Annotated in this window: 55 protein-coding genes (2 of these 55 cut by a window edge); 33 read left to right on the top strand and 22 right to left on the bottom strand. The window is 69.6% G+C overall.

Features of this window, described 5'->3' with window-relative positions:
- The 5 genes from QTH86_RS07765 to QTH86_RS07745 all read left to right on the top strand — a co-directional run.
- A protein-coding gene (locus QTH86_RS07765) for an N-carbamoyl-D-amino-acid hydrolase (RefSeq protein WP_286645247.1) crosses the window boundary here: on the top strand, positions 1-161 show its 3' end. 826 nt of this gene lie to the left of the window's left edge; 161 of the gene's 987 nt are visible here — the last part of the coding sequence; its start codon lies beyond the left edge, outside the window; it ends in the stop codon at positions 159-161.
- 11 nt (positions 162-172) lie between these two features.
- Positions 173-1,216, top strand: a complete 1,044-nt coding sequence (locus QTH86_RS07760) for a threonine ammonia-lyase (RefSeq protein ID WP_286645248.1) — start codon at positions 173-175, stop codon at positions 1,214-1,216.
- A 113-nt stretch (positions 1,217-1,329) separates the two neighbouring features.
- Positions 1,330-2,331 (top strand): Bug family tripartite tricarboxylate transporter substrate binding protein, encoded by a 1,002-nt coding sequence (locus tag QTH86_RS07755; protein ID WP_286645249.1) that lies wholly within the window; start codon positions 1,330-1,332, stop codon positions 2,329-2,331.
- 10 nt (positions 2,332-2,341) lie between these two features.
- Complete coding sequence (locus tag QTH86_RS07750) at positions 2,342-3,805, top strand: N-acyl-D-amino-acid deacylase family protein (RefSeq protein ID WP_286645250.1); 1,464 nt, start codon at positions 2,342-2,344, stop codon at positions 3,803-3,805.
- A 64-nt stretch (positions 3,806-3,869) separates the two neighbouring features.
- The gene (locus QTH86_RS07745) at positions 3,870-4,430 is read left to right on the top strand and encodes a histidine phosphatase family protein (RefSeq protein ID WP_286645251.1); all 561 of its coding nucleotides are present in this window, start codon (positions 3,870-3,872) and stop codon (positions 4,428-4,430) included.
- A 6-nt stretch (positions 4,431-4,436) separates the two neighbouring features.
- Here the strand turns inward: QTH86_RS07745 and QTH86_RS07740 are convergent, their stop codons facing one another.
- The 5 genes from QTH86_RS07740 to QTH86_RS07720 all read right to left on the bottom strand — a co-directional run bounded on the left by QTH86_RS07740 (position 4,437) and on the right by QTH86_RS07720 (position 10,078).
- Positions 4,437-5,060, bottom strand: coding sequence for an HD domain-containing protein (locus QTH86_RS07740; protein ID WP_286645252.1), 624 nt, complete (start codon positions 5,058-5,060; stop codon positions 4,437-4,439).
- Positions 5,057-6,124, bottom strand: coding sequence for a lytic murein transglycosylase B (gene mltB / locus QTH86_RS07735; protein ID WP_286645253.1), 1,068 nt, complete (start codon positions 6,122-6,124; stop codon positions 5,057-5,059). Before mltB ends, QTH86_RS07740 begins: the two co-directional genes overlap by 4 nt.
- Positions 6,125-6,195: 71 nt before the next feature.
- The gene (locus tag QTH86_RS07730; RefSeq protein ID WP_286645254.1) at positions 6,196-8,193 is read right to left on the bottom strand and encodes a transglutaminase TgpA family protein; all 1,998 of its coding nucleotides are present in this window, start codon (positions 8,191-8,193) and stop codon (positions 6,196-6,198) included.
- Positions 8,184-9,161, bottom strand: a complete 978-nt coding sequence (locus QTH86_RS07725) for a DUF58 domain-containing protein (RefSeq protein WP_286645255.1) — start codon at positions 9,159-9,161, stop codon at positions 8,184-8,186. Before QTH86_RS07725 ends, QTH86_RS07730 begins: the two co-directional genes overlap by 10 nt.
- Positions 9,158-10,078: an AAA family ATPase gene (locus QTH86_RS07720; RefSeq protein ID WP_286645256.1), complete on the bottom strand. Its 921-nt coding sequence runs from the start codon at positions 10,076-10,078 to the stop codon at positions 9,158-9,160. The genes QTH86_RS07725 and QTH86_RS07720 overlap by 4 nt, the downstream gene beginning before the upstream one ends.
- Before the next feature lie 86 nt (positions 10,079-10,164).
- Here QTH86_RS07720 and QTH86_RS07715 point away from each other — a divergent pair, with 86 nt between their 5' ends.
- The 13 genes from QTH86_RS07715 (at position 10,165) to QTH86_RS07655 (ending at position 26,279) form a co-directional block, all read left to right on the top strand.
- Positions 10,165-11,118, top strand: a complete 954-nt coding sequence (locus QTH86_RS07715; protein ID WP_286645257.1) for a histone deacetylase family protein — start codon at positions 10,165-10,167, stop codon at positions 11,116-11,118.
- Entirely contained in the window at positions 11,118-12,398 is a 1,281-nt protein-coding gene (locus QTH86_RS07710) for a mechanosensitive ion channel family protein (RefSeq protein WP_286645258.1), read from the top strand. The genes QTH86_RS07715 and QTH86_RS07710 overlap by 1 nt, the downstream gene beginning before the upstream one ends.
- Positions 12,399-12,544: 146 nt before the next feature.
- On the top strand, positions 12,545-13,294 hold the full coding sequence (locus QTH86_RS07705; protein WP_286645259.1) for an electron transfer flavoprotein subunit beta/FixA family protein: 750 nt from the start codon (positions 12,545-12,547) through the stop codon (positions 13,292-13,294).
- Position 13,295: 1 nt separating this feature from the next.
- A complete protein-coding gene (locus QTH86_RS07700) occupies positions 13,296-14,228 on the top strand; it encodes an electron transfer flavoprotein subunit alpha/FixB family protein (RefSeq protein WP_286645260.1) in 933 nt (310 codons plus the stop codon).
- A gap of 72 nt (positions 14,229-14,300) precedes the next feature.
- The gene (locus QTH86_RS07695) at positions 14,301-16,091 is read left to right on the top strand and encodes an acyl-CoA dehydrogenase (RefSeq protein ID WP_286645261.1); all 1,791 of its coding nucleotides are present in this window, start codon (positions 14,301-14,303) and stop codon (positions 16,089-16,091) included.
- Positions 16,092-16,192: 101 nt separating this feature from the next.
- Positions 16,193-17,155, top strand: coding sequence for an NAD(P)H-dependent flavin oxidoreductase (locus QTH86_RS07690; protein ID WP_286645262.1), 963 nt, complete (start codon positions 16,193-16,195; stop codon positions 17,153-17,155).
- Between the two features lie 17 nt (positions 17,156-17,172).
- Entirely contained in the window at positions 17,173-18,330 is a 1,158-nt protein-coding gene (locus QTH86_RS07685; RefSeq protein ID WP_286645263.1) for an acyltransferase family protein, read from the top strand.
- Between the two features lie 217 nt (positions 18,331-18,547).
- On the top strand, positions 18,548-20,260 hold the full coding sequence (gene cydD / locus QTH86_RS07680) for a thiol reductant ABC exporter subunit CydD (protein WP_444813607.1): 1,713 nt from the start codon (positions 18,548-18,550) through the stop codon (positions 20,258-20,260).
- The gene (locus QTH86_RS07675; protein WP_286645265.1) at positions 20,257-21,954 is read left to right on the top strand and encodes an amino acid ABC transporter ATP-binding/permease protein; all 1,698 of its coding nucleotides are present in this window, start codon (positions 20,257-20,259) and stop codon (positions 21,952-21,954) included. Before cydD ends, QTH86_RS07675 begins: the two co-directional genes overlap by 4 nt.
- Positions 21,955-21,987: 33 nt before the next feature.
- Positions 21,988-23,601, top strand: coding sequence for a cytochrome ubiquinol oxidase subunit I (locus tag QTH86_RS07670; RefSeq protein ID WP_286645266.1), 1,614 nt, complete (start codon positions 21,988-21,990; stop codon positions 23,599-23,601).
- A 16-nt stretch (positions 23,602-23,617) separates the two neighbouring features.
- On the top strand, positions 23,618-24,772 hold the full coding sequence (gene cydB, locus QTH86_RS07665; RefSeq protein ID WP_286645267.1) for a cytochrome d ubiquinol oxidase subunit II: 1,155 nt from the start codon (positions 23,618-23,620) through the stop codon (positions 24,770-24,772).
- A gap of 27 nt (positions 24,773-24,799) precedes the next feature.
- Positions 24,800-24,922, top strand: a complete 123-nt coding sequence (cydX, locus tag QTH86_RS07660; protein ID WP_286645268.1) for a cytochrome bd-I oxidase subunit CydX — start codon at positions 24,800-24,802, stop codon at positions 24,920-24,922.
- A 115-nt stretch (positions 24,923-25,037) separates the two neighbouring features.
- Positions 25,038-26,279, top strand: a complete 1,242-nt coding sequence (locus QTH86_RS07655; protein ID WP_286645269.1) for a D-alanyl-D-alanine carboxypeptidase family protein — start codon at positions 25,038-25,040, stop codon at positions 26,277-26,279.
- 66 nt (positions 26,280-26,345) lie between these two features.
- Here QTH86_RS07655 and QTH86_RS07650 read toward each other — a convergent pair whose 3' ends face one another.
- Positions 26,346-26,927, bottom strand: a complete 582-nt coding sequence (locus tag QTH86_RS07650) for a GbsR/MarR family transcriptional regulator (RefSeq protein ID WP_286645270.1) — start codon at positions 26,925-26,927, stop codon at positions 26,346-26,348.
- Positions 26,928-26,980: 53 nt separating this feature from the next.
- Complete coding sequence (locus tag QTH86_RS07645; protein WP_286645271.1) at positions 26,981-27,403, bottom strand: cupin domain-containing protein; 423 nt, start codon at positions 27,401-27,403, stop codon at positions 26,981-26,983.
- A 121-nt stretch (positions 27,404-27,524) separates the two neighbouring features.
- Between QTH86_RS07645 and QTH86_RS07640 the strand changes: the two genes are divergently transcribed.
- Genes QTH86_RS07640 through QTH86_RS07600 form a run of 9 tightly spaced genes read left to right on the top strand, consistent with a single transcriptional unit; the run spans position 27,525 to position 34,913 of the window.
- The gene (locus QTH86_RS07640) at positions 27,525-27,710 is read left to right on the top strand and encodes a hypothetical protein (RefSeq protein ID WP_286645272.1); all 186 of its coding nucleotides are present in this window, start codon (positions 27,525-27,527) and stop codon (positions 27,708-27,710) included.
- Between the two features lie 58 nt (positions 27,711-27,768).
- Positions 27,769-28,872, top strand: a complete 1,104-nt coding sequence (aroC, locus tag QTH86_RS07635) for a chorismate synthase (RefSeq protein ID WP_286645273.1) — start codon at positions 27,769-27,771, stop codon at positions 28,870-28,872.
- A 32-nt stretch (positions 28,873-28,904) separates the two neighbouring features.
- A complete protein-coding gene (locus QTH86_RS07630) occupies positions 28,905-30,086 on the top strand; it encodes an MFS transporter (protein ID WP_286645274.1) in 1,182 nt (393 codons plus the stop codon).
- A 49-nt stretch (positions 30,087-30,135) separates the two neighbouring features.
- A complete protein-coding gene (locus tag QTH86_RS07625; protein ID WP_286645275.1) occupies positions 30,136-30,729 on the top strand; it encodes a rhomboid family intramembrane serine protease in 594 nt (197 codons plus the stop codon).
- 24 nt (positions 30,730-30,753) lie between these two features.
- A complete protein-coding gene (gene pcaB / locus QTH86_RS07620) occupies positions 30,754-31,986 on the top strand; it encodes a 3-carboxy-cis,cis-muconate cycloisomerase (protein ID WP_286645276.1) in 1,233 nt (410 codons plus the stop codon).
- Positions 31,983-32,405, top strand: a complete 423-nt coding sequence (locus QTH86_RS07615) for a carboxymuconolactone decarboxylase family protein (RefSeq protein WP_286645277.1) — start codon at positions 31,983-31,985, stop codon at positions 32,403-32,405. Before pcaB ends, QTH86_RS07615 begins: the two co-directional genes overlap by 4 nt.
- Positions 32,402-33,619: a Bcr/CflA family efflux MFS transporter gene (locus tag QTH86_RS07610; protein ID WP_286645278.1), complete on the top strand. Its 1,218-nt coding sequence runs from the start codon at positions 32,402-32,404 to the stop codon at positions 33,617-33,619. The genes QTH86_RS07615 and QTH86_RS07610 overlap by 4 nt, the downstream gene beginning before the upstream one ends.
- Positions 33,620-34,384 (top strand): 3-oxoadipate enol-lactonase, encoded by a 765-nt coding sequence (pcaD, locus tag QTH86_RS07605; RefSeq protein WP_286645279.1) that lies wholly within the window; start codon positions 33,620-33,622, stop codon positions 34,382-34,384. It abuts the gene before it with no gap.
- 16 nt (positions 34,385-34,400) lie between these two features.
- Positions 34,401-34,913, top strand: coding sequence for a nucleoside deaminase (locus QTH86_RS07600; protein ID WP_286645280.1), 513 nt, complete (start codon positions 34,401-34,403; stop codon positions 34,911-34,913).
- Between the two features lie 18 nt (positions 34,914-34,931).
- On the opposite strand, the gene QTH86_RS07595 is transcribed toward QTH86_RS07600, so the two are convergent.
- Positions 34,932-35,234, bottom strand: coding sequence for an HNH endonuclease (locus QTH86_RS07595; RefSeq protein ID WP_286645281.1), 303 nt, complete (start codon positions 35,232-35,234; stop codon positions 34,932-34,934).
- A gap of 96 nt (positions 35,235-35,330) precedes the next feature.
- Here QTH86_RS07595 and QTH86_RS07590 point away from each other — a divergent pair, with 96 nt between their 5' ends.
- Positions 35,331-36,317 carry an NAD-dependent epimerase/dehydratase family protein gene (locus QTH86_RS07590; RefSeq protein ID WP_286645282.1) on the top strand — a complete coding sequence of 329 codons (987 nt, stop codon included), beginning with the start codon at positions 35,331-35,333 and terminating at the stop codon, positions 36,315-36,317.
- Positions 36,317-37,396: a mitochondrial fission ELM1 family protein gene (locus QTH86_RS07585; RefSeq protein WP_286645283.1), complete on the top strand. Its 1,080-nt coding sequence runs from the start codon at positions 36,317-36,319 to the stop codon at positions 37,394-37,396. Before QTH86_RS07590 ends, QTH86_RS07585 begins: the two co-directional genes overlap by 1 nt.
- Before the next feature lie 25 nt (positions 37,397-37,421).
- Here the strand turns inward: QTH86_RS07585 and QTH86_RS07580 are convergent, their stop codons facing one another.
- From QTH86_RS07580 to QTH86_RS07550, 7 genes are all read right to left on the bottom strand, one after another.
- Positions 37,422-38,306, bottom strand: a complete 885-nt coding sequence (locus QTH86_RS07580; protein WP_286645284.1) for a glycosyltransferase family protein — start codon at positions 38,304-38,306, stop codon at positions 37,422-37,424.
- A gap of 43 nt (positions 38,307-38,349) precedes the next feature.
- A complete protein-coding gene (locus QTH86_RS07575) occupies positions 38,350-39,192 on the bottom strand; it encodes a hypothetical protein (RefSeq protein ID WP_286645285.1) in 843 nt (280 codons plus the stop codon).
- Positions 39,193-39,211: 19 nt separating this feature from the next.
- Entirely contained in the window at positions 39,212-40,393 is a 1,182-nt protein-coding gene (gene spt, locus QTH86_RS07570; protein WP_286645286.1) for a serine palmitoyltransferase, read from the bottom strand.
- Entirely contained in the window at positions 40,390-40,647 is a 258-nt protein-coding gene (locus QTH86_RS07565; protein WP_286645287.1) for an acyl carrier protein, read from the bottom strand. Before QTH86_RS07565 ends, spt begins: the two co-directional genes overlap by 4 nt.
- 10 nt (positions 40,648-40,657) lie before the next feature.
- Positions 40,658-42,469 carry a fatty acyl-AMP ligase gene (locus tag QTH86_RS07560; RefSeq protein ID WP_286645288.1) on the bottom strand — a complete coding sequence of 604 codons (1,812 nt, stop codon included), beginning with the start codon at positions 42,467-42,469 and terminating at the stop codon, positions 40,658-40,660.
- 230 nt (positions 42,470-42,699) lie between these two features.
- Entirely contained in the window at positions 42,700-44,661 is a 1,962-nt protein-coding gene (locus QTH86_RS07555; protein ID WP_286645289.1) for a non-ribosomal peptide synthetase, read from the bottom strand.
- 20 nt (positions 44,662-44,681) lie between these two features.
- On the bottom strand, positions 44,682-45,995 hold the full coding sequence (locus QTH86_RS07550) for a cytochrome P450 (protein ID WP_286645290.1): 1,314 nt from the start codon (positions 45,993-45,995) through the stop codon (positions 44,682-44,684).
- A 64-nt stretch (positions 45,996-46,059) separates the two neighbouring features.
- On the opposite strand from QTH86_RS07550, the gene QTH86_RS07545 reads away from it, so the two are divergent.
- Positions 46,060-46,728, top strand: a complete 669-nt coding sequence (locus QTH86_RS07545) for a 4'-phosphopantetheinyl transferase family protein (protein ID WP_286645291.1) — start codon at positions 46,060-46,062, stop codon at positions 46,726-46,728.
- A 72-nt stretch (positions 46,729-46,800) separates the two neighbouring features.
- Positions 46,801-47,592, top strand: a complete 792-nt coding sequence (locus QTH86_RS07540) for a phosphocholine cytidylyltransferase family protein (protein WP_286645292.1) — start codon at positions 46,801-46,803, stop codon at positions 47,590-47,592.
- On the opposite strand, the gene QTH86_RS07535 is transcribed toward QTH86_RS07540, so the two are convergent.
- Genes QTH86_RS07535 through QTH86_RS07505 form a run of 7 tightly spaced genes read right to left on the bottom strand, consistent with a single transcriptional unit; the run spans position 47,578 to position 54,400 of the window.
- Positions 47,578-48,396: a nucleotidyltransferase family protein gene (locus QTH86_RS07535; protein WP_286645293.1), complete on the bottom strand. Its 819-nt coding sequence runs from the start codon at positions 48,394-48,396 to the stop codon at positions 47,578-47,580. The genes QTH86_RS07540 and QTH86_RS07535 overlap by 15 nt on opposite strands.
- Before the next feature lies 1 nt (position 48,397).
- Positions 48,398-49,537, bottom strand: coding sequence for a dATP pyrophosphohydrolase (locus tag QTH86_RS07530; protein WP_286645294.1), 1,140 nt, complete (start codon positions 49,535-49,537; stop codon positions 48,398-48,400).
- 6 nt (positions 49,538-49,543) lie between these two features.
- Positions 49,544-50,752 (bottom strand): CDP-alcohol phosphatidyltransferase family protein, encoded by a 1,209-nt coding sequence (locus tag QTH86_RS07525; protein WP_286645295.1) that lies wholly within the window; start codon positions 50,750-50,752, stop codon positions 49,544-49,546.
- On the bottom strand, positions 50,749-51,816 hold the full coding sequence (locus QTH86_RS07520; RefSeq protein WP_286645296.1) for an LptF/LptG family permease: 1,068 nt from the start codon (positions 51,814-51,816) through the stop codon (positions 50,749-50,751). Before QTH86_RS07520 ends, QTH86_RS07525 begins: the two co-directional genes overlap by 4 nt.
- Entirely contained in the window at positions 51,813-53,003 is a 1,191-nt protein-coding gene (locus QTH86_RS07515; protein ID WP_286645297.1) for an LptF/LptG family permease, read from the bottom strand. Before QTH86_RS07515 ends, QTH86_RS07520 begins: the two co-directional genes overlap by 4 nt.
- Before the next feature lie 19 nt (positions 53,004-53,022).
- Positions 53,023-53,466 carry an HIT family protein gene (locus QTH86_RS07510; protein ID WP_286645298.1) on the bottom strand — a complete coding sequence of 148 codons (444 nt, stop codon included), beginning with the start codon at positions 53,464-53,466 and terminating at the stop codon, positions 53,023-53,025.
- A 34-nt stretch (positions 53,467-53,500) separates the two neighbouring features.
- Entirely contained in the window at positions 53,501-54,400 is a 900-nt protein-coding gene (locus QTH86_RS07505; RefSeq protein ID WP_286646744.1) for a metallophosphoesterase family protein, read from the bottom strand.
- A 106-nt stretch (positions 54,401-54,506) separates the two neighbouring features.
- Between QTH86_RS07505 and QTH86_RS07500 the strand changes: the two genes are divergently transcribed.
- The gene (locus tag QTH86_RS07500; protein WP_286645299.1) at positions 54,507-55,640 is read left to right on the top strand and encodes a CDP-alcohol phosphatidyltransferase family protein; all 1,134 of its coding nucleotides are present in this window, start codon (positions 54,507-54,509) and stop codon (positions 55,638-55,640) included.
- Between the two features lie 5 nt (positions 55,641-55,645).
- Positions 55,646-55,732: the 5' portion of a hypothetical protein gene (locus tag QTH86_RS07495; RefSeq protein WP_286645300.1), read on the top strand. It continues 846 nt past the right edge of the window; the window shows 87 of its 933 coding nt (coding positions 1-87); it begins with the start codon at positions 55,646-55,648; its stop codon lies off the right edge, out of view.

Here is a 55,732-nt window from a genome sequence, read left to right as displayed (position 1 = left end):
CCTGGGACGACGAGCTGCTGGTGGCTGACTGCCACCTCGACATGTGCCAGTTGGGCCGCACCACCATCTTCAACTTCGCCCAGCATCGCCGCCTCGAGGCCTACACCCACCTCACGACCCAGACCGGCAGCACCGAGCCGCCCGTGTGGAACCCGGCGTGAAGGAGCGCGCGATGACGATCAATGCCACCTCGCTTCCCGCCCACATCGAACACGCGATGCTCGGCACGATGCGCGTGCCGCGCTTCGACGACGTGCAGCGCGCCGCGCAGGCCATCGCCCCGCACGTGCGCCGCACGCAGCTGCTGCGTTCGCCGCGGCTCGATGCGCTGGCGGGCGGCGCCGTCTGGCTCAAGCCCGAGAGCCTGCAGGTCACCGGCTCGTTCAAGGCCCGTGGTGCCTTCAATGCCTTGCTGGCGCTCACCCCGGCCGAGCGCCAGCGCGGCGTCGTCGCCTATTCGACCGGCAACCACGGCCAGGCCATCGCCTGGGCGGCGCGGCAACTGGGCGTGTCGGCCACCATCGTGATGCCGGTCGATGCGCCGAAGAACAAGGTGGCGCGCGCCATCGCGCAGGGCGCGCAGGTCGTGCACTACGACCGCGAGAAGGAAAGCCGCGAGGACATCGGCATGCGCTTGCTGGCCGAGACCGGCGGCACACTGGTCCCGCCGGGCGACCACCCTGATGTGCTCGCGGCACAAGGCACGGTGGCGCTCGAGGCGCTCGAAGACCTGCCGCCCGGCGAGCGCGAGAAGCTCGGCCTGTTCGCCGCGCCGTGCGGCGGTGGCGGCCTGATGGCGGGCTGCTGCCTGGTGCTCGATGCGCTGAGCCCGCAGGCGCGGCGCGTGGCGGTCGAGCCGGCGAGCTTCGACGACACCGTGCGCTCGCTGCAGAGCGGCCGACGCGAGACCAACGCCCCGGGCGCCCGCACCCTGTGCGACGCCCTGCAGGCCGCGACGCCCGCCGAGCTGCCCTTCGCCATCAACCAGCCGCTGCTGAGCCAGGCCGTGTCGGTGACCGACGACGAGGTCGCGCATGCGATGCGCTTCGCGCTGGAAGAACTGCACCTGGTCGTCGAGCCCGGCGGCAGCGTCGCGCTCGCCGCGCTGCTGGCCGGCCACCTGTCGCTCGACGGGCAGGGCGCCGTCATCGTGCTGTCGGGCGGCAACGTCGACCTGCCGGTGCTGCAGGCCGCGATGGTGCGGGCCGAGCGCTAGCCGCCGCATCCCACGCACCGTTTTCATAGCAATGAGGCCGACGCCGCCGTTCCGGTGCAGCGAGGCCCAGGAGACCGCAAGCCCTTCCATTCGATCTTCAGAAAGTCCTGTCCATGTCGCGCTTCAACGTTTCTTTTCCATCCTCTCGCCGCTGGCTGCTCCAGGCGCTGGCCGCACCCCTCGTCGCGCTGGCCCTGTACGGCCATGCGCAGGCCGCGTACCCCGACAAGCCGATCACGCTGATCGTGCCTTTCAACGCCGGCACCACGCCCGACATCGTCTCGCGCCTGCTGGCCGATGCGGTGGGCCGCGAGCTCGGCCAGTCGGTGGTGGTGATGAACCGCGTCGGCGCGTCCGGCATCATCGGCACGCAAGCCACCATCGCCGCCCCGGCGGATGGCTACACCATCGCCTACGCCAACGTGGCGACGCTGGCGATCAACCAGTCGCTCTACCAAAAGCTGCCCTACGACGCCGACACGCAGCTCGCGCCCGTGGCGCTCACCGGCTCGGTGCAGAACGTGCTGGCCGTGCGCAGCGACCTCGGCGTGAAGGACGTGGCCGGCCTCATCGCCATGGCCAAGAAGGCGCCGGGCAAGCTGACCGTGGCCTCGGGCGGCAACGGCACCACCGGCCACCTGAGCGCGGAGATGTTCAAGACGATGGCGGGCGTGTCGATCGTGCACATCCCGTACAAGGGGGGCCTGGAAGCTGACCTGGCGCTGATGCGCGGCGAGGTCGACCTGGTGTTCGAGAACATCACGTCCATCGCGCCGCACCTCAAGAGCGGCAAGATCACCGCGCTGGCCGTGACCGGCGCCACGCGCGACAGCCGCCTGCCCGAGCTGCCCACCATCGCCGAGACCGGCCTGAAGAACTACCAGGCCGTGGCCTGGACCGGCTACGTGGCCGCGGCCGGCGTCGACCCGAAGATCCTCGACACGCTCAACGCCGCCTTCAACAAGGCACTGAATTCGCCGGCGGTGAAGCAGCAGCTGGCCACGCAGGCCTACGAGATCCACACCGGCCCGCGCCAGGACCTGTTCGACCTCGCGAAGAAGGAACGCCCGCTGTGGGCCGACGTGATCAAGCGCTCGGGCGCCAAGATCGATTGAGCGTTCGCACATGGCCGACTTCGACCTGCTGCTGCGCCATGGCACGCTGATCGACGGCACGGGCGCCGCGCGGCGCTCCGCCGACGTCGGCATCCGCGGTGCGCGCGTGGCTGCGATCGGCGATCTGTCGGGCCAGCGCGGCGCCGCCGAGATCGATGCCGCCGGCCGCATCGTCGCACCGGGCTTCATCGACTCGCACACCCACGACGACCGTTACCTGCTGCTCGACCCGGACATGCCGGCCAAGCTGAGCCAGGGCGTGACGACGGTCGTCACCGGCAACTGCGGCATCAGCCTCGCGCCTTGGGGCGCACCGGCAGGTGCCACCGTGCCGCCGCCGCTGAACCTGCTCGGTCACGATCCGGCGCTGTTCGGCGACGCCACCTTCGCGGCCTACCTGGCGCGTCTGGAAGCCGCACCTGCGGCGGTCAACGCGGCCTGCCTCGTCGGCCACACCACGCTGCGTGCAGCCACCATGCCGCAGCTCGACTGCGCCGCCACGCCCGAGGAGATCGCGCACATGCGCGCATTGCTCGACGAGGCGATGGCCAGCGGCGCCATCGGCCTGTCGACCGGCGCCGCCTACCCCACGGCGATGCCGGCTACCACCGACGAGATGGCGCAGGTGGCCGAGGTGATCGGCGCCTACGGCGGCGTGTATGCGAGCCACATCCGCGACGAGGGCGACCACGTCTTCGCCGCGCTCGACGAGGCTTTCGCGATCGGCCGTGCCGTCGACGCGCCGGTGGTGGTCTCGCACCACAAGCTGATCGGCCCGCGCAACCACGGCCGCTCGGTCCATACGCTGGCGCACGTGCGCGCGGCCATGGCGCACCAGTCGATCGCGCTCGACTGCTACCCGTACTGCGCGGGCTCCACCATCCTGCGCAAGGACCGCATCCCCGTGTCGAGCCGCATCATCGTCACCACGTCGCAGCCGCACCCCGAGTTCGCCGGCATGGACCTCGACGTGATCGCGCAGCGCCTGGGCGTGTCGATGGAGGACGCGGTCGACCGGCTGCTGCCCGCCGGCGCCATCTATTTCCTGATGGACGAGGCCGACGTGCGGCGCGTGCTGGCCTTTCCGCAGACCATGATCGGCTCCGATGGCATGCCGCACGACACCGCGCCGCATCCGCGCCTGTGGGGCACCTTCCCGCGGGTGCTGGGCCACTACTGCCGCGACGTCGGCCTGTTCTCGCTCGAAGAGGCGGTGCACAAGATGACCGGGCTCACCGCGCGCCACTTCCGGCTACCGGGCCGTGGCGTGCTGCGCGAAGGCGCCTTCGCCGACATCACCGTCTTCGATGCCGACCGCGTTGCCGACCGCGCGACCTGGGATGCGCCCACGCTGCGGGCCGAGGGCATCGACACCGTCATCGTCAATGGACGGCCTGCCTGGCAGGATGGCCGGGCGCTCGGCGTGCGCTCCGGACGGGTGGTGCGGCTGACCGATGCGGGGTTGCCGCGTTGACGGCGTGAACCTCCGCGCCGGATGATGGTCGAACCCGCCATCCGGATTCAGCGAGGTCTTCTTCATGCAGCGTCGACAGTTCCAGGCCTTCGCCTTCCTCGCGGCCCTGTCGGGTGGCACCGCCCGTGCCGACGACCTGTTGGTGCCTCGCCTGCGCGAGGGCCGCTGCGCCGTGTTGCTGCGGCATGGCCAGACCACGCCGGGCGTCGGCGATCCACCCGGCTTTCAGCTGGGCGCCTGCAGTACGCAGCGCAACCTGAGCGAAGAAGGGCAGGCCGCGTCGCGTCGCCTCGGCGCCTGGTTTCGGCAGCGCGGCCTGGCGCCGCAGGCGGTACGTTCCAGCGCATGGTGCCGCTGCAAGGACACGGCCGACCTGGCCTTCGGCCGGCATGTCGTCTGGGAACCGCTCAACTCCACCTTCGACGACACCCGCCGCTCGGCCGCTGCGGCCGAGGGCACGGCGGCGCTGCGTGCCGCGCTGGGGGCGATTCCGGCCGGACGCTTCGACGTCTGGGTGACGCACCAGGTGAACATCACCGCGCTGACCGGCGAATTCGTCCAGATGGGCGAAGGCCTGCTGGTCGATGCTGCGGGCGCGGTGCGAGGCCGCAGCCGCTTCGACTGAGCGGCTTCAGTCGCCGATGGCGCCGCGGAGGTTGATGCGCGCCTGCGTTTCGCAGCACGCCCGCATGCCGGGGGTCTGGTAGAGCGGATCGCGCGCCAGGAAGCGAGCCAGGATCAGCCGCCGCCGCGGCTCGAAGACATCGGGCGGCACGTGCGCGTATTCGGCGCGGATCTGCGCTTCGTACTCGGCGAAGCGCTCGGGCGGCGCGCCGAGGATCGCCAGGTCGATGTCGACCAGCAGTCGCGCATCCGCATCGGTCGGCTGCGCGTCGTGCTTCGTCGCCATGATCAGGTCGTGCACGCGCTGTGAGGCGTCCGCATCAACGCCTGCGGTGCGCAGCGCATCGCGGGCCCAGTCGGCACTCTGCGCTTCGTTGTCGTGGGCCTGCAGGTCGTAGATGGCGTCGTGGAACCACAGGCCCAGCGCGACTTCGCCGGGCCGCTGCGCGTGGGCGCGTTCGCGCTCGATGGCGTCGAGGCACTCGCCCAGATGCTGCAGCGTGTGGTAGCGGCGATGCGGTTCGGCGTAGCGGACCAGGAGCGCGTCGCGCAGGGCGTTCGGCGGCGTGTCGATGCCCATCGCCGACCAGGCCGCCCGCCAGTGGGCGTCGAAGGCCGCCCGCGCGTTCATTGCGCCATCGCCGCCTTGACCTCGTTGCCCAGGTCCAGCACCGACATCGCGTAGTAGCTGCTCCAGTTGTAGCGGGTGATCACGTAGAAGTTCTGCGTGCCCGCGACATAGCTGGGCGACTCCGCGCCGTTCTGCAGTTCGATGAGCGCGAGCAGGCCGGGGAACGGTTGGGCCTCGGGCTCGAGCACCGCGCCGGCCGCCATGAAGCTGTCGGTGCTGAAGGTCGGCTTGATGTCGGGCGCCATGAGGATGGGCATTTGCAGGCGGGTCGTGTCGAAGCGCACCGGGAAGGTCGACGGCATGCCGCGCTGCCAGCCGAAGCCCTTGAAGTAGCTGGCCACCGAGCCGATCACGTCGGCCGGGTTGTTGACCAGGTCGATGCGGCCGTCGCCGTCGAAGTCGACGGCGTACTTGGCCATGCTGCTTGGCATGAACTGCGGCATGCCCATGGCGCCGGCGTAGCTGCCGAGCGGTACCATCGGATCTTCGGCCGTGCGGCTTTCGGTGCTGAGGAAGCTCTCGAGTTCGCCGCGGAAGAAGGCGACGCGCTCGGCGGCGCGCGGGTGCGCCTGCGGGAAGTCGAAGGACAGCGTGGCCAGTGCGTCGATCACGCGGAAGTTGCCCATGTTGCGGCCGTAGATGGTCTCCACGCCGATGATGCCCACGACGATCTCCGGCGGCACACCGTACTCGGCCTCCGCGCGTGCGAGCGTCGCTGCGTTGTCGCGCCAGAAGCGCGCGCCGGCGGCGATGCGCACCGGGTCGATGAAGCGGCTGCGGTAAACCCGCCAGTTCTTCGCGGTGCCGACAGGCGCCGGCAGCATCAGGCGCGGCACGTTGGGCAGCAGGCGCGCCGCGCCGATGGTCGCGCGTACCCAGTTGCGGTCGAGGTTGCGCCGGGCCGCTACGTCGTCGGCGAAACGCATCGCATCGTCGCGCGTGGCGTAGGGGATGGTGCCGCGTACGGCGGTGACGGCGCGGCGCTCGCCGCTCGCCTGTGCCGAAGCCGGAGTGGCGGAGAGCGCGCCGAAGGCGAGGAGGGCGGCCAGGAGCGCAGGGGCCATCGGGGAGGAAGGTCGCATCGGTCGATTGTGACGTGCGGCCGGTGCGCATCCGCCGACCGGCGCCGATGGTTTCAACGCGGCCAGGCGAGGGTGCGGAATTCCGCACGCAGGGCCGGCAGCCCCGCCTCGGGCGTCTTCGCGTAGCGCTGGGCTTCCAGCCGAAGCAGCCAGTCGTGCACCGGCTGGCCGGCTGCGCCGAAATGCGCGACCGCCTGCGTCGCGATCTGCCGCGGCGGTGCGGCCTCGGGCAACGCCAGGCCAGCCTTCTCCAGCCGCTGCCGCGCCCGGCCCAGCAGGCGCAGCCAAGGGTCGTGCTGGCTGCGTTCCCACAGGGTCCAGCCCGCGCCGGCGAGGCTGGCCGCGATCAGTACCCACAGCAGCACGGTTGCCAGGTCCTGCAGGCTGGGCGCCTCGAAACCGATGTTCTTCAAGAGGTCGAGCTGGCGGCTCTGTGTGTAGTTGAGCACCCACTGGTTCCAGCCGTTGTTGACCGCTTCCCAGGCCGCGCGCAGGTTCTGCGCCAGCGTCGGGCTCATGGTGCCGATGGCGCCGGCGAAGAGGCCGGGCTGCGCCGCCAGGCGCTGGAAGGCGCCGATGCGGCCGGGCGAGACGGAGGCGGTCGGGTCGACGCGGGTCCAGCCCTTGCCGGCTTCCCACACCTCGGCCCAGGCATGTGCATCGGCCTGCCGCAGCACCCAGTAGCCGTCTACGCCGTTGAGCTCGCCACCCTGGTAGCCCGTGACGATGCGCGCCGGGATGTCGAGCGCACGCATCAGCACGACGAAGGCCGAGGCGATGTGCTCGCAGAAGCCGACCTTGCGGTCGAACCAGAACTCGTCGGCGGTCTCATTGCCGTACAGGCCGGGTTCCAGCGTGTAGCTGTAGCCGCCGGTGCGCAGGCGTTCGAGCGCGGCGTTGACGAAAGCCGGCGTGGCGGCGCCGGCGAGCGTCGGGTCGGCCTTCATCTGTGCGGCCAGGGCGACCGTCCGCGGGTTGGCGCCCGGCGGCAGTGCGACGTAGCGCTGCAGGGCGCCGGTGCGCCGCAGCGGGCCGCTCTGGAACTGCGGGTAGCTTTCGGCGCGGTAGCGCAGCAGGTCGCCGATCGCGCGGTTGGCCATCCATTGCAGGTCGGGCGTGGCCATGACGCGCAGGCCGGGAATCTCGGGCGGCTTCACCGGCGCGTCGAGCGCCAGCAGCCAGGGGCGGTTGCTCGGCTCCAGCGTGACTTCGTAGCCCACCGGCTCGCCCTGCACGCGCAGGTCGGCGATGAGGAAGGCACGTTCCCAGGGCGGCGGCGCGCTCCATTCACGGCCGTCGAAGTCCGACAGCACCGGACCGCGGAAATACAGGTCGCGCTGCGGCGGCGCGCGGCCGCCGTCGAACTTGACGCGGGCGGCGATGCCGTCGTCGAGCGCGAGCTGCGCGATGCTGCCCACGCGCATCGTGGCCGACAGCCCGCTGCGCCCGGTCATCTGGTCGTTCGGCGTGCCCCACAGCGGCGCCATGCGCGGGAACAGCATGAAAAGCGCCAGCATGATCGGCGCGCCCAGCAGTGCCATCCATCCTGCTGTGCGCGCGGCCTGAGCCAGCGGCGGCCGGCCGACCGGCATGTGGGCGTTGACCAGCGCCGTCAGCAGGCCCAGCAGCGCGAGCAGCATCGCCACGGCGGTGAGCAGCGACTGCGAGCTGAAGAAGTTCGTCAGCATCGCGAAGAAGCCGAGGAAGAAGATGACGAAGGCGTCGCGCCGCGCGCGCAGCTCCAGCGTCTTGAGCGCGAGCAGCACGACGACGAGCGTGACGCCGGCCTCGCGGCCCAGCACGGTGCGGTAGGTGGCGAAGGTGGCGGCCAGCGCCACGGCCAGCAATGCCACCAGCCACCAGCGGCCGGGCAGGGGCCGCGACTGCACGGCCAGCGTGCCGCGCCAGGCCAGCATGATGGCCGTCAGCCCGGTGCACCACCACGGCAGCTCGGGCACCTGCGGCAGCAGCACGATGCCGATCACGCCGAGCAGGAACAGCGTGTCGCGGGCGTCGCGCGGCAGGGCGCCGAGCCAGGCTGTCATGCGCATGTGGCGAGCACCTCCAGGCAGCGGCGGCGGTGCGCTTCGCCCTGCGACGGCGGCACCTGCTGGCCAGCCACGCGCAGGCCGTAGTCGATGTTCAGCCGGTCGGCCATCAGCACCCAGGCGCACAGGCGCGAGATGCGGGCTTCAGGATCGGGCAAGGCGGCGTTCTGCGCATCGAGCCAGAGTTCCTGGCGCTGCGCCTGCTGGGTGTCGCGGCTGAACAGTTCGTCGGAGCCGGCCGCCTGCGCGCGCGCCGCCTTCTTCCAGACCACGAGCTTGAGCGGGTCGCCGCGGCGGTAGGCCCGCACGCCGTCGTACTCGCCAGCGCTGGCGGCACGCGCGACCGACGCGCTGGCGTCGCTGGCCAGCGGCTCGCCGGCCGGCAACGCGGGCGGGTGTGGCTCCGGCGCCGGGTACACCAGCAACGACGAGGCGGGGCGCCACACGGTCCAGACGCGGAAGGCTCCGAGCGGAAAGCGCGTCTCGGCCGTGAGCGGCGGCACGGCATGCAGGCCGCGCCGTACGGGTTGGAAGGCGATCTCGACCGTCTCGCTCCCCTGCGCTGGCACGTCGCACCAGGCCCAGTGCCCGCTGCCACGCGCCGCCAGGCCGATGCCGTAGCGCACGCTGCGGCGCGCGTTGTGCAGCACCACGCGGAAGACGGCCGCGCTGCCGGCGTACTGCGGGTCCGGCGGCATCAGGTGCATCGAGAGGCCGCGCAGCGTCGCGTGGCTCACGTGCATGCCGACCGCCACGCAGCCGGCCAGCATGAAGGTCAGCAGGTAGCCGAGGTTGAGCTGGTAGTTGATCGACGCGACCAGCAGCACGAGCAGCGTGGCGGCCAGCATCCAGCCGGCCGGCGTCGGGACGATGTAGACATTGCGCTGCGTCAGCGCCAGCGTATCGCTCGGCGGCCGGCGCGACAGGAACCAGCCGTCGATGCGTCGGCGCGTGGCGGCCAGCGGGTTCACGGCAGTGGGACGGCCGCGACCATGGCGCGCACCTGCTCGAAGGCGCCGCGGCCGGCGTCACCGACAGGCGTCACGCGGTGCGCCACGGTCTGCGGCAGCACCGCCTGCACGTCGTCAGGCGCCACGTAGTCGCGGTTGGCCAGCAGCGCCTGCGCCTTGGCGGCCCGCAGGATCGCGATGCCCGCGCGCGGCGACAGGCCCTGCAGAAACCAGCGGCCGTTGCGCGTGGCGGCGATCAGGTCCTGCACGTAGTTGAGCAAGGCATCGGACGCATGCACCTGCTGCACCCGCTGCTGCAGCGCGTTCAGTTCGCCGGCCGTGAGCAACGCCGGCAGGCCGGCCAGCATCTCGCGGCGGTCGGCGCCGGCCAGCAGCTCGCGCTCGGCGGCGCGGTCGGGGTAGCCGATCGAGATGCGCATCAGGAAGCGGTCCAGCTGCGACTCGGGGAGCGCGAAGGTGCCGAGCTGGTCGTGCGGGTTCTGCGTGGCGATCACGAAGAAGGGCGTCGGCAGCGGCCGTGTCTCGCCCTCGATCGTCACCTGCTTTTCTTCCATCGCCTCGAGCAGCGCGCTCTGGGTCTTGGGACTGGCGCGGTTGATCTCGTCGGCCAGCAGCACCTGCGAAAAGATCGGCCCGGGGTGGAACACGAAGGCCTGCTGGTTGCGGTCGTAGATCGCCACGCCCGACAGGTCGCCCGGCATCAGGTCGGCGGTGAACTGCACCCGCGAAAACTGCAGGCCGAAGGTGTGCGACAGCGCATGGGCGAGGGTGGTCTTGCCCACCCCCGGCACGTCCTCGATCAGGAGGTGGCCGCCCGCCAGCAGGCAGGCCACGCAGTCGCGCACCTGCGCCTCTTTGCCCACGATCACCGTGTTAAGCTGACCGAGCAAACTGGCGAGCTTCGCGGCGACGTCCATTTTTGTATCCATATGCAAACAATACCGCAAGGCCCCTCGGCCCCACGCGGCGTGAGGTCGCCCAACGCGGCGTCGGCAAGAGAGACATGGGTAAAACGGGCTACTTCACTCACCGTGACTGCTGGAAACACGACATGGGCGAGGGGCACCCGGAGTGTCCCCAACGGCTCGATGCCATCGAAGACCGGTTGCTGGTCACCGGCGTAGGCGACGCGCTCGAGCGCGGCGACGTGCCGCTTGCCACGCTGCCACAGATCGTCCGCGCCCACAGCGAGGCCCACCTCGAGCACCTCGAATCGCTGAGCCAGCGGCTGATCGAGGACGCCCCCGCCGGCGGCCCGGCCCAGGCCCTGCTCGACCCCGACACCGTGCTCATGCGCTACACCGTGCTGGCGGCGCGCCGGGCGGCCGGTGCCGCCATCGCCGCGACCGACGCCGTGATGGCCGGCGACATCGAGAACGCCTTCTGCGCCGTCCGCCCGCCCGGGCACCATGCCTGCCGCGAGCAGGCCATGGGTTTCTGCTTCCTGAACAACGTCGCCATCGCGGCGCGGCATGCGCTGGAGGTGCACGGGCTCGATCGGGTGGCGGTGGTGGACTTCGACGTGCACCACGGCAACGGCACCGAGGACATCCTGGCCGGCGACCCGCGCGTGCTGATGGTTGGCATCTTCCAGCACCCGTTCTACCCCTACGGCGACATCGACCACCCGGCCGCCAACATGCTCAACCTGCCGGTCCCGGCCTACACCAAGGGCATGGATGTGCGGGAGCTGATCGAGATGATGTGGATGCCGCGCCTGGAGGAATTCAAGCCGCAGATGATCTTCATCAGCGCCGGCTTCGATGCCCACCGCGACGACGAACTCGGCCAGCTGCGGCTCAACGAAAACGACTTCGCCTGGATCACCGACCGCGTGCGTGATGTGGCCAAGCGCCATGCGCACGGGCGCATCGTGTCGATGCTCGAAGGCGGCTACAACCTGGATGCCCTGGCGCGCAGCGTGGAGGCGCACGTCCGGGTCCTGGCGGACCTGTGATGAACCTCGACGACTTCATGGCCCGCCTGGGCCAGGTGCAGGCGCGCAGCCTCTGGATCGAACTGGCCGCGCTGGTCGCCTGCGTGGCGCTGGCCTGGGGCGTGACGCGCTGGTTCGGCCGCGACCAGCCCAAGGATTCGATCTGGTTCGGCGAGCGCACCTTCGACGGGCTGCTGTTCCCGTTGCTGGCGCTGGTCGCGACCGACCTCGCGCGGCGCCTGGTGCTCAACTACCAGGTGGTCGTGGTGCTGCGCATCGCGGTCTCGGTCTTCCTGGCGCTGGTGGTGATCCGGCTGATCGCGCGCGTGATGCGGGCCGTGTTCCCAGGCTCGGCGCTGGTGCGGCTGGTGGAGCGCACCGTGTCGTGGATCGCCTGGGTCGGCGCGGTGCTGTGGATCGTCGGCCTGCTGCCGCCCGTGCTGGCGGAGCTCGACCAGATCACGCTGGCCTTCGGCAAGACCCGCGTGAGCGTACGCACGATCTTCGAAGGCGCGCTGTCGGCCGGTTTCGTGCTCGTGATCGCGCTGTGGATTTCGAGCACCGTCGAAAAGCGCATCCTGCGCGAAGCCGTGACCGACCTGTCGATGCGCAAGGTGGCATCGAACGCGATCCGCGCCTTCCTGCTGCTCATCGGCCTCTTGTTCGCGCTGTCGGCCGTGGGCGTGGATCTGACGGCGCTGTCGGTGCTGGGCGGCGCGCTCGGCGTCGGCCTGGGCTTCGGCCTGCAGAAGCTGGCGGCCAACTACGTCAGCGGCTTCGTGATCCTGCTGGAGCGCTCGATCCGCATCGGCGACAACGTGAAGGTCGACAACTTCGAAGGCCGCATCACCGACATCAAGACGCGCTACACCCTCATCCGCGCGGGCAACGGGCGCGAGGCGATCGTGCCGAACGAATCGCTCATCACGAGCCGGGTGGAGAACCTGTCGATCGCCGACCGCAAGTTCAACATCACGACCGCCATCGTGGTCGGCTACGAGAGCGACGTGGCGCAGGTGCAGGCCATCCTGGTCGGGGCGGCGACGGCGCAGGCGCGCGTCATGGCCGACCCGGTGCCGATCGCCTTCCTCACCAACTTCGCGCCCGACGGGCTGGAGTTCACGCTGCACTTCTGGGTGACCGACCCCGACAAGGGCAAGGACAACGTGCGCTCGGCCATCAACATCGCGATCCTCGAGGGCCTGCGTGCCGCGAAGATCGACATTCCCTATCCGCAGCGCGTGCTGCGCGTCGAGTCGCTGCCCGACGGCTTCTCGCGCCCTGAAGCCGCGCCTTTATAATCCGAGAAAAGCACGACCGTTCTTTTCTCTGCGCCAAAGGTGGCTCGCGAGGCCTGTGTCCACAGGGACAGCCCCGCGAAAAGTGTCGTCCTAGAATGACCGGCTGCCCCGAGGCACACAGTTTTGCAATCTATGGAGTCACACCAATGAAGGTTCTGGTCCCAGTCAAACGGGTCGTCGACTACAACGTGAAGGTTCGCGTGAAGTCCGACGGCACCGGCGTCGACATCGCCAACGTCAAGATGAGCATGAACCCGTTCGACGAGATCGCCGTCGAAGAGGCGGTTCGCCTGAAGGAGAAGGGCGTGGTCACCGAGGTGATCGCCGTCTCGTGCGGCGACGCGAAGTGCCAGGAAACCCTGCGCACCGCGATGGCCATCGGTGCCGACCGCGGCATCCTGGTGGAAACCACCGAAGAGCTCCAGCCGCTGGCCGTCGCCAAGCTGTTGAAGGCGCTGGTCGACAAGGAACAGCCGCAACTGATCATCCTTGGCAAGCAGGCGATCGACGACGACGCCAACCAGACGGGCCAGATGCTCGCCGCGCTGGCCGACCTGCCGCAGGCCACCTTCGCCTCGAAGGTCGAAGTGTCGGGTGACAAGGTCAGCGTGACGCGCGAAGTCGACGGCGGCGCCGAGACGCTGTCGCTGTCGCTGCCCGCCGTCATCACGACCGACCTGCGCCTGAACGAGCCGCGCTACGTGACGCTGCCGAACATCATGAAGGCCAAGAAGAAGACGCTCGACGTCTTCAAGCCCGAAGACCTGGGTGTGGACGTCAAGCCGCGCCTGAAGACGCTCAAGGTGAGCGAGCCGCCCAAGCGCGGTGCCGGCGTCAAGGTGGCCGACGTGGCCGCCCTGGTGGACAAGCTCAAGAACGAAGCGAAGGTGATCTGACATGACAGCACTGGTAATTGCCGAACACGACCACGCGACCGTCAAGCCCGCGACCCTCAACACCGTGACCGCCGCACTCGCCTGCGGTGGCGATGTGCACGTGCTGGTGGCCGGTGCCAATGCCGCCGAAGCCGGCAAGGCTGCGGCGCAGATCGCCGGCGTGAGCAAGGTCATCGTCGCCGACAGCCCGTCGCTGGCCGAGAACCTGGCAGAGAACGTGGCGGCGCAGGTGCTGGCGATCGCGTCGAACTACAGCCACATCCTGTTCCCCTCGACCGCCAACGGCAAGAACGTCGCACCGCGCGTCGCTGCCAAGCTCGACGTCGCGCAGATCAGCGACATCACCAAGGTGGACAGCCCCGACACCTTCGAGCGCCCGATCTACGCCGGCAACGCCATCGCCACCGTGCAGAGCAGCGACGCGATCAAGGTCATCACCGTGCGCACGACCGGCTTCGATGCCGCGGCGGCCACCGGCGGCAGTGCCGCGGTCGAAACCGCCGAAGGCGTGGCCGACAGCGGCAAGTCGAGCTTCGTGGGCCGCGAGGTCACGAAGAGCGAACGCCCAGAACTCACCGCCGCCAAGATCATCGTGTCGGGCGGCCGCGCGCTGGGCAGTTCGGAGAAGTTCACCGAGGTGATGGCACCGCTGGCCGACAAGCTCAATGCCGGCCTGGGCGCTTCGCGCGCCGCGGTCGATGCGGGCTACGCGCCGAACGACTGGCAGGTGGGCCAGACCGGCAAGATCGTCGCGCCGCAGCTCTACATCGCCGCCGGCATCTCGGGCGCGATCCAGCATCTGGCCGGCATGAAGGATTCCAAGGTGATCGTCGCAATCAACAAGGACGAGGAAGCGCCGATCTTCTCGGTGGCCGACTATGGCCTGGTGGCTGACCTGTTCGTCGCCGTGCCGGAACTCACCAAGGCCCTCTGAGGCCTGGCACCTGCGTCGACAAAGGGCATCGTTCGCGATGCCCTTTTCACATCCGAATCCTGGAGACAAGACATGAGCTACATCGCCCCCGTCAAGGACATGCTGTTCGACATCGAACACCTGGCCCGCCTCGAAGAGATCACCAAGCTGCCCGGCTTCGAGGACGCGGGCCTGGACACCGCACAGGCGGTGCTCGAGGAATGCGCGCGCTTCAACCAGGACGTGGTGGCGCCGCTCAACGTGGCGGGCGACCGCAACCCGTCGAGTTTCAAGGACGGCGCGGTGACCACCACGCCCGGCTTCAAGGACGCCTTCACGCAGTACGCCGCGGGCGGCTGGCAAGGCCTGCAGCACCCGGTCGACTTCGGCGGCCAGGGGCTGCCCAAGACCATCGGCGCGGCCTGCGGCGAGATGCTGAACTCGGCCAACATGAGCTTCGCGCTGTGCCCGCTGCTGAGCGATGGCGCCATCGAGGCGCTCCTGACGGCCGGCTCCGACGAGCTCAAGGCTGTGTACCTCGAGAAGCTCGTGAGCGGCCAGTGGACCGGCACCATGAACCTGACCGAGCCGCAGGCCGGCAGCGACCTCGCGCTGGTGCGCAGCCGCGCCGAGCCGCAACCCGACGGCACCTACAAGGTCTTCGGCACCAAGATCTTCATCACCTACGGCGAGCACGACATGGCCGAGAACATCGTGCACCTCGTGCTGGCCCGCGTGACCGGCGCGCCCGAAGGCGTGAAGGGCATCAGCCTGTTCGTGGTGCCGAAGTTCATGGTCGGCAAGGACGGTTCGCTCGGCGAGCGCAACGACGTGCACTGCGTGAGCATCGAGCACAAGCTGGGCATCAAGGCCTCGCCCACCGCGGTGCTGCAGTACGGCGATCACGGCGGCGCCGTCGGCTATCTGGTCGGCCAGGAGAACCGCGGCCTCGAGTACATGTTCATCATGATGAACTCGGCGCGCTACGCGGTCGGCATGCAGGGCATCGCCATCGCCGAGCGTGCCTACCAGCACGCCGTGGCCTACGCCAAGGACCGCGTGCAGAGCCGCCCGGTCGACGGCTCGATGAATGCCAGCGCGCCCATCATCCACCACCCCGACGTCAAGCGCATGCTGATGACGATGCGTGCCTACACCGAAGGCTGCCGCGCGATGGCGAGCGTGGCGGCCGCAGCCTACGACGCGTCGCACCACCACCCCGATGCAGAGGCGCGCCAGCAGAACCAGGTTTTCTACGAATTCATGGTGCCGCTGGTGAAGGGCTACAGCACCGAGATGAGCCTGGAGGTCACCTCGCTGGGCGTGCAGGTGCACGGCGGCATGGGCTTCATCGAGGAGACCGGCGCGGCGCAGTACTACCGCGACGCGAAGATCCTCACGATCTACGAAGGCACGACCGCGATCCAGGCCAACGACCTCGTCGGCCGCAAGACGGCGCGCGACGGCGGCCGTACGGCCAAGGCCATCGCCGCGCAGATCGAGTCGACGGAAGCCGAACTTGCGAAGCGCGACAGCGCCGATGCGCACGCGGTGCTCAAGCGCCTGAAGGCCGCGCGCGAGGCCTTCGTCGAGGTGGTCGAGTTCGTTGCGGGCCAGACCAAGGCATCGCCCAACGCCGTGTTCGCGGGCAGCGTGCCCTACCTGATGCTGGCCGGCAACCTGGTGGCCGGCTGGCAACTGGCCCGTTCGCTGCTGATCGCCGAAGACCTGGCCCGGGCCGGCACCGATGTCGCCTTCATGCTGGCCAAGGTCGCGACTGCGCGCTTCTATGCGGAGCACATCCTGAACAAGGCGCCGGGCCTGCGCGACAGCATCGTCGACGGCGCCGAGAGCGTGACCGCGCTGGCGCTCGATGCCTTCTGACCTGCGCGCCGCCCGAGCACTCTGTATAGCTGTCGCCCAGACGACGCGCGCGCCCGGCGCCTTCTTATAAAAGCCATCTCGACCTAACCGACGGAGACCTCATGTCCAAGCTGCCCCCCGTGCTCGCGAACCTGCCGCTGCCCATCATCGGTTCGCCGCTGTTCATCATCAGCAACCCGAAGATGGTGATCGCCCAGTGCAAGGCGGGCGTGGTGGGGGCGATGCCGGCGCTCAATGCGCGTCCGGCGGAACAGCTGGAAGCGTGGCTGATCGAGATCACCGAAGAACTGGCGGCCTACAACAAGGCGAACCCCGACAAGCCGGCCGCGCCCTTCGCCATCAACCAGATCGTGCACAAGAGCAACGACCGGCTCGAGCACGACATGGCGATGGTCGTGAAGTACAAGGTGCCGATCGTCATCACCTCGCTGGGCGCGCGCACCGACGTGAACGACGCGGTGCACAGCTACGGCGGCGTGACGCTGCACGACATCATCAACAACAGCTTCGCCAAGAAGGCGATCGAGAAGGGCGCCGACGGCCTGATCGCCGTGGCCGCCGGTGCCGGCGGTCATGCGGGCGTGAAGAGCCCGTTCGCGCTGATCCAGGAAATCCGCCAGTGGTTCGATGGCCCCATCGCGCTGTCGGGTTCGATCGCCAGCGGCGATGCGGTGCTCGCCGCGCAGGCCATGGGCGCCGACTTCGCCTACATCGGCACGGCCTTCATCGCGACGGAAGAAGCGCGCGCGAGCGACGCCTACAAGCAGGCCATCGTGGACGGCAGCTCGGACGACATCGTCTATTCGAACCTTTTCACCGGCGTGCATGGCAACTACCTGGCGCCGTCGATCGTGGCGGCCGGCATGGACCCGGCCAACCTGCCCGAAGGCGACCTGAAGACCATGAACTTCGCCAGTGGCGATGGCAGCAAGGCCAAGGCCTGGAAGGACATCTGGGGTTCGGGCCAGGGCATTGGCGCGATCACGGAAGTGACCAGCGTGGCGGCTTTCGTCGAGAAGCTCAAGCGCGAGTACCAGGCGGCGCGCCAGCGGCTGGCGCTCTAGGCGCGCGCCACCGCCGCATGGCAGCCGTTCCGCGCGTCCCGATGCCGATCGATCCGGCGGGCGCGCGCATGCCGCTGCTCGATGCGGTCAAGGGCGTGGCCTGCGCGCTGATCGTCGGCCATCACCTGGCACGTTACGGCCCGATGGCCGAAAGCGCCTCGGTGCTGGCGCCATCGTTCTTCGGCTGGCTGGCGCAGCACGGGCGGCTGGCCGTCCAGATCTTCCTGGTTCTGGCCGGCTTTCTGGCGGCGAGCAGCCTCGCGCCGGACGGGCTCTTGCGCGTCGAGCGTCCGATGGCGCGCGTGGCCCGCCGCTATGCGCGGCTCGTCATGCCCTATCTGGCTGCGCTGTCCTGCAGCGTCGTCGCCGCTGCGCTCGTGCGCCCCTGGCTGAACGACGAGGCGGTGCCCGATGCCCCGGTGATCGCGCAACTCGTCGCCCATGCCTTGCTCCTGCAGGACCTCTTGGGCTATGACGCGCTGTCGACCGGGGTCTGGTATGTGGCCATCGACTTCCAGCTCTTCGTGCTCGCGCTGGCGGCGTTCGGGTGGGTGCGCTGGCTCGAGCGGCGGTGGAAGGTCGACGCCGCGCGCGCACGTTGGCTGGCCGTCGCGCTGGTGCTGGGGCTCGTTGCCGCATCGCTCGCGGTCTTCAACCGCGATGCGGCGCTCGACGACACCGCGCTCTACTTCTTCGGCGCCTATGGACTCGGCATGCTGGTCTTCTGGATCGGCCGCGCCACGCGCGACAGCACATGGCGGCTGGCCGCGCTCACGCTGGCGCTGTTCGGTGCGGGTGCGCTGGCGATCGATTGGCGTAGCCGCATCGCGGTCGCCTTGGTGGCGGCACTGGCCATTGCCGTGGCCCAGCGCCGGCAGTGGCTGCGGCCGACGGCCTGGCCCGCCGTGTGGCAGCCGTTGGTGCACCTCGGCGAGATCTCCTATTCGCTGTTTCTCATCCACTTTCCGGTGATCCTGCTGGCCAACGCGGTCGTCGACCACTGGTGGCCGGACCAGGCGTGGACGGCCCTGTGGGGCATGGCCGTCGCGCTCGCGTTGTCGTTGGCAGCCGGCACCTTGCTGCACCGGCAAGTGGAGATGCGGGCTGCCACGTGGAAAGCCGTGCTGGCGCTTTTCGCCGGCCTGCTCGCGTGCGGCGTGCTGAGCGCCGCTTGATGCGGCCGCATCAAGCGGCCCATCGTGCCCTGCGCCGTGACCGCGCCGGCCTCCGTCGCGGGGGATAGGCATTCAAGGCCGCAAAGGCCTCCTGTTTCTCTCGCCTTCATGCCATAACCGGGCCTGCGCCGACTTGCGCGCGCGCAAGCGGTCGCCGCCCATCTCCGTTAAACTTCATGAAGTTTCAGGAAATACTGAAAATTCGAAAGCGCAACCGATGACTTCGTCTCCCGCCCACCCTGCTGGTTCGACCATGCCGTCGACCAGCAGCCTGCGCCGACTGGCGGCGCCCGGGGTGGGCAGCCTGGTGCAGGGCGGGGCTGCGCTCTTCTGGCTGCCGCAAGCGGCGTTGCTGGCCTCGGCGGTCGAGCGGCTGGGGGCGGGCGAGGGCATCCACGCGGTGGGATGGTCGGCGCTCGGCATCGCGGCGCTGGGCGCCCTGCGCGCCGTCTGCGAAGCGTGGGGCGCGCGCGGCCTCTTCATCGAGGTGCGCGGGCAGCTCTCGGTGTTGCGCGCACAGGTCGCTGTCGCGCTGGCCGCGCGCTCGCCGCTCGACCTGGCGAGGCCCGCGTCCGGGCAGGCCGCCAGCGTGATCGCCGAGCAGGCCGAGGCCGTGCTGCCGTACCTGGTGCGCTACCAGCCCGCCCGCTGGCGCGCGATGCTGGTGCCTATCTTCATCCTCGTCGCAGTGGCCTGTTTCTCGTGGATCGCCGCGCTGATCCTGCTGGTGGCCGCGCCGCTCATTCCCATGTTCATGGCCATCGTCGGCTGGCGCGCCCAGGCGGCGAGCCAGCAGCAGATGGTCGAGATGGGCGCGATGAACGCCTTCCTGCTCGACCGCCTGCGCGGCCTCGCGACGCTGCGCGCGCTGGGTGCGGTGGATCTGACGGCGCATCGCCTCGGCGATGTCGCCCAGTCGCTGCGCCGTCGCACCATGGCGGTGTTGCGCATCGCCTTTCTCTCGTCGGCGGTGCTCGAGCTGTTCGCCGCGCTGGGTGTGGCGATGGTCGCGGTGTACATCGGCTTCCACCTGCTCGGCACGCTGGAGTTTGGCAGCTGGGGGCGCCGGCTGACCTTGGGCGAAGGGCTGTTCGTGCTGCTGCTGGCACCGGCGTTCTTCGAGCCGCTGCGTGAACTCTCGGCGGTGTGGCACGACCGCGCCGCCGGCGAGGCGGCCCTCGATGCGCTGGATGCGTTGGCCGAGGCCGGCGTGCCGATGCCGGGGCGCCCGAACGCGCAGACACCGGCCGTGGTGCGACGCGGTGCGCCCTCGGTGCGCATCCACAAGCTGCACTTCGCACACCGGGGCGAGACCACACTGTTCGACGGCTTCGACCTGCATGTGGCGCCGGGCGAGCACATCGCGCTCACCGGCCCGAGCGGCGCGGGCAAGACGGCCTTGCTGAGCCTGATCGCCGGCTTGATGTCGGCCGACTCGGGCGACATCGCCATCGGTGGCGTGTCGCTCAACGACGAGACTGCATCGGTGCTGCGCCGGCGGATCGGTTGGATGGGCCAGCGCCCGCACGTCTTCGCGGCGCCGGTGCATGACAACGTGGCCATGGGGCGCATCGGCGTCGGGCGTGACGACGTGGCGCAGGCCATGCGCGACGCCGGGCTTGGCGACGTGGCGCAGGCACGGCCGGCCACCACGTTGGGCGAGGGCGGTGGCGGCCTGTCGGGCGGTGAACTCGTGCGGCTGGCATTGGCCCGGCTGGCGGTGCAGCCCGAGGCGGACCTGTGGCTGGTCGACGAGCCGACGGCGCACCTCGACACCGACACCGCCGAGCGCGTGGTCGACGCGCTGCTGCGGCTGGCGCAGGGCAAGACGCTGATCGCGGTGACGCACGACCCGATCCTCGCCGCGCGCATGCAGCGCGTGGTGCGGCTCGGCGACGCGCCGGCCGTGATGGCGCAGGCGGCCGCATGACGCGCGCTCGCCATCGCCGCCTGCGCGACCTGCGCACCGTGCTGCAGCCCTTCATCGCCAACGCCCCGCGCCGCCTCGCCCTGGGCGCGGCGCTCGGTGCGCTCACCGTGCTCATGGGCATGGCGCTGCTGGGACTGTCGGGCTGGTTCATCACGGCGACGGCCCTGGCCGGGCTGAGCGCCACCACGGCCGTCGTCTTCGATGTCTTCATGCCGTCCGCCGGCATCCGGCTGCTGGCCTTGGGTCGCACCGGCGCACGCTATGGCGAGCGCCTGGTGACGCACGACGCCACCTTCGCCGCGCTGGCCGACCTGCGCGAACGCCTCTTCCGCGGATGGGCACGGCCCGAGGCGGCGCGCGCGCTGATGGCCCGGCCGGCCCGGCTGCTGTTCCGGCTGACGGCCGACATCGACGCGCTCGAATCGCTGTACCTGCGCCTGGCCGTGCCGGCCATCGCCGCGCTCGGCGCCGCGCTGCTGGCCGGCGTGGTCACGGGCTTCATGAACCTGTGGCTGGGCCTTGCGCTGACGGCCTGGCTGCTCATGTCAGGTTGGGGCATTGCGCTGTGGCTCACGCGGCAAGCGCGCCCGCATGCCATGCGGCGTGCCCAGGCTACCGAGCTGTTGCGCGCGCGCGCCGTGGACCTGGTGTCGGGCCAGACCGAGCTCGCGATGGCGGGCCGGCTCGATGCGCAGCGCGAGGCGCTCGCCGCGGCCGACCAGCGCCTGGCACGTGCCGAACTGGCGCTCAACCGGCTCGATGTGCGCGCTGGTGCCGTCTACAGCATGGCTGGCACGCTGACGCTTGTTGCCGTGTTGCTGGCGGTCGGCGCGCTGGTGGGCGAGGGCGCCATCGGCGCACCGGCCGCCGCGCTGGCGCTGCTCGTGGCCCTGACCGCCACCGAACCCTTCGCGGCCCTGCGCCGCGGCGCGCTCGAAGCCGGGCGCACCTGGCTCGCCGTGCATCGGCTGGCGCCGCGCATGGCCGACGCCGTGTCCCCGGTGGCGCTCGCCGCGACAGGGCCGGACGTGGCATTGCACGAGGTGTACGCCACCCATGCCGGCAGTGCCACGCCGGCGCTGCAAGGCCTCTCGCTGCGCATCGCGGCGGGCGAGCGCGTCGCGCTGGTCGGGCCGAGCGGCGCCGGCAAGTCCACCCTGCTGGCCGTGCTGGCCGGCGAGATCGCACCGACGCAGGGCGACGTGCACGTGCCGTCGCACTGCCTGCTCACGCAGCGCTCCGAGGTCTTCCAGGACAGCCTGCGCGACAACCTGCGCCTGGCCGATGCGTCGGCCGACGATGCACGCCTGTGGTCGGTGCTCGAGGCCGCCGGCCTCGCGGGCGAGGTGCGCGCCACGTCGGGCGGCCTCGACACGCTGCTCGGCGAGGGCGGCCTGGGCCTCTCCGGCGGCCAGTTGCGCCGTCTGGCGTTGGCGCGGCTGCTGCTGCGCGACGCTCCCTTCTGGCTGCTCGACGAGGCGACCGAAGCGGTGGACACTGTCACCGCCCATGACGTGTTGCGCCGCGTGGCGGCCCGGGCCGAGGGCCGCACGCTGCTCATCGCCACGCACCTGCGCCGCGAGGCCGCGCTGGCCGATCGGCTGATCCGCATCGAGCATGGCCGCCTGGTGGCCGACCTGCATCGCAGCACCCCGGCCTTCGACGCCGCCCTGCGCGCGCTGCGCCCCGACTGAGCCAGACCGAAGAACAAAGGAAAAGGAACCCCCATGGACCTCGACATCGTTGCCCTCTCGCGATTGCAATTCGCGCTGACGGCGCTCTACCACTTCCTCTTCGTGCCGCTCACGATCGGGCTGGCCGTGATCCTCGCGATCATGGAGACGGTCTACGTGATGACCGGCCGCACCGTCTGGCGCGACATGACGAAGTTCTGGGGCGTGCTCTTCGGCATCAACTTCGCGATGGGCGTGGCCACCGGCATCGTGATGGAGTTCCAGTTCGGCATGAACTGGAGCTACTACAGCCACTACGTCGGCGACATCTTCGGCGCGCCGCTGGCCATCGAGGGGCTGATGGCCTTCTTCCTCGAAGCCACCTTCGTCGGCCTGTTCTTCTTCGGCTGGGACAAGCTCAGCAAGGTCGGCCACCTGATGACGACCTGGGCGGTGGCCATCGGCTCCAACCTGTCGGCGCTGTGGATCCTGATCGCCAACGGCTGGATGCAGAACCCGGTCGGCTCGGCCTTCAATCCGCAGACCATGCGCATGGAGGTGACCGACTTCTTCGCGGTGCTGACCAACCCGGTGGCGCAGGCCAAGTTCGTGCACACGGTGTCGGCGGGCTACACGGTCGCGGCGATCTTCGTGCTGGGCGTGTCGTCGTGGTACGTGCTCAGGGGCCGGCACCTGGCGCTCGCCAAGCGCTCGATGACGGTGGCCGCGTCCTTCGGCCTGGCTGCGTCGCTGTCGGTCGTCGTACTCGGCGACGAGAGCGGCTACCTGTCGACCGAGCACCAGAAGATGAAGCTCGCTTCCATCGAAGCCATGTGGAAGACCGAGCCCGCGCCCGCGGCCTTCACCGCCTTCGGCTTCCCCGACCAGGAAGCGCGCGAGACGCACTATGCGATCCACATCCCTGCGGTGATGGGCCTGATCGGCACGCGTTCGCTCGACACCGTCATCCCCGGCATCGAAGACCTGGTCAAGCTCGCCGAGCGACGCATCCACGAAGGCATCAAGGCCTACGACGCGCTGCAGACGATCCGCGCCGCCGGCAGCACCGCGGCCGTGCCCGCCGATGCGAAGGACACCTTCGAAGTCAACGGCCACGCGCTGGGCTACGCGCTGCTGCTCAAGCGCTATGTCGACGACCCACGCCAGGCCACGCCGGCGCAGATCGCCAAGGCCGCATGGGACACCGTGCCCGCGGTCGCGCCGCTGTACTGGTCCTTCCGCATCATGGTCGGCCTGGGCATGTTCTTCATCCTGTTGACCGCCACCTTCTTCGTGCTCTCGACACGGCGTCGGCTCGACGCGCACCCGTGGCTGCTGAAGGTTGCCGTGTTCGCGATCCCGCTGCCGTGGATCGCCGCCGAGTGCGGCTGGATCGTGGCCGAAGTGGGCCGCCAGCCCTGGGTGATCGAAGGTGTGCTGCCCACGGCGGTGGCCGTGTCGAACCTCGGCGCGACCACGCTGCTGATCACCATCGCCGGCTTCGTCGCGATCTACACCACGCTGATCGTCATCGAGGCCAAGCTGATGCTCAAGGCGATCCGCAAGGGGCCGGACGAGCACCCCGCGCCGCCGCCTGCGGCCTACCGCGCCGGAGCGGCGCCCGAACTGCGCGCGCCATCGAGTCCCCTGGCCGGCGCGGCCGAATAAACGAGGAGCACCCGTCATGGTCTTGAGTGAACTGATCTCCTACGAAACCCTGCGCTTCATCTGGTGGCTGCTGATCGGCGTGCTGCTGGTCGCCTATGCGGTCACCGACGGCTTCGACCTCGGTGTCGGCATGCTGCTGCCCTTCGCGGGGCGCGACGACCACGAGCGCCGCGTGATGATCAACAGCGTCGGCCCCGTGTGGGAAGGCAACCAGGTCTGGCTGATCCTGGGCGGCGGCGCGGTCTTCGCGGCCTGGCCGCAGCTCTACGCGGTGTCCTTCTCGGGCTTCTACCTGGCCATGTTCGTGATCCTGGTCGCGCTCATCCTGCGGCCCGTGGCCTTCAAATTCCGCAGCAAGCGCGAAGAACCGGCCTGGCGCGCGCGCTGGGATGCGGTGCTCTTCGCGAGCGGCCTGGTGCCCGCGCTGATCTATGGCGTGGCCGTGGGCAATGTGCTGCAGGGCGTGCCCTTCCGCTTCTCGTCGGACATGCACATCTTTTACGACGGCAGTTTCTTCGGCCTGCTCAACCCCTTCGCGCTGCTGTGCGGGTTGGTGTCGGTGGCGATGATGCTGATGCACGGCGCGGCCTGGCTGCAACTGAAGACCGCCGGCCCCGTGGCCGAGCGTGCACGTCGCTACGGCAGCTGGGCGGCGGTCGCCACCTTGGTGCTCTATGCGCTGGCCGGCGTCGCGCTGTGGCTGTGGATCGACGGCTACCGCGTGACCAGTGCGCTGCCGGCCAGCGGCCCATCGAACCCGATGCTCAAGACGGCGGCACTGCAGCCGGGCGCCTGGTTCGTCAACTACGCCGCGCGGCCGTGGCTGTGGGCTGCACCGGTGCTTGGCTTGCTGGGTGCGTTGCTGGCGCTGGTCGGCCTGCGGGCGCGGCGCGAGGTCGCCACGCTGCTGGCCAGCGGCCTCTCCATCGTCGGCATCGTGTTGAGTGTGGGCGCCTCGATGTTCCCGTTCATCCTGCCGTCGTCGATCGACCCGCGCGCCAGCCTCACGGTGTGGGACTCGTCGTCGAGCCACCTCACGCTCTTCAACATGCTGGTCGCCACCGCGATCTTCCTGCCGCTCATCATTGCGTACACCAGCTGGGTCTACCACGTGCTGTGGGGCAAGGTCGATGCCGACGCGATCCGCGACGAGCGCGGCCACGCCTACTGAAACGTTCAAAGAAACAAGGAATCGATCATGTGGTACTTCGCCTGGATCCTGGGGCTGCCGCTGGCAGCGACGTTCGCGGTGCTCAATGCGATGTGGTACGAACTGATGGAAGACGAGGCTATTCGGCGGGACAAGTTGGAGAAGCCCTGAGCAAAGCGTCGGGTGTGCAGGGGGTCGGCTGAACTTGCGCTGCGATTCCTGATCTTCCAGGCAAGATCAAGGGCACTTGATCCGGCAAAATCGCCTTTCCGCTTCCCGTACGCCCATGCAACTCAAGAATTACTCTTTCCTGCCGCTCGCCATCGCCATCGCCACGGGCGCCCTCGTTCCCGGCGCAGCGTCTTTCGCGGCCGCCCATGCCGCCAAGCCTGCAGCGCAGAAGAAATCGGCCGCCGTCGAGCCTGCCCCGGCCCCCTTGGCGGGTCAAACCGCGGTGGCTGGCGGGCCGCCGGCACTGGCGGCCAAGGCCTGGTTGCTGATGGACTTCGACTCGGGCGAGGTGCTCGCCTCGGCCAACCCCGACGAACCGCTGCCACCGGCGTCGCTGACCAAGATGATGACCAGCTTCCTGGTCGAACAGGCCTTGCGTTCGGGCAAGCTCAAGAAGGACGATCTCGTGCCGGTCAGCCAGTACGCCTGGTGCCGAGGCTCGGGCACCGAGTCGTGCATGTACCTGCCGCTCAACAGCCAGGCCACGGTGATCGACATCCTGCGCGGCATCATCGTCCAGTCGGGCAACGACGCGTCCAAGGCCATCGCCGAGCACATGGCCGGCTCGGAAGAGGGCTTCGCCAAGCTCATGAATGCCGAAGCGCAGCGCCTGGGCATGACGCACACGCATTTCGTCAACGCGACGGGCCTGCCCGACCCCGACCACAAGTCGTCGGCACGCGACCTCGCGATCCTGGCGCGCGCGATTATTCGCGACAGCTCCGACTACTACCCGATCTACGCGGAGCGCGAGTTCAAGTACAACAACATCAAGCAGGGCAATCGCAACGCGCTGCTCTACACCGATCCCACGGTCGACGGCCTGAAGACCGGCCACACGCAGGAGGCGGGCTACTGCCTCGTCACCTCGTCCAAGCGCAACGGGATGCGCCTGATCACGGTGATGCTCAACACCAACAGCGCACAGGCGCGTGCCGACCAGACGCGCACGCTCCTCGGCTGGGGCTACGCCAACTTCGAGAAGGCCAACCCGATCGAGCCCACTGCGGTCGTCGCGACGCCCAAGGTCACGTTCGGCAAGGCCGACACGGTGGCCGCGGGTCTGGGGGCGCCCTGGACGGTGACGGTGCCACGCGGCCAGAAAGTGAGCACCTCGGTGCAGGTCCAGCCGGGCCTCGAAGCGCCGGTGGCCAAGGGCGCGGTGATCGGCAAGATCGTCGCGGAGTCGAACGGCAAGCCGGTCGGCGAAGCGCCGCTGGTGGCGCAGGCCGACGTGGAGCGCGCAGGGTTCATGCTGCGCCTGTGGCAGCGCGTGACGGGGCTGTTCGGCAAGTAAGAGCACCGCGTTTTCAGGCGAGGGCTCAGGCGAGGGGCGCCAAGTGCCAGGGCGCCTCTCTGGCGGTCAACCGGCCTTTTTCTTGTCCTTGCCGCCACCGGTTAGCCGGTCCTTGAGCCCCAGCACCTTCGTCACCGTCGCCCCCATGCCCATCAACTGCATGGCGGTTTCGGGTGCCAACCGCTGCACGTCGTCGAACCACTTCATCAGCCGGTCGATCAGGTCGTGCATCTCGCGCATGCGCTTCTGGGCGTGGCGTTCGGCATCGTTGGTGGGTTCTTCGAGCAGGGCGCCGCGCAGCATCGACAGGGTGGGCTCGATCTCGCGGCGGCGGCGCTCTTCGGCGAGGACGCGGAAAATTTCCCACACGTCGGAGGGCGCCTCGAAGTATTCGCGCCGATCGCCGGGCTGGTGGCGCAGGCGCACCAGGCGCCAGGCCTGCAGTTCCTTCAGGCCCATGCTCACGTTGGAGCGCGAGAAGGCGAGGAGTTCGGCGATCTCATCGGCGTTGAGGGCGCGCTCCGACAGGAAGATCAGCGCATAGATCTGGCCGACGGTGCGGTTGATGCCCCACTTGCTGCCCATCTCGCCGAAGTGGGCGACGAACTGGCGGTTGAGGGGCGGGAGTTCGGGGAGGGACGCGGGCATGCGCCCATTGTCCTCCCGCTACCGGAGTTTCAGGAATCCCTGAAACCTGGCGCTCATTTCCAGGGCGTCGGCGCGGGCACCTCGGCGGCGGGTTCGCAGTCGACGCTCTTGAAGTCGGCCGGCGAGACGATTTCCAGGTACTCCATGTCGGGCGAATAGTCGAACAGGTAGTGGCGGATGCCCGGGCGCTGGTGCACCACGTCGCCGGCCTCGACCAGGGTTTCCTTGTCCTCGTACATGAACTTGGCCCAGCCCTTCGTCATGATGACGATCTGGAAGTCGGCCTCGTGGCGGTGCCAGCCGGTGCCGGTCTCGGGCGCCATGTTGGCCTTCACCAGGTGGGCGATGACCTTGCCGTTGGTGGCTTCGGCGACGCCGAGGTCGCGGTAGAGGAAGAAGTCGCGCAGGCCGCCGGACACGAACTCGGTGTCGCCGGGCTTCACATGGGAGAACTGGGTGGCAGTGCGATCCAACATGGGCAATCTCCGTCGAGGGTGGGGATGCTGCGCCGCATCATGCATAAAGCGTTCCCGCGGCGATGTTGCACGATGGCACGCGGGGCCGCCATACTGTGCCGAACCCACGAGAGGAGTCGCGATGAGCAACGAACTGCGCAAGAAGCTGCATGAGCTGTCGGTCCTGGTCGACACGGCCCCCGATCCGCAGACGCGGGCGATCGTCGAGGCGCTGCGGCTGCAGACGGCCATCCTCAACGAGCGGCTCTTCGCCATCGACCTGCAGATCGGCGAGCTGATCCAGCGGATGGACGCCCGCGTGTCCTAGTGCCGGCGATGCCCCCCGCTGGGGCAGGTGCGACCCTTTGTGGGGATAATCCCGCCCCATGAGCGGCAACACTTTCGGCAATCTCTTCGCGGTCACCAACTTCGGAGAGTCGCACGGCCCGGCGATCGGCTGCGTCATCGACGGTTGCCCGCCCGGCATGGCCCTGACCGAGGCCGACATCCAGGGTGACCTCGACCGTCGTCGCCCCGGCACCAGCCGCCACGTCACGCAGCGCAACGAGCCTGACGCGGTGCAGATCCTCTCGGGCGTGTACGAGGGCAAGACGACCGGCACGCCGATCGCGCTGCTGATCCAGAACACCGACCAGCGCAGCAAGGACTACGGGCAGATCGCCCAGCAGTTCCGCCCCGGCCACGCCGACTTCACCTACTGGAAGAAGTACGGCATTCGCGACCCGCGCGGCGGCGGGCGGTCGTCGGCCCGGCTGACCGCGCCGATGGTGGCGGCCGGCGCGGTGGCCAAGAAGTGGCTCTACGAGAAGTACGGCACCGTGTTCCGCGGCTGTATGGCGCAGATCGGCGAGATCGCCATCCCGTTCGAGGACTGGTCGCATGTGCCGCACAACCCCTTCTTCGCGCCCGTGGCCGACGTGGCGAACCTCGAGGCGTATATGGATGCGCTGCGCAAGGCCGGCGATTCGTGCGGCGCGCGCATCCGCGTGACGGCGTCGAACGTGCCGGTGGGCCTGGGCGAGCCGCTGTTCGACAAGATGGACGCCGAGATCGCCTACGCGATGATGGGCATCAATGCGGTCAAGGGCGTGGAAATCGGCGCGGGCTTCGCGAGCGTCACGCAGCGCGGCACCACGCACGGCGACTCGATCACGCCCGACGGCTTCGAGACCAACAACGCGGGCGGGGTTCTGGGCGGCATCACGTCGGGCCAGGACCTGGAAGTGAGCATCGCCATCAAGCCGACCAGCTCGATCATCAGCCCGCGCCAGTCGATCGACGTGAACAACCAGCCGGTCGAGGTGGTGACCAAGGGCCGGCACGACCCCTGCGTGGGCATCCGCGCGACGCCCATCGCCGAGGCGATGCTGGCGCTGGTCGTGATGGAGCATGCCTTGCGCCAGCGTGCGCAGAACGGCGAGGTCTCGGCCGCGGTGGATGCCGCACCGCTGCAGGCGTCCTTCCTGTAGTGGCGGCGGCGCCGTCCTCGCCGGCCCCGCCCTTGCCCTCGGGCGGCGCCGGCCACCTGCTGGCTTTCGCCGCGCTGTCGGCCAGCTATTTCGCGCACATCGGTTTCTTCAACCCCTACCTGCCGCTGTGGCTGAAGGACCAGGGGTTGCCGATCATCACCATCAGCCTGCTGGCCGCGGTGCAGTCCTTCACCCGCGTGTTCGCGCCCTATGCGTGGGGCGCGCTGAGCGACCGCACCGGCGAGCGCGTGCGGCTGCTGCGCATCAGCGCGGCCATCGCGCTGGCGGTGTCCTTCGGCCTCTGGGTGCCGGGCAACGCGTGGTGGGTCGGGCTGGTGCTGCTGCTGCTCTTCACGCACACCAGCTCGATGATGGGCCTGACCGAGGCGGCGATGGCGCAACTGGTGGCCGGCGACTGGGGCCGCTACGGCCGCATCCGGCTGTGGGGCTCGGCGGGTTTTCTGGTTACGGTCTTCATCGCGGGCAAGTGGTTCGACCACTTCGGCATGGGCCACTTCCCGGCGTGGGCGGGCGTGACGCTGGCGCTGGTGCTGCTGGCCGCCTGGCGCCTGCCCGATGTGCGCGAGCCGCGCGCGGCGCATGCCAAGGACCACGTGCCGGTGCTGCCCGTGCTGCGCCAGCCGGTGGTGCGCTGGTTCCTGCTGTCGCTGTGCCTGCACGTCACCGCGCACTTCTCGATCTACGGCTTTCTGTCGCTCTACCTCGATTCGCTGGGCTACGGCAAGGGCATGATCGGCGCGCTCTGGGCGCTGTCGATCGTGAGCGAGGTCGCCTGGTTCTTCGTGCAGGGGCGCTTCATCGGCCGGCTGACGATGTCGCACTGGCTGCTGCTGTGCAGCGCGGTGGCGGTGGTGCGCATGGCGATGACCGGCGTGGCGGGGCAGTGGCTGGCGGCCATCCTGTTCGCGCAGTTGCTGCACGGCCTGAGCTTCGCCGCGCACCACACGACCTGCATCGCGCTGATCACGTGCCATTTCCCCGGTCGCCTGCGGGGTCGGGGCCAGGCGCTCTTCACCGTGGTCGGCTACGGTATCGGGGGCGTGGCCGGCGTGCTGGCGGGCGGTGCTCTGGCCAGCCGCTTCGGCTTCGTGGCGATGTACGTCGCCGCCACGGTGCTCGCGCTGCTGGGCACGGGGTGTGCCTGGCGCATGCTGCGTGCCGAGACCGCCCTGGAACCCCGCGCCGCCGCCTGAATCGCATCCCGCTGTCCTTCTTCCTTCCTCGTCCAGAAACGGAGCCCCGATGTTTTCCATGCCGCCCGCCACCCAGGCGCTGATCCTCAGTTGCGTGGTCGTGTTCCTGCTGCAGTCGCTGGGCGTCGACGGCCTGGCGTTCTTCGCGCTGTGGCCGGTCGGCTCGGGCGGCTTCATGCCGTGGCAGGTGATCACCTATGCCTTCCTGCACGGCGGCATCTCGCACCTCGTCTTCAACATGTTCGGCCTCTTCATGTTCGGTGCCGAGCTCGAACGCGTGTGGGGCTCGAAGCGCCTGCTGGTCTTCTACTTCGCGAGCGTGATCGTCGCGGCGCTCACGCAATTGCTGGTGGCGGCCTGGAGCGGCAGCCCGAACCCCACGGTCGGCGCATCTGGTGGCCTGTTCGGGTTGCTGGCCGGCTTCGCGATGCTGTTCCCGAACCGTCGCATCGTCCCGCTGATCCCGCCGATCCCGATGCCGGCCTGGCTCTTCGTGGTGATCTACGGCGTGATCGAACTCTTCCTCGGAGTGACCGGCAGCATGAGCGGCGTGGCGCACTTCGCGCACCTTGGTGGCATCCTCGGCGGCTGGCTGACGCTGCGCTATTGGCGCGGGCAGGTGCCGTTCGGCCGTCGCCTGTGATCATCGAGGCTTGGGACATCTGCCATGAGCATCTTCGACAGCTTTCTCTCGACCCCCGCCATGCGGACGGTCTTCGACGGTCCGGCCGTCATCGCCGCCATGCTGCGCTTCGAGGCCGGCCTGGCGCGCGCGCAAGCAGAGGTTGGCCTGATCCCCGCCGACGCAGCCGGTGCCATCGCCGCCTGCTGCAACCTCGACGACGTCGACCCGGTGCAGATCGGCCTCGACAGCGGCCGCGCCGGCAGCCTGGCCATCCCGCTGGTGAAGGCGCTGAAGGACATCGTCGGCCAGCGCCATCCGGAGGCGCTGCCGCATGTGCACCTCGGCGCCACCAGCCAGGACGTGATCGACACGGCGATGGTGCTGGTGACGCGTGACGCGCTCGCGTTGCTGCTGGCCGACGTCGACGCCGCCATCGCCGCGCTGCTGCGCCATGCCGGGCAGCACGCCGCCACGCCGATGCTGGCGCGCACGCTGATGCAGCCGGCCTCGGTCACCAGCTTCGGCCTGGTGTGCGCGGGCTGGGCCGCGCCGCTGGTGCGCAGCCGCGAGCGTCTGCAGGCCGCGGCGCGGGCTGCATTGCAGTTGCAGCTCGGCGGTGCGGTCGGCACGCTGGCGCAGATGAAGGGGCAGGGCGCCGTGGTGCGCGCGCGCCTGGCCGCCGCCCTGCAACTGCGCGATCCCGGCGCCACCTGGCACACCCAGCGCGACAGCTGGACGGCGCTGGCTTGCGAGCTCGGCCTGCTGGCCGGCAGCCTGGGCAAGATCGCGCTCGACATCTCGCTGCTGGGCCAGTACGAGGTCGCCGAAGTCACCGAGCCCGCCGAGGTCGGCCGGGGCGGTTCGTCGGCCATGCCGCACAAGCGCAACCCGGTCGCCTCGATGGTCGCACTGGCCGCCGCGCAGCGCGCGCCGCAGCAGGTCGCCGCGCTGCTCGCCGCGATGCCGCAGCAGCACCAGCGCGCCCTCGGGCCGTGGCAGGCCGAGCTGGCCGAATGGCCGCAGCTGTGGCTCACCGTGCAGGGCAGCGCCCATGCGCTCGCGGGCGCGCTGCCGGGCCTGAACGTGGATGCGGCACGCATGCGCGCCAACATCGACCGGCTGCGCGCTGAGCTGCCGGCCCAGGCGGCCGACGAATGGTTCGATCCGGCGCTGGCCGACGGCGTGGCCGGACTCGCACGTGCGCAGGCGCACGACTTGCAGACGCGCTTCGACGTGATTCGCAACAACACATCATCCAAGGACGGTTCGCCATGAGCGACGACAAAGCACCTCATCCCGACTACGAACGCGGCCTGCTGCAACGCCGCCGCGTGCTGGGCGACGCCTGGGTCGACCAGTCGCTCGCCAAGCGCACGACCTTCAACGCCGAGTTCCAGGAGCTCATCACGCGCCATGCGTGGCACGACATCTGGGGCCGGCCTGCGCTGGGCGACAAGACGCGCCGCTACATGGTGCTGTCGATGATGCTCGGCACGCATGCGTACGAGGAATTCGCGATGCACGTGTGCGCCGCGCTGGACGGCCCACCCGAGTCGCGCCTGACGCCCGAGGACATCAAGGAGGTGCTGATGATGGCTGCCATCTACTGCGGTGTGCCGGTGGCCAACCATGCCTTCGGCATCGCGACCGCGATCCTGCGCGAGAAGGGCCTGCTCGAAGAGCTGCCGAAGTGAGCGTGCGGGGCCACGCGCCATCGCCCGCGACGGCCTTCGTGCTGCTGTTGCCGCTGCTGCTGGCGGCCCAGCCGGTCGCCACCGACAGCTACCTGCCCGCGCTGCCCGAGATCGCGCGCGACCTCGGCTCCGCCAGCGCCAGCCTCACCGCCTTCGTACTGGCCTTCGGCATCGCCCAGTTGGTCTGCGGGCCGCTGTCCGACCGCTTCGGGCGACGCCCGGTGCTGCTCACCGGCCTGGCGGTCTACGCCATCGCCGCGGCCGGCGCGATCTTCTCGCCGAGCATGGCGGTGCTGGTCGGCTTCCGCGTGCTGCAGGGCTTCTCCATGGCCGCCATCCTGGTCTGCGCGCGCGCGGCGGTGCGCGACCTGTACCCCGCGCACGAGGGGCCTCACGTCATGGCACGCGGACTCACCGGCCTCGGCGTAGTTGGCCTGATCGCGCCGGTGATGGGCGCCTTCACCGTGCAGGAATTCGGCTGGCGCTGGGTGCTCGGCGGCATGGCCGTCTATGCGGCGCTGCTGTGGGTGCTGTGCCTGCGCCTCTTCGGCGAGACGCTGCATCGCCCCGGCGCCGGCGAGCCGGCCACGCCGAAGGGCAGCGTGCGCGAGGTGTTTGCCAGCCCGAGCTTCCGCGCCTGGGCCTCGGTAGCCGCCACCACCTACAGCGGCATCTTCGCCTTCCTGCTGCTGTCGCCGATGGTCTACATCGGCTACCTCGGCCTGTCGCCGATCATGTACGGCTGGATTCCCGCGGGCGGCTCGCTGGTCTACATCTTCAGCACCACGATGTGCCGGCGCCTGCTGCGGCGGCTGGGCGTGGTGCACACGGTGCAGCTCGGCGCGACGCTGAGCTGCACCGGGCCGCTGATCCAGGTCGTCGGCTGCGTGTTGGCGCCGCAATCGGTCGTGCCGCTGCTGGTCGGCCACGCCGTGTACTGTCTCGGCCATGGCATCCACCAGCCCTGCGGCCAGGCCGGCGCGGTGGGGGACCTGCCGCATCTCGCGGGCCGGGCCGTGTCGTGGTCGGGTTTCGGCATGATGCTGGTCGGCTTCGTCGTCGGCCAGACGGCCGCCAGCTTTGTCGACCCGCAATCGTCCAACGGCGCCTGGCCGATGGTCGTGCCGATGCTGCTGGCCGGCATGGTGCTGATGCTCATCGCATTCTTCTGGGTGCCGCGCCTGCCGGCACCCTCCACCGCAAGGAGACCCTGAATGATTTCCCTGAATGTCCTGCGCGAGGGCGAAGGCCCGATCGTCGTGCTGAGCCATGCGCTCGGCTGCAACCTGCGCATGTGGGACGCCGTGGCCGCGCGGCTGGCGCGTGCCCACACCGTGATCCGCTACGACCACCGCGACCATGGCGCTTCCCCCGTCGTGCCCGGCGCCTTCGGCATCGAGACGCTGGCCGACGACGCGGCGTCGCTGATCGAGCGCGAGGCGGCCGGCGAGCCGGTGCACTTCGTCGGCCTCTCGATGGGCGGCATGACGGCGCAGGCGCTGGCGGTGCGCCGCCCCGAGTTGCTCAAGACCGTGGTTATCGCCAACTCGAGCGCGCACTACCCCGACAGCACGCCATGGACGGCGCGCGTGGCACGGGTGCAGACCGACGGGGTCGCCGCGATCGCCGATGGCGCGGTCGAGCGCTGGATCACCCCGGGCTGGCGCGCGACGCCCGAAGGTACTGGCGCCGCGGCTGCGCTGCGCGACATGCTGGTCAAGACCGATGCCGCCGGCTACGTCGAAAGCTGCAAGGCGGTCGCGGCCATCGACTTCCGCGAGAGCAACACGCGCATCGCGGTGCCCACGCTCGTCATTGCCGGCACGCAGGACCTGGCCACGCCGCCCGCGATGTCGCAGCAGATGGTGGCGCAGATTCCCGGCGCCAGGCTCGCCACGATCGACGCGGCCCACCTGAGCGCGGTGGAGAAGCCCGACGAATTCGTCGGGCTGCTGATCGACTTCTGGCGCAGCCTGTGAATTGACGAGCCCGACGATGTTCGACCCCGACCTGCCCGCACAGGGCCTGCGCCCCACGCACGCCCAGATGCTCAAGCACCTGCGCCGCTCCAACGCGGTGGCGCAGCGCGCCGTCGCGCTGGGCCACCATCCCTTCGGCGCCGTGCTGGTCGGCCCCGACCAGGAGACCGTGCTGCTCGAGCAGTGCAACATCGACACGGTCAACCATGCCGAGTCGACGCTCGCGCGCGTGGCGGCGACCAACTTCACGCCGGAGTTCCTGTGGGGCTGCACGCTCTACACCGCGGTCGAGCCCTGCTGCATGTGCGCCGGCACCGCCTACTGGGCCAACATCGGCCGCGTGGTCTACGGCATGACCGAGGCGCAACTGCTGGCTGAGACCGGCAGCCATGCCGAGAATCCGACGATGAGCGTGCCGTCGCGCTATGTTTTCGACCACTGCCAGAAGCCGGTCGAACTCATCGGCCCCGTGCCGGAGATCGCCGAGGAGACGGTCGTCCTGCAACGGGCCTTCTGGGCATCGCGCTGACGCGCTCCCGGAGGCGTCTCAGCGCATCGTCGGCGTGGGCCGCAGCTTCTTGCAGTCCTTGCCCGTCGATTCCTTGATGAAGCGCTTGTCCGCCGGGGTGAGCCATCGCATGTTCTCGCGCTTGTCCTGTCCCCCGGCACAGAGCTGGACCACGTAGCCGATCTGCCAGTCGGGGCAGGCGCCTTCGGCCTGGCCGGTGGAGGGGCAAGGGTGCTCCTGGCGAAAGGCGCGCTGCTCGGCGTGGTCGCGGTGCTTGCTGCGGGCGTCGGCCAGGCCGGGCAGGGTGGCGAGCATCAGGCAGAGGAGGAGGGTCTTGTTCATGCAGAGGGCCGCGGCAGTCGAATCGCGGTGCTCTATGCTATCCGGCTCCCGGGCCTGGCGCTCTCGGCCATCGCCCGCGGTCTTCTCAGTGACTCAATGCATTTGCCTCCTCTGAATTCCGATGTCGACCCGGCGCGTGCGCCCCTGGTCGCCGTGACCGGCGCGACCGGCTTCATCGGGCGGCATCTCGTCGCCGCGCTGGTGCAGTCGGGGTGGCGCGTGCGGCTGCTGTTGCGCCGCGAGCCGTCCGGCGCCGAATGGCGCCAGTCGACGCCGGAGGTGGTGGCCGGGTCGCTCGACAACGAGGCGGCGCTGGCCCGTCTGGTGGAGGGCGCCGACGCGGTGATCCATCTGGCCGGGCTCATCAAGGCGGCACGGCGTGCCGATTTCTTCGCAGTGAACGAGGAGGGCGTCGCGCGGATCGCGCAGGCGACGCAGCGGCTGTCACCCGGCGCGCATTTCCTGCTGGTCTCCAGCCTGGCCGCGCGCGAACCTTCGCTCTCGGACTATGCCGCCAGCAAGCGTGCCGGTGAGGCCGCGGCGCTCAACGCGATGGGCGTGCGCACCACGGTGCTGCGCCCACCCGCGGTCTACGGCGCGGGTGACCGCGAAACGCTGCGCTTCTTCCAGGTCGCCCGCTGGCCGCGCGTGCCCTTGCTCGGCGGGCCGGATGCGCGCGCCGCGCTGATCCATGTGCGCGACGTGGCCCGGCTGATCGTCACGCTCGTCGCGTCGACGCCGCAGGGCCAGGTGCTGGCGGCGGCCGATGGCCAGCCGGCGGGCTACCGTTGGGACGAACTGCTCGGTGCCGCGGCACGCGCCGTCGGCAACCCGACGCCGCGCTTCGTGCAGGCGCCGCAAGGGCTGCTGCGCGGCGTGGCATGGGTGGGCGATGTGGCGCGCCTCGGCGGCTCGGCCGCCATGCTCAACTCTCAAAAGCTGCGCGAACTGCGGCATGCGGACTGGGGCGTCTCGCCAGCCGAACTCGCGCGGCCGGCGGGCTGGTCACCGCAGTTCGATATCGACACCGGCTTCGCCGATGCCGTCGCCTGGTACCGGTCGGCCGGCTGGTTGCCGGGCTGATGGTGACGCCTCCCGATCCCGGCGCGGCGTCGGTCTGGGTGCTGCTGGGCGCGCGCCATGGCGACAACCAGCAGCTGCTGGCCATCGCCGATGCCTTGGGTGTGCCGTACCGCACCGTGCCCCTGCGCTTCAACGTCGCGGCGGGGTTGCCGCCGGTTCTGCTGGGTGCCTCGCGGCTGAGTTGGGGCCGCAAGGACCCGGCAGCGCTGCAGCCGCCCTGGCCGCGTGTGGTGCTGGCGGCCGGGCGCAAGAGCGTGCCGGCGGCGCGGTGGATCCGGCGGCAATCGGGCGGGCGCACGCGGCTGGTCCACATCAATCGGCCGTGGGCGCCGCTGTCATGGTTCGACCTGATCGTCACCGCGCCGCAGTACGCGGTGCCCGAGCGTCCCAACGTGCTGAGCCACCGCATGCCCTTCATGCCGCCACCGGTTCTGATCGACGTGCCGCTGCCCAGGGCGTTGCAGGCGCAGGCGGCGCGCCTGCCGCGGCCCTGGACGCTGGTGATGGTCGGTGGCGACAGCCGGCCTTTCGTGCTCGACGACGAGGCGGCCGTCGGCCTGGCGCGCCTCGTGAATGCACAGGTGCGAGCGCAGGGCGGCAGTGCCTGGGTGCTCGGCAGCCCGCGGACGCCGGCCACCGCCATGGACGTGCTGGCCCGGACGCTCGATGTGCCCGTGCATGTCGTTCGCTGGGGCGAGGGCGAGAACCCCTATGCCGCCCTGCGCCAGCGCGCCGACCGCCTTGTCGTCACGACCGACAGCGCGTCGATGCTGACCGAGGCCTTGCTCACGGGCAAGCCGGTCGTGCCCTTCGCATTGCCGCGGCAACCGGATTGGCGCTGGCGCCTGGCGACGGCCTGGCGCGCCGCTGCGGCACGGCGGCCCGGGTCGATGGTGGCGCGCAGCTTCGATGCGCTGCAGGACCTGGGATTGCTCTCGTCGCTGCGCGACCTGGGCCTGCTGCACCGTGCGCTGGAAGCGGCCGGCGCGTTCGATGGCCGCGGCCGCGTGCTCGACATCGCGCGGCAGGAACGTGAGGCCACGCTGGCGCGCATCCGAGCACTGATCGATCGGCGCTGATCGGGCTCGATCGGGCAGCCGGTGCTCAGGCGATGGCGTGCGCGGCGCGGGCCACGCAGTCCATCGCATCCCTGCGCACATGGCCGCGCGCGATCTCCGCCTCGAGCAGGGCACGGTCGATCGACCCGTTGTCCAGGCACTCGCCCAGCATCCGGAAAAACAGCTTTTCCTGCGCCGGGTCGGGATGCCGGCGGTAGCGACCGGCACCGCGCCCCGTCAGCTTGCGCAGCCAGATGCCGGCGCGCGAGGTGAGCGTGGTGCCGCGCGGCGTGAAATCCGAGGGCAGGCCGGTCTTCCACGGCTGCGTGCGGCGATGGGTGTTGTGCAGCAGCTTCGTCTGCGGCGTGAGCCGGTCGAAGTCGTTCCACTCGGGCTCCAGCGGCGCGACGCTGCCAGGCGGCTCGAGCAGCAGCCACATCCAATCGCGGTAGTCGCGCTCGCCGCGGAAGGTGCGCTCGAAGTCCGCCTCCCACTGCCAGTGCGTGAGGCGCGCGCAGTCCATCAGCATCACGCTCGACGCGTAATGCAGCGGGCGGCGGAAGTCGCCGTCCATCTGCCGCGCCATCACGGCGGCACCGCCCATGTCGCGCTCGAGCAGCGCGTTGATGTCACCGAGCGCGAAGATGTCGGGGTCGATCAGCACCGCGCGGCCGGCGTAGCCCATCTGCTCGGGCACGGCGAAGCGCAGCGGTGTGAACGACTGCAGATCGTCGTTGCGCCACAGCACCTGCTGGCCTTCGCGCAGGTAGCGGCGGCCCTCGAAGCGCTCGAAGGCCGGGAAGTCCGTCGTCTGGAGGATGCGCACGTCGAAGCGCTCCGGCGCGGCGCTGCGGCTGCGCAACGCGTGTTGCGCCACCAGGGCGCCGACGATCTGCTTGGGGTTGGTGTGGATGAAAACGGCGTTGCGCATGCCGTATTTTCACCGCTGTCCCGGCTGCCGCCGACCGCGCGTGCTAGCGCCGCTGCCAGTAGGCTTCGTCGCGCGCGACCAACAGATCGTCCGTGCGGCTCTTGCCGTCGATCTTGCGGTCGCCCTTCATGTGGTCCATGAAGCGGCCGAGGCGCGAATTGATCAGCACATGCGAGGCCTGCCAGCCGGCGCCTTCGGCGATGTCGTGCGTGTGGGCACCGCGCGCTTCGGCGCGTTCGCGCACCACGTCGAAGAGGTAGGAGTCGTGGTACTCGTACTCGGCGAAGAGCAGGTCCTTGTTGTACATCGCCTCGAACTCGGCCAGCAGGCGTCGCGTCTCCGGATGTCGCAGGTTGTAGACCACGAAGCCGCACTCGGTATGGTTCGGGCGGCGCAGGCAGGACACGGCGCTGTCCGGCGGCATCATTGCGGCCAGCTCGGCCACGTCGACGTCGGCGAAGAAACGGGTGTCGGCGTCGATCCAGATGAGCGCGTCCGCATCGGTGCGGCGCGCGGCGTCGAAGATCGCATAGCTCTTGTGCGAGAAGCGCACCGCGTCCCAGCGGTAGCCCGCCTTCTTGACGCGCCACGGCAGCGGGATCGACAGCGGGCCGATGCGCAGACGCCGGCGTGGGCGCCATTGGCCGATGGCGCGGGGATTGTCACGATGCCGCGCCTTGAACGCGACCAGTTCGGGGCTCGCGGCGTTCAGGTCGTGCACCTCAATGCGCCCCGGTGCCGACGGCGGTACAAAACCCTCGTGGTAGAGCATCAACGGCACATCGTGTGGCCAGTGGTCCAGAAAGGTCTCGACCATGGTCCGCCCGTAGTTCTCGTAACCGGCTGCATGGCAGGTCGTGACGACGGCGAAGCGGCGCTGGGACATGATGGGGGGCCTTGAATACTCAGCGTCGCGCGCTGGCCAGCGCGGCGATGATGTGCCCGATGTCGTCGTCGCTGTGCGCCGCGCTGAGGCTGATGCGCACCAGGCTCAGGCCGGCGGGCGTGGCAGGCGGGATCATCAGGTTGGTGTAGATGCCGCTGTCCAGCAGCGACTGCCACAGTGCCTGCGCTTCGGCACGCTCGGTGAAGACCAACGCGGCGACCGGGCCGGGCGTCGTGGTGCCCAACCGGTAGCCGAGCTTCGAGGCCTCGGCGTAGAGGCGTTCGGCGTGCCGCCACAGCCGTTCGCGCAACGCATGGCCGGCCAGCATCTGGCGCAGTGCTTCGCGCGTCGCCGCGATCGAGGGCGGCGACGAGGACGCCGTGAAGATGTAGGGGCGGCTCACCATCCGCACGTATTCGAGTTCCGCGTGCCGGCCGATGCAGAAGCCACCAACGCCACCCAGGCTCTTGGAGAAGGTGCCGACGATGAAGTCGACGTCGTCGAGCACGCCCAGTTCTTCCGACAGCCCGAGGCCGCGTTCACCGAAGACGCCGAAGGAATGCGCCTCGTCGACCAGCAGCCAGGCGCCGTAGCGCCGCTTGATCTCGGCGATTTCCTTCAACGGCGCACGGTCGCCGAGGGTGCTGTAGACGCCCTCGACCACGATCAACGCACGGTGCGCATCATCGCCGAGCCGCGCGAGGCGGCGGTCGAGGTTCTCGGGGTCGTTGTGCCGGAACCGGATGGTGGTGGCGTTGCTCAACCGGCAGCCGTCGTGGATGCTGGCATGGCTGTCGGCATCGACCAGCAGGTAGTCGCCGGTGTCGGCCAGCGCGGAGATCACGCCGAGGTTGGTCTGGTAGCCGGTGGAGAAGACGATGCAGGACGGCCAGCCGACGGCGTCGGCCAGCGCACGCTCCAGTGCACGGTGGCCGGCGTAGTTGCCGCTGGCCATGCGTGAACCGGTGGAACCGGTGCCCTGGGTTTCGATGGCCTCGATGGCGGCGGCCCGGCAGGCCGCGTCGTAGGTCAGGCCCAGGTAGTTGTTGGTCCCCGCGAGCACCATGCGGCGCCCGCCGATGGTGGCAGAGGTGGCCGAATGGATCTCGTCCATCGGCGTCGCGATCGGTGCCACGCCGCCCATCGCGTCCAGGCTCGTCTGGAGCTGGCGCTGCGCGCCGAACTTGTTCAGAAGACTCACGCCGCACCGCCGGTCAGCTGGGCGATGCCGGCGCGCAGCCCGTTGATGGTGTGCGCCTGGGCCAGCGTTTCCACCGGGATCGACAGGTCGAGGCGGTCCTCGATCTCCATGACGAGGTCCATCACGCCGATCGAGTCGAGGTCGGCCTCCTGCATGAGGTCGGCGTCGCCGCCCAGGCCCGCCGTGCCGGGACGGATCGCTTCGAGGGCTTCGCGGATGGCGCTTTCGATGGTTGCCAGATTCAATTCGGTCACGGGGGAAGGCTCAATCAGGGGTCGTCAGGGCAATGTCGCGGCCGATGCTCGCGTGCTGCGTCTGGACGCGTGCATCGTCCTTGACGAAGCCGACCTGCGGCTCCTCGCCGCAGCGCTTGAGGAAATCGCTGCGCGCCATGCTGCGCGACAGCTTGCCCGACGAGGTGCGCGGCAGGGTGTGCGGCGGCACCAGTTCGATCAGGCAATGGATGCCGAATTCGGCGTGGATCGCCTGCTTCAGGCGCACCGACAGCGACGCGAGCTTGATCGGGTCGGCTTCCCGGCACTGCACGACCAGCACCGCGGTTTCGTTCTCGTCCTCGTCCGCGACCGTGAAGGCGGACGCATCGGTCGGCCGGACTTCGGGCTGCTGTTCGGCCAGGTACTCGAGGTCCTGCGGCCAGATGTTGCGGCCCTTGATGATCATCAGGTCCTTGGCGCGACCGGTGACGAACAACGAACCGTCGGCGAAATAGCCCAGGTCGCCGGTGTTGAGCCAGCCATCGTCCGACAGCACCTCTTGCGTGGCCTCGGGATTGCCGAAGTAGCCCGACATCACACTGGGGCCGCGCAGATAGATGGCGCCGCACCGGCGTTCGGGCAGCACGTTGCCCCGGTCGCCTCGCACTTCGACCTCGAAGCCCGGCAGCGGCCGGCCGCAGTCGATGAAGGCCTTGCCCTTGACGGCGGCTTCGCCCTCGATCGGCGGACGCGCCTCGCCCGTGCGGGACAGCCGGTCGATGTCGATCAAATCGCTGTGCGGGCCGCTGCCCACGGGGGTGAAGCTCACGCCCAGCGCGCACTCCGCCATGCCGTAGCTGGGCAGGAAGGCGCGTTCGTCGAAGCCGGCCGGCGCCAGGATCTCGGCCACCTGCCGCAGGGACTCGGGATGGATCATCTCGGCGCCCACACCGGCGATGCGCCAGGAGGACAGGTCGAGTGCCTCGATATCCGCCGGACGCAGGCGTCGGGCGCACAGCGTGTAGCCAAAGGGCGGGCTGTACGAGATCGTGCAGCGGTTGCGCGAGATCAGCTTGAGCCAGAGGCGCGGGCGCATCGCGAACTCGCGCGTCGGCAGGTAGTCGACCGAGCGTTGCGTCGCCATGCATCCCAGCACGATGCCCACCAGACCCATGTCGTGGTAGTGCGGCAGCCAGGAGCAGAAACGATCGTCCGCGGTGAGCGCGAAGCCATGGTTGAAGATGGCGCTGAGGTTGGCCATGACCGCGGCCTGCGTGATCATGGTGCCGCGCGGGAAGCGGGTGCTGCCCGAGGTGTACTGCAGGTAGGCCAGGTCGGTCGACACGGGCGGCGGCGGCAGCTTTTCCTGGGCATCCAGTGCCAGGAAGTCGTCCAGGGTGCCGGACAGCGTGAGCGGCAGGCCTTCGCTGGCCTCGTTTAGGAAGCCGACGAATTCGGACGGGGCGAAGGCGGCGACGGCCTGGCAGTCGCGCATCAGCTGGCGCAGGTGGCGAACGTAGGCCTCGCGGCCGCCCAGGTGCACGGCGGCCGGCAGCGGCACGGGCACCAAGCCGGCGTACTGGCACGCGTAGAACATCACGGCGAAGTCGGGGTGCGTGTGGGCGACCAGGGCCAACCGCTTACCGCGGCCGAGCGGCGCCAGGCGACGCGACATCTCGAGGGCGCGGCGACGCAGTTCGCGGTAGGGCAGAACGGCCGAGAGCTTGTCGCGTCCGTCGTAGTAGTTGAACCCGGTCTCGCCGGTCGCGGCGTAGTCCAGGGCTTCGGTCAGGGTGGAGAAGACCGCGCTGCGCAGCGCAAGGCCGCTGGCCGTCGGCGTCGGTGCCGTATCGAGGAGCATTGCTTGCGTCACCGTGCACCCCCCCGCTTCTCGTGCCCCTGAACTCTCGGGAGAACGCTAGAACACAACATATTGGGCATGCACTGCTTCACTCTATAACTTGGGCTGTACTGTACAGTACTGTACGGTTTGGGCCATTCGCAAGCTGCGTGCCCCATGGAAGAAATTCAAGATCTGCGGGATTGAAAAATCCGCAAACATCAGACTGTCATAAATGTTATGCACAGTGATCAGGTCTGGGTTTCATCCAGAAGTTTCGCCAGCTGCTCCAGCGTCGGGTAATCGAAAAGATCCGTGACCTCGATCCGCTGGGGGAATTCGCGCTCGATCGCTTCATGGATGCGCGCCAGGGTGAGCGATTTGAGGTTGATTTCCAGCAAGTTGGTTTGGACCGTGATCTGCTGGTCTGGAATCAACGGCTCGCAGATCTCCTTGAGGCGCAGGGCCGTTGATTTCGGCCCTGCCTCGACAGGTTCGATCGCGGCGTTCGCTGACATAAACCCTGCCAATTCCGAGCGTATTGTAGCGAATTCGCCTTGTTCGAAGGCGAGGGCCAGTGCATACCGTTGCAGCTTGCCACTGGTGGTCTTCGGAATGGCGCTGACGGGCACGATGTCGTTCAGTTCCAGGTCGGTTTGCTGGCCGATGATGCGTCGCAAAGCCTGAACTTTGGGCACGAAGCCCGCCAGATCTCCGCGGTGGACCACGAACAGCGCGACCGATTCGGTGCCTTCGCTGGCGTCGCGCACCCCGACCGCTGCCACCCGGTTGGCCTCGATGCCAGGCACCTGTTGGGCGATCTCCTCCAGATCGGTCGGGTAGTAGTTCTGTCCGTTGACGATGATCAGGTCCTTGGCCCGACCCGTGATCACGAGCTGCCCGTCCAGCATCACGCCCAGGTCGCCGGTGTCCAGCCATCCGGGTGTCACCCGCGATGCGCCGTTACCGCTCCCCTCGCGAAAATAACCGCCGGACACGTTGTCGCCCCGGATCTGAACGTGGCCGACCGTCTGGTCGGCCAAGCCGGTGCCGGCGTCGTCCACGATCCGGATCTCGCAGCCGGGCACGGCGCGGCCGAGCTTGACGAATTCGATGGCATGCGCCGACCCAGGTGCCGCAGCCCGCACGGGCGCGCCGACACGAAGGGCTGTCCGATCGAGCTCGATCGTCTCCAGCGGTGTCGATGGGGGCGGGAAGCTCACCGCCAGGCTGGCTTCGGCCAACCCGTACACCGGAAACATGGCGTTCGGCGGGAGTCCATGGGGTGCCATGGACTGGGTGAAACGCCGGCACAACTCGGCCGAGATCGGTTCGGCGCCATTGAAGATCAGTCGCACGGCCGACAGGTCCAGCCCCTGGGGCGGCTTCAGCGCGAACTGCCGCAGGTAATGCTGGTAGCCGAAGTTCGGCGAGCACAGCACCGTGGCCCGGCGCTGGCTGGCCTGGTCGAGCCAGAGCAGGGGGCGCCGCGCGAACAGGTCGGTGCGCATGATCGCGTGGCTGGCGCCGCAGGCCAGCATGTTCAGGTGGAAGCCGATCAGCCCCATGTCGTGGGACAGCGGCATCCAGCTGAGCGCCACGTCGCGGTCCGAGAAGGCGCCGGCCTCGATGATCGCGGCGATGTTGGCGCACAGGTTGCGGTGCGTCAGCAGCACGCCCTTGGGCTCACCGGTGGAGCCGGAGGAATACTGGATGAACGCCAGGTCGTCCGGACGCGGCGACACGGGCTGCCCCGGTTCGCCGCCGATGTCGAGGCTGCCCGGAACCAGGGCGCGGGCACGCAGCGCCGCCGCCTGGTCGGCCAGCCCCTGCGCTGCGGCGAAGCCGTCGAGGCGTTCCAGCGACGTGCCGTCGATGTAGACCGATGCCTTCGGGCCGAGCTGCGCGAAGACACGCAGCAGCTTCTGGCGGTGCGCATCGGTGGCGCCGGGCGCGAGAGGGACCGGGACGACGCCGCCCAGCACGCAGGCCCAGAACATTTCCAGGAAGCGTTCGTTGTCGGCCAGGCACAGGATCATCGTGTCGCCGGGCGCGAGCGACTGGCGCTGGAGCGCGCCGAGCACGGCGAGCGCGCGCTGGCGCAGCCGCTGGAAGCTCAGCACGCGCTGCTCCTTGTCGCCCTCGATGAGCGTGATCTGGCGGTCGTCGCGCGCGGTGGCGGGCAGGATGGCGTGGAGGGTGTCGAATGGCATGGAGAAAAGGAGGTTGCCGCTCAGCGGCGCGACACGAGCCGCATCCGCAGGGGATGGCGCGTGCGCAGGTTGATCTGGAATTCGGCCTCGGCGGGCTCGGCGTCGACGGGAACCCATCGGAAGCGCTCCGCCACCATCGTCAGATGGGTGGCCATCTCCGCCATGGCGAAGCCGGCACCCACGCAGAAGCGCGGGCCGGCCGAGAAGGGCAGGTAGGCGAAGCGATGCCGGCCCGCGGCCGCATCCGGCATGAAGCGCGCCGGCAAGAATTCCTCGGGGCGCTCCCACTGGGCCGCGTCGCGGTGCAGCAGGTAGGGGCAGATGAAGATGTCCGTGCCGGCTGGGACGTGGTAGCCGCCCAGGGTGTCGTCCTGCACGGCGCGGCGGCTGAAGAGCCACACCGGCGGGTAGAGACGGAGCGCTTCCTGCAGCACCTGTTCGACGTAGTCTGCGGAGGCGAAGGGGGTCGCCAGGGCTTGGTCCGGCGCGACTTCGGCGGGCGCCGCGTGGGCGATGGCGGCGTGGAGTGCCGCTTCGGCTTCGGGATGCCGGGACAGCAGGTACCAGGTCCAGTTGAGCGTGCTGGCGGTGGTCTCGTGGCCGGCGACGATCAGCGTCATGACCTCGTCGAGGAGGGCCCGGTCCGGCATCGGCTCGCCGCTGGCCTTGTCGCGCGCCTGCATCAGCATCGAGAGCCAGTCGGACTCGACCCGCGCCTCCTGGCGGCGGGTTTCGATGATGGCGCGCACGAAACGCGCGAGGCCGCGGAAGCGGGCCGCGAACTGCAGATCGCGCCGGCTCTCTTCGGTCAGCAGGTCGAAGGGGCTGCCGCCCTCGGCCTCGACCAGGCGGTCGAAGTCCGCACTGAACAGCGCCCGCAGCACGATCTCGAGCGCGACGCTGCTGAGTTCGTGTGTCAGGTCGATGGGCTCGCCGCTGTCGGCGTGCGCGCTCCAGCGCGTCAGCAGGTCGGCGTTGACCTGCCGCACCACCGGGGCGAAGCCGCGGGTCGCCTGGCCCTGGAAGGCGGGTTGGATCATGCGGCGCTGGCGCGCCCACAGGTCGCCGTCGCTGACGATCAGGCCGTTCCCGAGGAGCACCCGCACACGTTCGAGGCCCGCGCCCTTGACGTAGTTGCCGCGGTTGGTCAGCAGCACGCGGCGGATGTCGTCGGGGTCGTGGATGACGAGGCCATCGCCAGGGCGCGTCAGTGACGGAACGCGGTAGATCGCGCCGTAGCGGGCGCGCAGTTGCTGCAGCACCGGCAAGGTCTCGTCATTGGCGTCGAGGTCGTAGCCCTGGTCGGGGCCCGGCGCCAAATGTCCCTGTGCCATAATCCGAAATTGCCCTTGGTGCTGAGCCCTCGATTATGTCATGTGCGCGCCAAACGCTGCGTCCATGCCCCTCTCCGTCCTGATCGCCGATGACTCCGTGCTTCCGATGGCACTCGAGGCTGCCTGGATGGACGAATTGCCCCTTGCCCGCCGGACCCAGATCGCGCGCTGGCCCAACGTCCGCTCGCGGCACCGGTCGCTGATTGCCAGCCGGCTGCTGCGCGAAGGGCTTCGGCAATTCGGTCACCTCGGCGCCGTGCTGTCGTCCCTGCACTACACCGCGCACGGTCGACCGGCGCTCGATCTGGCGGTCGATTTCAGCATCTCCCATTGCGAAGGCCGCGTTGTCTGCGCCGTGTCGACAGACGGTCCGATCGGCGTCGATGTCGAGGCGATCGGCGCGCTGACGGCCGACGACTTTCCGCGCTACCTCAACGACGGCGAGCGTGCCTGGGCCGGCCGCGATCCGCGGCGCTTCTTGTCGGTCTGGACGCGCAAGGAAGCGGTGGCGAAGGCCGCCGGGGCCGACAGCCTGGCCAGGCTGCGCGACATCGATACCCGGCCGGCGGGTGAGGGCGCTGCGTTTGCCGGCCAAGTCTGGCAGACTCCAGCGCTCGAAATGGGAAGCGCCCATGTGGCGCATCTCGCGCTTCGAGACCGGCACGCGCCTTGGCGCGCGACACAGGTGTCCAGCGCCTGGCTCGAACGCGACCTTTGCATCGATCGGCCCTGATCCTCGGCTCGCCTCGCCGCCGAATCGCCGACCTGTCCCATCGTCTCTTCTTTTTCTGATTGGTGAATCAACGTGTCCAGACCTGAGCGTGCCCTCATCCTCGGCGCCGGCCAAGGCAGTCGCCTGCTGCCGCTGACCGAACAACTTCCGAAGTGCCTGCTCGACCTGGGCAGCGGCCGCAGCATGCTCGAATGGCAGCTGCGCGGCCTGATGGAGGCGGGCATCGGCGAAGCGGTCGTCGTGACCGGCTTCCGCTCCGACCTCGTCGAGCAGGCGCTGCAACGCATCACACCGGCCGGCATGACGGTGCGCACCCTGTTCAACCCCTTCTACAAGCTGGCCGACAACCTCGCGAGTTGCTGGATGGCCCGCGCCGAGCTGCAGGCGCCTTGTCTCATCCTCAACGGCGACACCCTGTTCGAGCCGGAGATCGCGCGCCGCCTGCTCGCGGCGCCATCGGCACCGATCACGGTCACCATCGACCGCAAACCGGGCTACGACGCCGACGACATGAAGGTGGAGGTCGAGGGCGACCGCCTGCGCGCCATCGGCAAGACCTTGTCGGCCGAGCGGGTCAACGGCGAATCGATCGGCTTCCTGCGCTTCGAGGCCGAGGGTGCCGCGCTGTTCGTCGCCGAGCTCGAACGCACGATGCGTACCGCCGAGGGCCCGGGTCTGTGGTACCTCTCGGCGATCCATCGCCTGGCCGGTGCCGGTGCGGACATCCGCGTGGCCTCAATCGAAGGCCTGCAGTGGGGCGAACTCGATTTCCCGGCCGATCTGACGTACGTCCGGACCTTGGCCGCCGGCTGGCTCGGTGCCAGCGCGACGCCGCAGACCGCGAAGCTTTCAGCGACCGCTTGAGGTGGACGGGCCGTTCAGGCCCGGGCCCTCGGCCGCCACCAGCCGGCGTACCAGGTCCAGGTCCGCGGCCTTGTCCACGTCGATCGCGGCGCGCCCGTCGCGCATCGACACCAGCGCGAGCCGCGCACCGCCGGACAACGCGCCCAGTCGCTCGGCCGCTGCAGCGGAACGGAGCCAGCCCAGCCGATAGCGCAGCGCGAACCACCAGCCCAGGCGCTGCATCATGCGCAGCGGCTCCTTGCGCAGACGTTCCATCTCGCCCCAGAACACGATCACGCCGGCTGCCTTCGGCCGTGCCAGCAGGAACAGGTTGCAGCCCGAGAAGTCGTCGTCCGAGAAGCGCAGCCAGGTGCGCCGCGTGGCGGGCGCGGCCGCTTCGACCGCCTGGCGCGGTGCCAATGCGGCCGCCACGTCGGCCTCGGGCGGGCAGGCGGCCAGGAACTCGTCGATCCATGCGGCCTGCAGCAGCGCGTGGTCGGCCGTGGTGACGAAGAGGGGCGTGCCTTCCTGTGCGAGTGCCGCGGCGACAGTGGCGCTGGGCCCTTCCTGCGTCGACATCGTGGTCCACGGTTTGCCGCAGACATCGGGCTGAAGGCCTGGCAGGTCGTTCAGCAATTCGGGCCGGTCGATCGCGATCACGATCCGCCCGACCGCGGGGGCGGCCATGAGCGCGGCGACGACCCGCTCGATCATGGTCGTGCCGCCGATCTCGATCAGCGCCTTGTGGCTCACGCCGGCGTAGTTGGCCAGCGGGTCGCCGCCGGCCCGCGTGCCGGCCAGCACCAGCGCGGTGAGTCCGGTCATGTCAGGCGGCGCCGCCGATGCCAAGGGTCTTTTCGTAGACGCGGTAGGTCTTGTAAGGCGCGGCACCGAGCGATTCGATGATGTGCCGCATCGGCCGGTTGTCCTCCAGGATCCACGACAACTCGACCTGCTTCACGCCCTTGGCGCGCAGGCCCTGGCGCATCGTGTCGATGGCCAGGAAGGGCGCGATGGCGCCGGCCAGCTCGCCGCTGATGCTGCGGCTGATGCCCATCAGCGGCACGCGCGCCGTCTTCGTGCCGCGCTTGAGGCGCAGCATCAGCTTGGCCCAGTTGAAGGGCAGCAGCTTGCCGCCGAAGTCCGCGATCATCTCGTTGAGGTTGGGCAGGGCGATGCCGAAGCCCACGGCCTTGCCGTTGAGCTCGACGATGGCCACGCAGGTCGGGTCGATGAACATCTTCAGGCTCTTGGCCATGTGCGCGATCTCCGCTTCGGTGAACGGGATGAAGCCCCAGTTCTGCGACCAGGCGTCGTTGAAGATCGCGGTGACCGTGTCGAACTCTTCCAGGTAGCGCTTGGTGTCGAGGTTGCGCACGGTGAGCGCAGACGGCTTGCGCGGACCGATCATGCGGCGCGCGGCGGCGGGCATCTCGTGCTCGATGTCGTAGAGGTAGGCGATCATGTCCTTCGCCTTCGCGTAGCCCTCGGCCTCGACCCGTGCGCCGACGTAGCGGGCGTCGTGGCCCATCAGCATCATCGGCGGCGTGTCGAAGCCGTCCACGAGCAGGCCGGTCTCCTCGTTGATCGACAGGTTGAAGGGGCCGAGCACCTTCGTCTTGCCGCGCGCGGCGAGCCACGCTTCGGCGGCCTTGAACAGCGCCGCGAAGACCTGGGCGTCGTCTTCCGCGCAGATCATCCCGAAGTGGCCTTCCGTCGGGTCCTTCACCAGCTTGTCGATCTGCGCACTGATGCGCCCGACATCGCGCCCGTCCTTGCGGGCCAACCAGAACTGCGTTTCGGCGTGCGCGAAATACGGGTTCTTGCGTGGCGACAGGGCCTCGCGCCGCTCCATCATCAGCGGCGGCACGAAGTGCGGGTCGCGTGCATGGATGCGGGAAGGCAGCTGGATGAAGCGGTCCAGTTCCGCCGGTGTGCGCACCGGAACGATTTCGAGCGTGGTCATCAGACTTCAGACAGCCGGGCGGGCCTTGTTGCGTGCGAGGAAGCCGAGCCAGACCGTGCGCACGCCGTGCCAGGCGAACGTCAGACCTTGCCAGGCGGTGACGAGGTACAAGCCGGCCGGGCCGGCGCCGATCAGGAGCGCGAGCGCCATGATCGTCATGGTGATATTGCGGCGGGCGATGAAGCTGCGCACCCGGCCGTCCAGCCGGGTCGCCGCATGCAGCGCGAAGCCCAGGCGCGCCTTGGCGATGCCGAGCACGATGCGGTCGCCCAGGTAGAAAACGATCAGCCAGACGGCGGCCGCGTAGAGCGGGTCGTCCATCGACCGCCCGCCCAGGCCCCAGGCCCAGGCGAAATACCAGAAGGGCGGGTGCACGATGTCCAGGCCGTGGTCGAGCACGTTGCCGATGGCCGAATCGGTGAGCGTCACGCGCGCGATCTTGCCGTCGACGCTGTCGAGCACGCTCATGCCGTAGGCGCACAGGAAGCCCAGCAGGAAGTCGCCCCGCGCGAACAGCGGCACGGCCGCGACCGTCAGGATGATCGACAGCACCGTCACCGTGTTGGGGTGGATGCCCCAGCGGGTGCACAGGCGCACCAGCGGCCATACCAGCGGCGGGTAGACCCAACGCGTGAGCAGGTCGGTCGAGCCCTTGTAGTTGTCCCAGAACATCTGGCGCTCGAGCCGGCGGCGGGTGGCCTTGTCGTTCACCGCGTAGATCCAGTAGGGCAGCGAGCGTCGCAGCTTGTTGACGTAGGCGGGGAAGTCCTGCTCGTCGTACGGCGCGATGCGGCCAGTGGCCAGCAGGGCGTCGGCCACCTCGCGCAGCGTCTGCGCCTCGGCCGGGATGGCGCCGGTCAGCGCGGGCTCCAGGCGCAGCACGACGGCGCGTTCGGCGCCCTCGCCGCGGGCGGCGACGCACGGGGACGTGCCGCGCAGCAGCACGTCGATCAGCCGCGGGTCGACCGCGTTGCCGCCGTCGATCGCCACCAGCGCGCCGCCGGCCAGCGCCTGGCGCAGGCGCGCGCCCAGCGGGGCGGTGTCGACCTCGGGTCGTGCGGCGGGCCAGGCGGTGCGCCCGGCGTCGACGCCGGACAGGACGACCTGCGCCCCGGCATCGAGGTGCTTCACGCTGCGCCGCAGGCGCTCGACCGGCGGGATGCCGTAGAGCGGTTCGGCGCGGGTGGCGGCGGTGGTGTCGATCCAAAGATTCATAGGCGCTCGGAGGCTCTCAGTTGCAGGAAGCCGATCGCCGCGAACAGCGCCGGCGCGGCGAGCGCGATGACCAGGGGTGGCCAACGGGCGGCGAGCCCCAGGGCTGCGACGATGCCGTCGCAGAGAAGAAAGCCCAGGCCGAGGATCAGCGCCATCGCCATTCTCGATGCACCGCCCGTTCCGCGCGGCAGCGACACCGCCGTCGGCAGCGCCAGCAGCAGCATGACGAAGATGGCGAGCGGCGCGGCGTACGAACGGTACAGCACGCTCTGGTAGTAGCGATGGGGCTGGGTCCCGGTGCGGGTGCCGGCGATCACCTCGGCCAGCATGGCGGTCGAGAGGTTCGGCCGCGCGACGTCGAGCCGCAGCACGTCTTCGGGTCGCAGGTTGGTGTCCCAGGCGCGCTCGGCCACCTGGATGCGTTCGACGCGCTGGTCCCCATAGACGAATTCGTTGACGCCCTTGAGCCGCCAGACCTTGCCGTCCCATTGCGCTTCGGTGGCGGTGAGGCGGCTCTGGATCAGGCCGCGGTCGTCGCGGACATACAGCCGCACATCGATCAGCCGCCGGCCATCGGGGCTGGTGCTTTCCATGGAGACGGTGCCACCGGAGGTGTGCGCCCAGCGCTTGGTCGGCGTGTCATCGGCGGGCGCGCTGGCGCTCCACCATTCCTTCAGGCCGTTCTCGGCCGGCGGCAGCACGCGGTCGGAGAGCACGAACTGGGCGACGGCCAGCACGGCGGCCAGCGGCAGCAGGTAGCCGAGCAGCCGCATCATGCTCAGGCCCGCCGTGCGCATCGTGGCGATCTCGAGGTTGCGCGCCATCGTGGCCAGCGCCATCAGCGTGCCGAGCAGCACCGCGGGCGGCAAGGCCATCACCAGCTCGGCCGGCAGGCGCAGCAGGCCGTAGTAAACGATGCCGATGAAGCCCTGGTCGCGCTTGAGCACGTCGGTGGTGACGTCCAGCAGCTCGAGCACCTGCATCAGCGCGGTGATGACCAGGAGCAGCACGAGGATCTGCGTGCCGACGCGGCGCCGCAGGTACGAAGCCATCGCGCGGTTCACGGCGCGGCCTTCGCCAGGTTGCTCAGGCGCCGCGGCTTGAGGCGTTCGATCAGGCGCTCCAGCACGCCCACGGTGCGCGACACCGGGTTGTCGCCGGGCCAGGCCAGGCTGCCGCGGAAGACCCACAGGCTCAGCAGCGCGAAGAGCAGGAAGGGTGTCCACACCGCAAGCGCAGCGGGCAGGCGGCCGCTCTCGGCGAGGCTCTTGCCGAACTGGAGCGTGTGGTTGAGCAGCAGCAAGGCCAGCGACGCGAAGACCACGCCCGGTGTGCGGCGACCGCGCTTGGACGCCATGCCCAGCGGCAGCGCCAGCAGCGGCAGCAGCAGCGGCAGCAGCGCGCGTGCCAGCCGGCTGTGGAATTCGGCCGCCGAGTCGGGCTCACAGGTCTTGCACATGGCCAGCCAGAGTTCGGGCAGCGTGCGTTCGGTGGCCGTCTCGCCGCGATCACGGTAGGGCGCACGCGCCTTCGAGAAATCTTCCACGTAGCCGTCGACGAAGCGGGTGGTGGCGATCGCGCCGTCGGGCGCCTGCCGTACCCGCAGGCCATCCTCCAGCTTGAGGCGCATCTTGCGCGTGTCGGGGTCGCTTTCGAGCTGGCCGCGCACGGCGGTCGTGATTTCCTCGATCCCGTTTTGACGCCGTTCCATGAACACCCCGGTGAAGCGGCGGCCGTTGTCTTCGACCCGGTCGGCGCTGAAGCTGAAGCCGTGGGCGATGTCGATGAAGCGGTTCTCCTCGATCTTCGCGTCCCAGTTGGTCTGCAGCACCGCGTCCATCTTCACGTGGTAGTCGTAGCGCGCCAGCGGCTGCAGCCGGCCGAAGAGGTAGAGATTGAACACGCACAGGAAGAGCGCGAGGATGAAGTAGGGCGCCGCGATGCGCGCGATCGAGCGGCCGGTGGCGAGCATCGCGTCGAGCTCGCTGTCGTCGCCCATGCGCGCCGCGGCCATGAAGATGGCGGCCGTGAACGCCACCGGCAGCGCGAGTCCCAGGTAGTGCGGCACCAGGTCGGCCGCGAGGAGCAGCACGCTCGCGATCGATGCCCCCGTGGACGCCGCGATGTCGAACAGACGCAGCAGGCGCTGGAGCATGGTCGCCAGCAGCATGGTCGCGAGCGCCGTGAGCAGCGGCACGGCGAACAGGCGCACCGCGTAGCGGTCGAGCCGATCGAACGAGAGAAAGCGCAAGGGACGATGCCTCAGTCTCTCAGGGGGCGGTGCGCTGCAGGGCCTCGCGCAGGGCGACGCTCAGTTGGACGGTCATCGCGGCGTCGAGCGCGACGGCCGCGTCCAGCGCCGGCGGGCCGGGCCAGCCGGCGTCGGGGAAAGTCACGCCTTCGAAGCTGCGCGTGCCGTCGTAGCGCGGGATCACGTGGAAGTGCACGTCGGGGTCGACCATCATCAGCATCAGGTAGTTGATGCGCTCGTAGCCCACCAGCTCGTGCAGCGCGGCCTCGATGCGTTGAACCATGCCCTGCATTTCCGCGAAGGCCTTCGCGCTCACATCGGCGAAGGCCTGGACCGGCTCGCGGCACACCAGCACCAGGGCGCCCAGCGTGGGCTGCTTGGGGCGCAGCAGCAGCGTCCAGCAGTCCGTCTGCGCAAGGCGTGTGGCGGGATCGCCGAATTTCGTTTCAGTGGCATTGGCCATCGCAGTCGTCCAGGGTCGTGTATCGCTTGTGCTCTCAGCGGCCGACATTCTCGCCTGAGTCGCGCGAGCGGGCACGCGGCAGGGCCAGCGCATAGCCGCCGTCGGCGATGAAGGCCTCCGCCTCGGTCGACCAGCGGCGCACCTCGACCATGACCTGGGGGCCACTGGCGCCGTCCGTCAGCCGCAGCCGGTGCCAGAGCGCGCCCTGGTCCTTCGGGTTCGGCACGGCCGACGACGAGGGCACGCAGAGGCACGGGATCGGCAGCGACGGCCCGGCCACCACGTCCATGCGGGCGTCGCGGGCGTGGCCATGCAGCACCAGCTCGGCGCCGGCACGCCGCAGCACCGCGCGCAGCGCCGGGGCGTCGGCCAGGGCCTTGCGCCAGCCGATGGCGCCTGCGGCCGGCGGGTGATGCAGCAGGACGATGCGGGTCCGTCCCGCCTGGCCTTCAGCGATCAGCAGCTGTTCGAGGCGCGCGAGTTGCGCGTCGCCGAGCCGGCCGCGGGCCAGCAGCGGCGCGGTCGGCAGCGCCGAATTCAGCCCGATCAGCGCCACGCCGTCGCGGTGATGCACGACGGGCCAGCCGTCGTCCGCGCGGGTCCAGCCCTGCCAGAGCCCGAGGCCCTGCGCGTGCGGCACGGGCACCAGGGCGTCGTGGTTGCCCGGCACGATGCTGATGCGCTCCGGCGGCGCGAGCGCGGTGAGCCAGCGCGCCGCCTGCTCGAACTCGCCGGGCAGCGAGAAGTTGGTGATGTCGCCGGTGACCAGGATGTGATCGACCGCATGGGCGCGCAGGTCCTGCGCGAGCGCGTCGAGGATGTCGGTGCGGTGCAGCGCGCGCCGCCGCTGCCAGGACCAGGCGCTGAGCTGGCGCTTCGACAGGCGCTGCCGCGTCGAGAGCACCGGCTCGAAGGGGAGGTGCAGGTCCGACACGTGGGCCAAGGTCAATCCGCTCATCGATAATCGCCCGCTGCTTCTTTTCTAGACACTTCGCTTCGATCATGCCAAAACTTCATACCCCGCGCGCCGGGCTGTCCAAATGAGCGCAGACAAGGCGCCCACCCAGCGCGTTGCGGGGATCGTCGTCGGCCAATCGCCCTTGCGTGTCTGGGGCCTCACCTCGGAGGCGCGGTTGCAGCGCCAGTTCGCGCGGGCCGGCATGGCGGCGACGCCGGCCGATGCCGACCGTGTCGTGCTGCTGCGGGCCGATTGGGTCTTCGACGAAGCGCTGGTACGCGGCCTCGCCGGTGCGACGGACGACGTCGCATTGCGTGCGGGCGAGGGCGATGGCGAAGTGGTCGCGCTGTCCGTCGCGGCCGCGCAGGCCGCCGAAGCCGCCACGCGGCTGGCCGAGCGGCAAGCGCTGGCCGGCGCACGCACCGTCTCGCCGGCGCAGATCGCCGACGGCTACAACGACAAGCTGCGCAAGCGCGAACCCCCCTACCTGCTCCCGCTGACCGCGGAAAGCATGGACGCCATCGAGTGGCGCACCTTCCGCGGCGCCTACAAGGGCGTGACCGACCTGGTCACGCTCTACGCCTGGCCGCGTCCGGCGCGCTATGTCACGCGGCTGTGCGCCGAAGCCGGCATCACGCCCAACCAGGTGACCTCGCTCAGCCTGGTGCTGGTGCTGGCCGCGATGTGGCTGTTCTGGACCGGGCACTACGGCTGGGGACTGGCGGCCGCCTGGGGCATGACCTTCCTCGACACGGTGGACGGCAAGCTGGCGCGCGTCACGCTGAACTCGTCGCGCTTCGGCGACTTCTTCGACCATTCCATCGACCTGGTCCATCCGCCGTTCTGGTGGTGGGCCTGGATCGTCGGGCTGACGGCCGTCGGCCTGCCGCTGACGCATGCCGCGCTGGCGCTCACGGCCATCGTCGCGGGCTACGTGCTGCAGCGGCTCGAAGAGGGCCTGTTCATCGCCTGCTTCGGCATCGAGATGCACGTGTGGGAGCGCTTCGACAGCCGCTTCCGGCTCATCACCGCGCGGCGCAACCCGAACCTGCTGCTGCTGACGGCGTCGCTGCCTTTCGGCCGTCCCGACCTCGGCATCCTCGCCGTGGCGATCTGGACCGTGGCCTGCCTGGTCGTGCATGCCGTGCGGCTATTGCAGGCCGCCGTGGCGCGCCGCCGCGGCCCGCTGCGCTCCTGGCTCTCCGCGCCGATGTGAATGACGTGACCGATGACCTGCGCGCGCTGATCGACGACGAGCTGCGGCGCGCCGTGCCGCCCGCCGTCGTCACGCTGGCCGAGCGGCTGGCC

It is taken from the genome of Variovorax sp. J2L1-78, assembly GCF_030317205.1.
In the GTDB taxonomy this organism is placed as follows: domain Bacteria; phylum Pseudomonadota; class Gammaproteobacteria; order Burkholderiales; family Burkholderiaceae_C; genus Variovorax; species Variovorax arabinosiphilus.
The sequence above is the reverse complement of the archived record's forward strand: the minus strand, read 5'-3'. Positions and strand labels throughout refer to the sequence as shown.

What these genes read in the sequence shown, in the direction of transcription:
- QTH86_RS07685 (WP_286645263.1), top strand. Translation starts at nt 17,173, where the DNA reads ATGGCAGCCGTTCCGCGCGTCCCGATGCCGATCGATCCGGCGGGCGCG.
- QTH86_RS07575 (WP_286645285.1), bottom strand. Translation starts at nt 39,192, where the DNA reads ATGTCCCAGCGCCGCTTCGCCGTCGTCACGACCTGCCATGCAGCCGGT.
- QTH86_RS07535 (WP_286645293.1), bottom strand. Translation starts at nt 48,396, where the DNA reads ATGACCGGACTCACCGCGCTGGTGCTGGCCGGCACGCGGGCCGGCGGC.
- QTH86_RS07650 (WP_286645270.1), bottom strand. Translation starts at nt 26,927, where the DNA reads ATGCCCGCGTCCCTCCCCGAACTCCCGCCCCTCAACCGCCAGTTCGTC.
- QTH86_RS07740 (WP_286645252.1), bottom strand. Translation starts at nt 5,060, where the DNA reads ATGAACGCGCGGGCGGCCTTCGACGCCCACTGGCGGGCGGCCTGGTCG.
- QTH86_RS07580 (WP_286645284.1), bottom strand. Translation starts at nt 38,306, where the DNA reads ATGCGCAACGCCGTTTTCATCCACACCAACCCCAAGCAGATCGTCGGC.
- QTH86_RS07745 (WP_286645251.1), top strand. Translation starts at nt 3,870, where the DNA reads ATGCAGCGTCGACAGTTCCAGGCCTTCGCCTTCCTCGCGGCCCTGTCG.
- QTH86_RS07560 (WP_286645288.1), bottom strand. Translation starts at nt 42,469, where the DNA reads ATGCTCCTCGATACGGCACCGACGCCGACGGCCAGCGGCCTTGCGCTG.
- QTH86_RS07720 (WP_286645256.1), bottom strand. Translation starts at nt 10,078, where the DNA reads ATGGACGTCGCCGCGAAGCTCGCCAGTTTGCTCGGTCAGCTTAACACG.
- QTH86_RS07645 (WP_286645271.1), bottom strand. Translation starts at nt 27,403, where the DNA reads ATGTTGGATCGCACTGCCACCCAGTTCTCCCATGTGAAGCCCGGCGAC.
- QTH86_RS07695 (WP_286645261.1), top strand. Translation starts at nt 14,301, where the DNA reads ATGAGCTACATCGCCCCCGTCAAGGACATGCTGTTCGACATCGAACAC.
- QTH86_RS07640 (WP_286645272.1), top strand. Translation starts at nt 27,525, where the DNA reads ATGAGCAACGAACTGCGCAAGAAGCTGCATGAGCTGTCGGTCCTGGTC.
- QTH86_RS07690 (WP_286645262.1), top strand. Translation starts at nt 16,193, where the DNA reads ATGTCCAAGCTGCCCCCCGTGCTCGCGAACCTGCCGCTGCCCATCATC.
- QTH86_RS07615 (WP_286645277.1), top strand. Translation starts at nt 31,983, where the DNA reads ATGAGCGACGACAAAGCACCTCATCCCGACTACGAACGCGGCCTGCTG.
- QTH86_RS07715 (WP_286645257.1), top strand. Translation starts at nt 10,165, where the DNA reads ATGGGTAAAACGGGCTACTTCACTCACCGTGACTGCTGGAAACACGAC.
- QTH86_RS07730 (WP_286645254.1), bottom strand. Translation starts at nt 8,193, where the DNA reads ATGCGCATGACAGCCTGGCTCGGCGCCCTGCCGCGCGACGCCCGCGAC.
- QTH86_RS07600 (WP_286645280.1), top strand. Translation starts at nt 34,401, where the DNA reads ATGTTCGACCCCGACCTGCCCGCACAGGGCCTGCGCCCCACGCACGCC.
- QTH86_RS07500 (WP_286645299.1), top strand. Translation starts at nt 54,507, where the DNA reads ATGAGCGCAGACAAGGCGCCCACCCAGCGCGTTGCGGGGATCGTCGTC.
- QTH86_RS07670 (WP_286645266.1), top strand. Translation starts at nt 21,988, where the DNA reads ATGGACCTCGACATCGTTGCCCTCTCGCGATTGCAATTCGCGCTGACG.
- QTH86_RS07625 (WP_286645275.1), top strand. Translation starts at nt 30,136, where the DNA reads ATGTTTTCCATGCCGCCCGCCACCCAGGCGCTGATCCTCAGTTGCGTG.
- QTH86_RS07550 (WP_286645290.1), bottom strand. Translation starts at nt 45,995, where the DNA reads ATGGCACAGGGACATTTGGCGCCGGGCCCCGACCAGGGCTACGACCTC.
- QTH86_RS07595 (WP_286645281.1), bottom strand. Translation starts at nt 35,234, where the DNA reads ATGAACAAGACCCTCCTCCTCTGCCTGATGCTCGCCACCCTGCCCGGC.
- pcaB (WP_286645276.1), top strand. Translation starts at nt 30,754, where the DNA reads ATGAGCATCTTCGACAGCTTTCTCTCGACCCCCGCCATGCGGACGGTC.
- QTH86_RS07710 (WP_286645258.1), top strand. Translation starts at nt 11,118, where the DNA reads ATGAACCTCGACGACTTCATGGCCCGCCTGGGCCAGGTGCAGGCGCGC.
- cydX (WP_286645268.1), top strand. Translation starts at nt 24,800, where the DNA reads ATGTGGTACTTCGCCTGGATCCTGGGGCTGCCGCTGGCAGCGACGTTC.
- QTH86_RS07590 (WP_286645282.1), top strand. Translation starts at nt 35,331, where the DNA reads ATGCATTTGCCTCCTCTGAATTCCGATGTCGACCCGGCGCGTGCGCCC.
- mltB (WP_286645253.1), bottom strand. Translation starts at nt 6,124, where the DNA reads ATGGCCCCTGCGCTCCTGGCCGCCCTCCTCGCCTTCGGCGCGCTCTCC.
- QTH86_RS07760 (WP_286645248.1), top strand. Translation starts at nt 173, where the DNA reads ATGACGATCAATGCCACCTCGCTTCCCGCCCACATCGAACACGCGATG.
- aroC (WP_286645273.1), top strand. Translation starts at nt 27,769, where the DNA reads ATGAGCGGCAACACTTTCGGCAATCTCTTCGCGGTCACCAACTTCGGA.
- pcaD (WP_286645279.1), top strand. Translation starts at nt 33,620, where the DNA reads ATGATTTCCCTGAATGTCCTGCGCGAGGGCGAAGGCCCGATCGTCGTG.
- QTH86_RS07655 (WP_286645269.1), top strand. Translation starts at nt 25,038, where the DNA reads ATGCAACTCAAGAATTACTCTTTCCTGCCGCTCGCCATCGCCATCGCC.
- cydD (WP_444813607.1), top strand. Translation starts at nt 18,548, where the DNA reads ATGACTTCGTCTCCCGCCCACCCTGCTGGTTCGACCATGCCGTCGACC.
- QTH86_RS07530 (WP_286645294.1), bottom strand. Translation starts at nt 49,537, where the DNA reads ATGACCACGCTCGAAATCGTTCCGGTGCGCACACCGGCGGAACTGGAC.
- QTH86_RS07510 (WP_286645298.1), bottom strand. Translation starts at nt 53,466, where the DNA reads ATGGCCAATGCCACTGAAACGAAATTCGGCGATCCCGCCACACGCCTT.
- QTH86_RS07755 (WP_286645249.1), top strand. Translation starts at nt 1,330, where the DNA reads ATGTCGCGCTTCAACGTTTCTTTTCCATCCTCTCGCCGCTGGCTGCTC.
- QTH86_RS07545 (WP_286645291.1), top strand. Translation starts at nt 46,060, where the DNA reads ATGCCCCTCTCCGTCCTGATCGCCGATGACTCCGTGCTTCCGATGGCA.
- QTH86_RS07675 (WP_286645265.1), top strand. Translation starts at nt 20,257, where the DNA reads ATGACGCGCGCTCGCCATCGCCGCCTGCGCGACCTGCGCACCGTGCTG.
- cydB (WP_286645267.1), top strand. Translation starts at nt 23,618, where the DNA reads ATGGTCTTGAGTGAACTGATCTCCTACGAAACCCTGCGCTTCATCTGG.
- QTH86_RS07700 (WP_286645260.1), top strand. Translation starts at nt 13,296, where the DNA reads ATGACAGCACTGGTAATTGCCGAACACGACCACGCGACCGTCAAGCCC.
- QTH86_RS07585 (WP_286645283.1), top strand. Translation starts at nt 36,317, where the DNA reads ATGGTGACGCCTCCCGATCCCGGCGCGGCGTCGGTCTGGGTGCTGCTG.
- QTH86_RS07525 (WP_286645295.1), bottom strand. Translation starts at nt 50,752, where the DNA reads ATGAATCTTTGGATCGACACCACCGCCGCCACCCGCGCCGAACCGCTC.
- QTH86_RS07555 (WP_286645289.1), bottom strand. Translation starts at nt 44,661, where the DNA reads ATGCCATTCGACACCCTCCACGCCATCCTGCCCGCCACCGCGCGCGAC.
- QTH86_RS07705 (WP_286645259.1), top strand. Translation starts at nt 12,545, where the DNA reads ATGAAGGTTCTGGTCCCAGTCAAACGGGTCGTCGACTACAACGTGAAG.
- QTH86_RS07750 (WP_286645250.1), top strand. Translation starts at nt 2,342, where the DNA reads ATGGCCGACTTCGACCTGCTGCTGCGCCATGGCACGCTGATCGACGGC.